The 57,671-nt window shown below is 40.1% G+C and carries 48 protein-coding genes and 1 pseudogene (2 of these 49 cut by a window edge); 46 read left to right on the top strand and 3 right to left on the bottom strand.

What is annotated here, in order from left to right; genetic code table 11:
• Together DBT_RS09475 and DBT_RS09465 are read left to right on the top strand one after the other, a co-directional pair.
• Positions 1-891 carry the 3' portion of a hypothetical protein gene (locus DBT_RS09475; protein WP_067619722.1) on the top strand. It extends 534 nt beyond the left edge of the window, so only the last 891 of its 1,425 coding nucleotides appear in the window; the start codon falls outside the window, past its left edge; it ends in the stop codon at positions 889-891.
• Positions 892-1,185: 294 nt separating this feature from the next.
• Complete coding sequence (locus DBT_RS09465) at positions 1,186-2,643, top strand: TolB-like translocation protein (protein ID WP_067619718.1); 1,458 nt, start codon at positions 1,186-1,188, stop codon at positions 2,641-2,643.
• A 109-nt stretch (positions 2,644-2,752) separates the two neighbouring features.
• On the opposite strand, the gene DBT_RS09460 is transcribed toward DBT_RS09465, so the two are convergent.
• Complete coding sequence (locus DBT_RS09460) at positions 2,753-3,526, bottom strand: hypothetical protein (protein WP_067619716.1); 774 nt, start codon at positions 3,524-3,526, stop codon at positions 2,753-2,755.
• Between the two features lie 498 nt (positions 3,527-4,024).
• Between DBT_RS09460 and DBT_RS09455 the strand changes: the two genes are divergently transcribed.
• The 43 genes and pseudogenes from DBT_RS09455 to DBT_RS09250 all read left to right on the top strand — a co-directional run bounded on the left by DBT_RS09455 (position 4,025) and on the right by DBT_RS09250 (position 55,938).
• Complete coding sequence (locus DBT_RS09455; protein ID WP_067619714.1) at positions 4,025-9,016, top strand: Ig-like domain-containing protein; 4,992 nt, start codon at positions 4,025-4,027, stop codon at positions 9,014-9,016.
• A gap of 93 nt (positions 9,017-9,109) precedes the next feature.
• Entirely contained in the window at positions 9,110-11,545 is a 2,436-nt protein-coding gene (locus DBT_RS09450) for a fibronectin type III domain-containing protein (protein WP_161939958.1), read from the top strand.
• An 18-nt stretch (positions 11,546-11,563) separates the two neighbouring features.
• Positions 11,564-15,178 (top strand): carboxypeptidase regulatory-like domain-containing protein, encoded by a 3,615-nt coding sequence (locus DBT_RS09445; protein WP_067619710.1) that lies wholly within the window; start codon positions 11,564-11,566, stop codon positions 15,176-15,178.
• A 24-nt stretch (positions 15,179-15,202) separates the two neighbouring features.
• Entirely contained in the window at positions 15,203-16,213 is a 1,011-nt protein-coding gene (locus DBT_RS09440) for a hypothetical protein (protein ID WP_067619708.1), read from the top strand.
• A gap of 10 nt (positions 16,214-16,223) precedes the next feature.
• Positions 16,224-19,121, top strand: a complete 2,898-nt coding sequence (locus tag DBT_RS09435; RefSeq protein WP_067619706.1) for a choice-of-anchor D domain-containing protein — start codon at positions 16,224-16,226, stop codon at positions 19,119-19,121.
• Between the two features lie 83 nt (positions 19,122-19,204).
• Positions 19,205-20,080, top strand: a complete 876-nt coding sequence (locus DBT_RS09430) for a hypothetical protein (protein ID WP_067619704.1) — start codon at positions 19,205-19,207, stop codon at positions 20,078-20,080.
• A 57-nt stretch (positions 20,081-20,137) separates the two neighbouring features.
• Positions 20,138-21,196, top strand: a complete 1,059-nt coding sequence (locus DBT_RS09425) for a hypothetical protein (protein ID WP_141674273.1) — start codon at positions 20,138-20,140, stop codon at positions 21,194-21,196.
• Positions 21,186-24,080, top strand: coding sequence for an SLBB domain-containing protein (locus tag DBT_RS09420; protein WP_067619699.1), 2,895 nt, complete (start codon positions 21,186-21,188; stop codon positions 24,078-24,080). The genes DBT_RS09425 and DBT_RS09420 overlap by 11 nt, the downstream gene beginning before the upstream one ends.
• Positions 24,081-24,111: 31 nt before the next feature.
• Entirely contained in the window at positions 24,112-24,474 is a 363-nt protein-coding gene (locus tag DBT_RS09415; RefSeq protein WP_067619697.1) for a four helix bundle protein, read from the top strand.
• Positions 24,471-24,656: a four helix bundle protein gene (locus DBT_RS12910; RefSeq protein WP_067619694.1), complete on the top strand. Its 186-nt coding sequence runs from the start codon at positions 24,471-24,473 to the stop codon at positions 24,654-24,656. Before DBT_RS09415 ends, DBT_RS12910 begins: the two co-directional genes overlap by 4 nt.
• Positions 24,653-24,838, top strand: a complete 186-nt coding sequence (locus DBT_RS12905; RefSeq protein ID WP_067619691.1) for a four helix bundle protein — start codon at positions 24,653-24,655, stop codon at positions 24,836-24,838. The genes DBT_RS12910 and DBT_RS12905 overlap by 4 nt, the downstream gene beginning before the upstream one ends.
• A gap of 189 nt (positions 24,839-25,027) precedes the next feature.
• Positions 25,028-25,957: a Wzz/FepE/Etk N-terminal domain-containing protein gene (locus DBT_RS09400; RefSeq protein ID WP_067619688.1), complete on the top strand. Its 930-nt coding sequence runs from the start codon at positions 25,028-25,030 to the stop codon at positions 25,955-25,957.
• A 628-nt stretch (positions 25,958-26,585) separates the two neighbouring features.
• Positions 26,586-27,677 (top strand): SDR family NAD(P)-dependent oxidoreductase, encoded by a 1,092-nt coding sequence (locus DBT_RS09395; RefSeq protein WP_067619685.1) that lies wholly within the window; start codon positions 26,586-26,588, stop codon positions 27,675-27,677.
• A gap of 22 nt (positions 27,678-27,699) precedes the next feature.
• Complete coding sequence (locus DBT_RS09390; protein ID WP_067619683.1) at positions 27,700-28,848, top strand: NAD-dependent epimerase/dehydratase family protein; 1,149 nt, start codon at positions 27,700-27,702, stop codon at positions 28,846-28,848.
• Between the two features lie 34 nt (positions 28,849-28,882).
• Positions 28,883-29,068, top strand: coding sequence for a hypothetical protein (locus tag DBT_RS09385; protein WP_067619679.1), 186 nt, complete (start codon positions 28,883-28,885; stop codon positions 29,066-29,068).
• 181 nt (positions 29,069-29,249) lie between these two features.
• Complete coding sequence (locus DBT_RS09380; protein ID WP_425248299.1) at positions 29,250-29,555, top strand: four helix bundle protein; 306 nt, start codon at positions 29,250-29,252, stop codon at positions 29,553-29,555.
• Positions 29,552-30,616, top strand: coding sequence for an NAD-dependent epimerase/dehydratase family protein (locus tag DBT_RS09375; RefSeq protein WP_067619676.1), 1,065 nt, complete (start codon positions 29,552-29,554; stop codon positions 30,614-30,616). Before DBT_RS09380 ends, DBT_RS09375 begins: the two co-directional genes overlap by 4 nt.
• Positions 30,617-30,628: 12 nt before the next feature.
• Positions 30,629-32,128, top strand: coding sequence for a flippase (locus DBT_RS09370; protein WP_083186744.1), 1,500 nt, complete (start codon positions 30,629-30,631; stop codon positions 32,126-32,128).
• Between the two features lie 36 nt (positions 32,129-32,164).
• The gene (locus tag DBT_RS12970; RefSeq protein ID WP_482156194.1) at positions 32,165-32,263 is read left to right on the top strand and encodes a hypothetical protein; all 99 of its coding nucleotides are present in this window, start codon (positions 32,165-32,167) and stop codon (positions 32,261-32,263) included.
• Positions 32,264-32,372: 109 nt separating this feature from the next.
• The gene (locus DBT_RS09365) at positions 32,373-32,633 is read left to right on the top strand and encodes a hypothetical protein (protein WP_067619670.1); all 261 of its coding nucleotides are present in this window, start codon (positions 32,373-32,375) and stop codon (positions 32,631-32,633) included.
• 106 nt (positions 32,634-32,739) lie between these two features.
• Positions 32,740-33,774: an IS630 family transposase gene (locus tag DBT_RS09360; RefSeq protein ID WP_067619667.1), complete on the top strand. Its 1,035-nt coding sequence runs from the start codon at positions 32,740-32,742 to the stop codon at positions 33,772-33,774.
• A gap of 570 nt (positions 33,775-34,344) precedes the next feature.
• Positions 34,345-35,112: a hypothetical protein gene (locus DBT_RS09355; RefSeq protein ID WP_067619664.1), complete on the top strand. Its 768-nt coding sequence runs from the start codon at positions 34,345-34,347 to the stop codon at positions 35,110-35,112.
• Between the two features lie 10 nt (positions 35,113-35,122).
• Positions 35,123-36,058 carry a class I SAM-dependent methyltransferase gene (locus DBT_RS09350; RefSeq protein ID WP_067619661.1) on the top strand — a complete coding sequence of 312 codons (936 nt, stop codon included), beginning with the start codon at positions 35,123-35,125 and terminating at the stop codon, positions 36,056-36,058.
• Positions 36,059-36,133: 75 nt separating this feature from the next.
• Positions 36,134-37,402: a glycosyltransferase family 39 protein gene (locus DBT_RS09345; RefSeq protein WP_067619658.1), complete on the top strand. Its 1,269-nt coding sequence runs from the start codon at positions 36,134-36,136 to the stop codon at positions 37,400-37,402.
• The gene (locus DBT_RS09340; RefSeq protein ID WP_067619655.1) at positions 37,399-38,298 is read left to right on the top strand and encodes a glycosyltransferase family 2 protein; all 900 of its coding nucleotides are present in this window, start codon (positions 37,399-37,401) and stop codon (positions 38,296-38,298) included. The genes DBT_RS09345 and DBT_RS09340 overlap by 4 nt, the downstream gene beginning before the upstream one ends.
• A gap of 155 nt (positions 38,299-38,453) precedes the next feature.
• Positions 38,454-39,318 (top strand): annotated as a pseudogene (locus tag DBT_RS09335) (IS5 family transposase).
• A gap of 650 nt (positions 39,319-39,968) precedes the next feature.
• Positions 39,969-40,667: a glycosyltransferase gene (locus DBT_RS12235; protein ID WP_161939957.1), complete on the top strand. Its 699-nt coding sequence runs from the start codon at positions 39,969-39,971 to the stop codon at positions 40,665-40,667.
• Complete coding sequence (gene wecB / locus DBT_RS09325; protein ID WP_067619648.1) at positions 40,664-41,821, top strand: non-hydrolyzing UDP-N-acetylglucosamine 2-epimerase; 1,158 nt, start codon at positions 40,664-40,666, stop codon at positions 41,819-41,821. Before DBT_RS12235 ends, wecB begins: the two co-directional genes overlap by 4 nt.
• Positions 41,815-42,924 (top strand): DegT/DnrJ/EryC1/StrS family aminotransferase, encoded by a 1,110-nt coding sequence (locus tag DBT_RS09320; protein ID WP_067619645.1) that lies wholly within the window; start codon positions 41,815-41,817, stop codon positions 42,922-42,924. Before wecB ends, DBT_RS09320 begins: the two co-directional genes overlap by 7 nt.
• On the top strand, positions 42,921-44,120 hold the full coding sequence (locus tag DBT_RS09315; RefSeq protein ID WP_067619642.1) for a glycosyltransferase: 1,200 nt from the start codon (positions 42,921-42,923) through the stop codon (positions 44,118-44,120). The genes DBT_RS09320 and DBT_RS09315 overlap by 4 nt, the downstream gene beginning before the upstream one ends.
• A complete protein-coding gene (locus DBT_RS09310; RefSeq protein WP_067619639.1) occupies positions 44,113-45,099 on the top strand; it encodes a lipid II:glycine glycyltransferase FemX in 987 nt (328 codons plus the stop codon). Before DBT_RS09315 ends, DBT_RS09310 begins: the two co-directional genes overlap by 8 nt.
• A gap of 9 nt (positions 45,100-45,108) precedes the next feature.
• Positions 45,109-46,290 carry a glycosyltransferase gene (locus DBT_RS09305; RefSeq protein ID WP_067619630.1) on the top strand — a complete coding sequence of 394 codons (1,182 nt, stop codon included), beginning with the start codon at positions 45,109-45,111 and terminating at the stop codon, positions 46,288-46,290.
• A gap of 90 nt (positions 46,291-46,380) precedes the next feature.
• Complete coding sequence (locus DBT_RS09300) at positions 46,381-47,397, top strand: lipid II:glycine glycyltransferase FemX (RefSeq protein ID WP_067619627.1); 1,017 nt, start codon at positions 46,381-46,383, stop codon at positions 47,395-47,397.
• 30 nt (positions 47,398-47,427) lie between these two features.
• Positions 47,428-48,192, top strand: coding sequence for a polysaccharide deacetylase family protein (locus DBT_RS09295; RefSeq protein ID WP_067619624.1), 765 nt, complete (start codon positions 47,428-47,430; stop codon positions 48,190-48,192).
• A gap of 40 nt (positions 48,193-48,232) precedes the next feature.
• Positions 48,233-49,432, top strand: a complete 1,200-nt coding sequence (locus tag DBT_RS09290; RefSeq protein WP_067619621.1) for an aminotransferase class I/II-fold pyridoxal phosphate-dependent enzyme — start codon at positions 48,233-48,235, stop codon at positions 49,430-49,432.
• Between the two features lie 47 nt (positions 49,433-49,479).
• Positions 49,480-50,646 carry a DegT/DnrJ/EryC1/StrS family aminotransferase gene (locus DBT_RS09285; protein WP_067619618.1) on the top strand — a complete coding sequence of 389 codons (1,167 nt, stop codon included), beginning with the start codon at positions 49,480-49,482 and terminating at the stop codon, positions 50,644-50,646.
• Entirely contained in the window at positions 50,643-51,245 is a 603-nt protein-coding gene (locus DBT_RS09280; protein WP_067619615.1) for a sugar transferase, read from the top strand. The genes DBT_RS09285 and DBT_RS09280 overlap by 4 nt, the downstream gene beginning before the upstream one ends.
• Before the next feature lie 16 nt (positions 51,246-51,261).
• Positions 51,262-51,570: a polysaccharide biosynthesis C-terminal domain-containing protein gene (locus tag DBT_RS09275; protein WP_161939955.1), complete on the top strand. Its 309-nt coding sequence runs from the start codon at positions 51,262-51,264 to the stop codon at positions 51,568-51,570.
• A 264-nt stretch (positions 51,571-51,834) separates the two neighbouring features.
• Positions 51,835-53,754 carry a polysaccharide biosynthesis protein gene (locus tag DBT_RS09270; RefSeq protein ID WP_067619609.1) on the top strand — a complete coding sequence of 640 codons (1,920 nt, stop codon included), beginning with the start codon at positions 51,835-51,837 and terminating at the stop codon, positions 53,752-53,754.
• Between the two features lie 141 nt (positions 53,755-53,895).
• On the top strand, positions 53,896-54,768 hold the full coding sequence (rfbA, locus tag DBT_RS09265; RefSeq protein ID WP_067619606.1) for a glucose-1-phosphate thymidylyltransferase RfbA: 873 nt from the start codon (positions 53,896-53,898) through the stop codon (positions 54,766-54,768).
• A 295-nt stretch (positions 54,769-55,063) separates the two neighbouring features.
• Entirely contained in the window at positions 55,064-55,300 is a 237-nt protein-coding gene (gene vapB, locus DBT_RS09260) for a type II toxin-antitoxin system VapB family antitoxin (protein ID WP_067619603.1), read from the top strand.
• Positions 55,300-55,698 carry a type II toxin-antitoxin system tRNA(fMet)-specific endonuclease VapC gene (gene vapC, locus DBT_RS09255; RefSeq protein WP_067619742.1) on the top strand — a complete coding sequence of 133 codons (399 nt, stop codon included), beginning with the start codon at positions 55,300-55,302 and terminating at the stop codon, positions 55,696-55,698. Before vapB ends, vapC begins: the two co-directional genes overlap by 1 nt.
• A gap of 24 nt (positions 55,699-55,722) precedes the next feature.
• Positions 55,723-55,938, top strand: a complete 216-nt coding sequence (locus tag DBT_RS09250; RefSeq protein WP_067619600.1) for a hypothetical protein — start codon at positions 55,723-55,725, stop codon at positions 55,936-55,938.
• A 692-nt stretch (positions 55,939-56,630) separates the two neighbouring features.
• On the opposite strand, the gene DBT_RS09245 is transcribed toward DBT_RS09250, so the two are convergent.
• Both DBT_RS09245 and DBT_RS11980 read right to left on the bottom strand, forming a co-directional pair.
• Positions 56,631-56,942 carry a hypothetical protein gene (locus DBT_RS09245; RefSeq protein ID WP_067619597.1) on the bottom strand — a complete coding sequence of 104 codons (312 nt, stop codon included), beginning with the start codon at positions 56,940-56,942 and terminating at the stop codon, positions 56,631-56,633.
• 15 nt (positions 56,943-56,957) lie between these two features.
• Positions 56,958-57,143 (bottom strand): hypothetical protein, encoded by a 186-nt coding sequence (locus tag DBT_RS11980; protein WP_141674271.1) that lies wholly within the window; start codon positions 57,141-57,143, stop codon positions 56,958-56,960.
• A gap of 65 nt (positions 57,144-57,208) precedes the next feature.
• On the opposite strand from DBT_RS11980, the gene DBT_RS09240 reads away from it, so the two are divergent.
• Positions 57,209-57,671: the start of a GDP-L-fucose synthase family protein gene (locus DBT_RS09240; protein ID WP_067619739.1), read on the top strand. Its footprint extends 692 nt past the window's final position; 463 of the gene's 1,155 nt are visible here — the first part of the coding sequence; its start codon is at positions 57,209-57,211; its stop codon lies off the right edge, out of view.

Genomic DNA, 57,671 nt, shown 5'->3' with positions numbered 1-57,671 from the left:
AGACTTAGTGAATACGTTTATTATGCCACTTATCTATTCGAACCAGATCTCTACGATATTACTGAGGGCGACATAAAGCTTGATTCTGAGATAAAAGTTTGGACCTTCGCAAATTACGTCAGAATCTTTATTCAAATGCCAGATGGTCAAACTGATTACGTCATAAAGAAGCTTTCAATAGACGCCGTCAACAGACCTTTATCTTTTTCGATTTCAGAGTTTGATGACATAGTTTGGCCAGACTATTTTACCAACTATCCAAACGGTGTTCCAGTAACCATAACCGTCCAATCTTCCATTTGGGACGACCAGGGTTTGGTCGAAAAGTTCCTGGGTTCAAAATACGTTTCTCCAAATGAAAAGATAATCTCAGGACTAAAGAATCAGGAAAAGAGCCAGGCAACTGGCATTTTTAGATTTACGGTTAAGCCCTCTTTAGAGGAAAGAAAGATTAAGATGGTTGTAGATACCTCACTCAGTTTAACTTATAGAGTTACAATATATTTTGATTCTCTTTTAGGTGGCCCTCATACATCCACCATCAGTGAAAGCGCAGCCTTTAGCGATATTGTCGTCTATGCAGAGTGTTCTCCTGATAATAAGGCGCTTGTCTATGTAGACAATAAACCAATAGAGGGACGATCTGAGTGTGGATACGGTGAAAACTTTGAAATCAATTTTGTAAAAGTCAAACTTCCAATCTCTTCTACGGCAAACTTGATTTTCAATATGGATGTTGAGAATAGCCACGTGACTGGCTCCTTCGATTACAAAGGTACGTGGAGGAGCTACGAGCCAGAGACAGAGGAAAACTGGGCATCTGAGACAGTACTAACTGGAGTAAGTGGCTCCATTATCGGAAGGGTCACAGAGATTGCTGGTGGGCCTTAATCCACATTCTGACAATTCATGATACAGTTATTAGGAAGAAGGAAGAAGGTAGAAGGTAGAAGCTTGGCAAAAGCTGATACTATTGCCTGCAGGCCTGCAGGAAAACCTGGCAACCCCTACTCCAAGTTCCACCCAGTGGCCCATAGGAAGTGGTATCAGCAATTTATGCTTCTCCCTTCTCCCCTCTTCCTTCTACCTGTTACCCTGTACAGGGTAAATTTTTCGTGATTACAGCATATTATCCTGGTGTCGTGTAGTATGAGCTTAAATAGATCTGGTAAAGGAGTTAATACAATGAAAAGAACTTTATTTTTCACGGCATTTTGGTTTGTCTTCATATTAGTGTCTAACTCTTTTTCTCAGTCAAGTTATAGCGATTCATTTGATCAAAAGGTGACTCCATGGCCGAAGGACTTCGTTGTCAAAAGGTTGGTATATGAGATCAATCGAAATGACGATGTGAGTTTTTCACGTCTCAATGCCTACGGCAATATTGTGGGCTTTTCCATCAATTCCTGTGAGAAAGACCCAGAGGGAAAGTGTACTTATTATTCAGACGTTTTTTATTGGATTGATGGAATGAGGTATATGGAACCCAGGAAGCTGACCGATAGTAAAACTACCAACATCTTCAATGACTACCCCAAGGTATCCAAAGACGGCATAACATGGGTATTCTATGAAAATGAAGTATATCCCGTAGTAGTCAATCTCAAAATGTATACGTTTGCTAATGGTACTTTTAAAAATTTAACTGATTTTAAAGAACCTTCCTTTCTGGGGGTTAGATATTTCCTAGACGGGCACATGTGCCTGGCAGAAAATGGACCAGAGGTTGTTGTATGGGATGCATATGGGCTTGTTTTGACAGACGCAAATTATTCTTTTTCCTCTAAGGCCATTGGCGGCCATACCTATTATGGGGTTACCTCATTTGAATACCCCTATATTACCATTTCAGATGACGGAATGGGGGGGCATTATCTCATAAATCTCCAGACAGGCGAGGACGTCAAACTTGGCGATAGCGCCATAGGAAAAACCATTTATAGAAACGGCTTCGTTGCCATGAGCTACATAGGTGATTTTGGTAAATCTACCTCGATATATGTCCAAAAGTTGGCTACTGGCGAGACCAAAACTGTAATTAATCGTGAATATGGCATATCAAACTGGGATTTTAGCGAGGACGGTCGTTTTATTACCTTCATCCGTTACGATGAGGGCTATCTATACGACTTGGCATCTGACAAGCTATATAAGATTCCAACATCTTCTGAAGGTTTTGAACGTAGTATTATTACATATATAAAGGCTACCAGGACTGCGTTGTTCTGGCTTGAGGACGATTCAGTCCATCAAAGGCTCTACCACGTAAGTACCAGATATTTTCTCCCATCTCAGGCTGGCCAGGCGTCTTGGTTACAGGATAGATTCATGAACTGTGCGGTTTTCGAACCGGCGTCAGGCACCCTCACTATTCCTCTGATTGAGTTTAACGGGCAGTATATTACTGCTGATCTTGGGCTTGAAGGCCATGATCCAGTTAGCTTTGGAGTAAAGTTCGTGCAGGCCATCGATGGGAGCGCAGGGGCTACCAGTACTCAAAATGCAGCTACGATCCGCGACGGGGCACAAGGATTCTTCGTAGATATACCCTGTGTCACTGTAGATTATGAGCAGGGCTTTAGGGTGTCGCTCTTTTTGATGAGTTACGATCCAGTACGATTTTCTATTTTTAGCATTGAATAGTGGCCTAGGTGAAAATGCTTCGTACATAGTTTTCCCCTGTGGGGCGCCACAGGGGAAAACTTTTTGGTTTGACTTTCTCGTTAGATGTTTGGAAAAAATTCCTTTGAATCTATTTTTTAAGGATTATGACACTGGTCATATCCACACCAGTGTTTCCGGTCTCCTTGTCAAATGCATAGACTGTAATGGTGTATGCACCCTTTTGAGTAAGATCCAGGTCTGCTTCGAAGATGTTGGTCTTACCTGAAAATTTCATGGGGATCGTGTCAACGATCTTGTTGTTCTTTTTAACAATGGCAGCGACCTCAATTGCATCTGGGTGCCAAAAGGTCTTTGGGCTCACAGGGCATCCACACATAGGGGTAACAGATGCTGTGAGCTTGATTTTGGCTGCGCCCTTTATCATTGTGTGGGCACTGGGATTGAGTATATCCACTACATAGCCTGGAAGTTCCAGGATGATGCCGTCACCAGTAATGTCCTTTCCAGGAATGACCCACGTTGTTACTGACACCTTTTGCATGGCCTGGGGCTGTGCATAAGGGGCCTGAGCAATTATCTCCACTTTTTTGGGCTCATCGATGTCTAATATGGCATCGAACTTTGCTGCCTTTTCACCGATCTTTACTCCACGAGCAATTGGCGTCTTCATGAGTAGCTTTGTATTGCCAGTTCCACCTTTGGTGAAACCTTTAGCCAATACCTCTCCTGTCATGACGTCCTTAACCAGGACAAACGCCCCACCCATGGATGAACCAATGAACTTGGCATCTTTGGCCTTGACCCTGATTGTCAATTTTGTGGGAATAGAATGGGCAGTGTCTGGTACTAAGAATGCCATGAAGACAAAAAATACGGCTAAAGTCCCTAATACTTTTTTCATTTTTCAGACCCCTCCTTTTAGAAATGGCATTAAAATTGTTACTTAAAGAAAGTTTACACAAAATGAATAATAAATCAATGAAGATGGAAGTTAACATAAAAAAGACCATAAAAAAGTAACTCTTATAGCCTGATGTAACTTAGTGATGTTGTTTGATTTATTAATAATGTGTCCTTATTTGAAAGGACTTTAAATATTTTTTGATAGTCTATTAATTTTTGGAAAAAACACTAACTCTAACCATCTTCTATTAGCTGAATTTTCTTATTAGCCCCGCAAATTAATTACAAATTTGTAATTTTATTTTTTGTTTTAGAAAGTGAAAAAATATTCTTAGTAATGACCTGCATCTGTTAGATTTTGTGTTGACAACACTTTTCAGTAATGCTAATTTTTCTAAATTAGAAGGAGTGGAGGGGGTAAGCCATTAACCCACGCAAGAACTATTTTCCACTAAATCGTAAAAAAAATCCTAATATAAGGTCTAAGGAGGGCCCAATGTATACTAAAAAAGGTATAGGGGTATTGGTGTGTCTTTTTGCCTTGGTTTTTTTTCAATCCTCACTTGTTCATGCTCAATGTGGAGGAATCACTGGTCCAAAGTCGGCTAATGTTACGAATATGATCGAAATGGGAGTTAATTGGCTTTTGGATCAACAAAATCTTGATGGTTCTTGGGGTTGGAACTATAAGGTGGCTGAGACAGGTTTAGCGGTAACCATTCTGGAAGACTATTTAGCGGCAAATGGAAAAACTATTTGTCAGGGGGTGACATCAAATTCCACAGCGTTTGAAAAGGATGTTCGTGCAGCCGCAATAAAGGGGCTTAGTTATATCCTTTCTCAGGATCATATAGTTAATCTGACTGTTCAGCCTGCTGGAGATCCAGATGTCGATGGAGATGGAGCAGGTGTGGTATTTTATTACGATAAAGAGATTTACGAAGCTGGTATAGCAATGATGGCTATTGCAAGTAGCCGTTGTCCCAATCTTCAGAGTGGCAGTAGCTTTGATCTAGATTTTGATGCCAATAACACTCAAGAATTTTTAATGACATCGATAGATGTAGATGGCGATGGCGTCAATGATACCTTAAATGACATATTACAGGATGCAGTAGATTACCTCGCATTTGCCCAGAATGACAGTGGTACCGCAAGAGGAGGGTGGCGTTATACTGCTAATTCAGGGGATTCCGACGCATCAAATACTGGTTGGGTATCATTTGGTTTGGGCTTTGCCCAGACTCCTACCTATGGCTTCTCGGTTGTGGTGCCTCAATGGGTAAAAGATGAACTCAATGATTATGTCAATTACCTCCAAAATCCGGTAGACGGAGACGACAACGATGGAGGCCAAGGATACTCTGATCCATTTAATTGGGTCAATATATTGAAAACTGGACATGAGTTGTATGAATTTTACTTCCTTGGCGACACAATGGTTACACCAAGGGTCCAGGCTGCAGTTGATTATGTTGCAAGACATTGGAATGATCCCAATTCAGATCCTGGTTGGAGAGATGGTGGTAACGGAGCTAGCAATTACCACGCTATCTTTAATTTAGTAAAGGGATTGGGTGCTCTAGGTATCAAATATGTCGATGGAGTTGACTGGTATAATGAATTTGCAAATACAATCTGTACAGAAAAACAGGATATAGACATAGATTTTAATGGTATTCCAGATCAAAATTATTGGAGCGGATGCCTATGGGGAGACAACAATCTCTGTACAGAATGGGCACTTTTGAGCCTACAGAGGGTTGTGCCTGTTACTTTTACCCAAATTGGTGAGGTAAACGTTACCTATATTGGAGCCACCCAAGCCTGCCAGGGTGACAACGTCACACTTAGTGCAAAACTTACGGATGAAGATGGAAATCCCATTGAAGGTCAAACAGTAGAGTTTGCCTTTATGATGGGCAATAAGGAACTACAAACTGCCAGCGCCACTACAAATGCAACTGGAGTCGCTACCACTCGAATAAATCTTAATTTTAACTCCGATGTGGTGCCCTCCGTAAAGATTAAAAATGCAGTCAATACGGCCTCAGGCCTAAATGTAACTTTGGCCAGCGATGAAGTCTATTTCGTAGCCAGATATCTTGGCGGTAAGGTAATTGATCCGACTGATAACAGTATTAAAGAGTATTCTGGCGCAATGGAAAAATTTACCGACTTTGATTTAGGCGTAAAGTACAATTGGGATTTTGACGGAGATGGCCTAGTTGATGCCAATACTACTGAGCCGGTGGCCTCCAATGTTTATCCAAATGGATGCCCAAATAAGTACTGGCCAAAGGTCTATGTAAGCTTTTGTCAGGCTACAGACACAAACTGGAGTGAACCGGCTAGACTCATGGTGGAGCCAGAGGGACTATTTATTACTAACGCATACTTTTTAGACACAAATAGAATCCAGGTGGTATTCAATATGCCCATAGATCCAACTAGTGTTGACAATACAGATTTTAATCTATGGGTACCTGAAAATCGTAAAATTCCAGCGCAAGGGACAGACGAAGAGATCAAGATTGAAGACATCAACGGGAATTCCGTAACTCTGCACATAATTAATTACAGCTGGAATTGGAACGATGAGGGCTATATCTGCCTCAGTGATTATGGCGTTATTAGAGCATCAGACGGTATAACTGTAAATAAAACATCTTGTGAAGAATGTGAGACACATATAGGTCCAGCGCCAAATGTAAGACTAGGCGTATTCGACACAGATTGTGATAAACAGATTGATCATTTTGCACTGTATTATTCTGACGGATTCGGTGGAGAAACGCCAGGAACAATACTAAACGACATCTCCATGTCTATAAAGACAGATCGTCTATCTGGTATTTGGAATCGTCCATATAGCTGGCAGATAAACAATATCACGCTCATTAATGATAAAACTTTGTGGATAGAGGTAGCTGAGGCAGGCTATTTTGATGACATTGGGCGTACCTCTTCCTTTGCAGTCTCAGTGAACTCCATGGGTAAACTCACTGATGGAGCAGGCAATCCACTTGATCTTGATATGTTTGGCTACCATATTCCACTGTATATTTGGCCTGAACGATTTAATCTTTGTGAGCCAAAGATTGTTGGCGCATTTTTCGAGGGTTGTTCAATTCGTGTAGAGGTGTCAGGCATTTTAGATCCATCTTCTATTGATCCAGAGGACTTCAATCTTGTTGTTGGCACCAATAGCACTGCCTATGAAATCAGTGGCATATCAATCAACAGTTGGAGAAACACTACCAATGTGTATCTCTCACCTACCTCATGTACTGACTGTTTTGACTGTACATTAGGTGGATCTGTGGCCTTTTCAGACAATGGAGTGGTGAATACTCAACCAGCAGGAGAATTTGGATTAATAGCAGATAACAATAGTACAACTCCATTTCCAATAGAATCATGTAAGGTCGGCAGGCCATATATTGATTCCTTTGCCATGGACACCAACTGTGATGGTATGATAGATCAAATAATTCTATACGCTGGCTGTGACAATCAATTTGTGGGTAATTTAGCTGCCGATGCAAATGTAACCGTGCATACAGAAAGTATCTTTGGAAGACCGTTGGATTGGATAGTGACGGGTAAGGCATTAACTGACGACCGTCACCTCGTAATTAATGTTGAGCCAAGTGGATTCAGGGATGCTGAGGCTATGCCAGTAATTGAACTGGGCCTTAATGGAACAGGGCTTATGCTTTCCAATGTGTCCATAGATGGAACCTATGTGGTCAATCGCCTTGTGAAAAAGGAACTAGGTGAACAGTTACAGTCTTGGTACGATGTAATGACTAATCAATTGCATGTCTATGCTAATCTTCCCTATTCGTCCTACCAGTGTACATATCCAGGAAACTGTTACCAGACAATAAGCAGTGACGGCCTGCTAATCCCTGCAAACAGGACGCCTGATCAGGATTTCAATGGTACCAATATCGATTTAACAGGAGCAACCTATGTAAATATTCCTGAGTGTGGATATGGGGATATAGTTATCCAGCTGGCTAATAATGCCCTTAAGAAACCCGCAAATGGAGAAGGGCAACTTCAATATACTGTGGGTCTGACTCCAAATCATGCGCTTGAGTACGCGGAACTCGGTCTGCCAGTTTCCAATCAACTAACCAGTACCTTCTGGGCTCCATTCTATGAAATAAACAATGGTAATGCATTTGTTATGGATATAGAGGGCTCAGTTACAGCCAATGGTACAAAAACACTAGAAGGTGCAGCGGTCAGCGCGTGGGTGATGAAAAAACAGGCAATGAGGGTAGTGTACCTAAACTATGGAGGACTCAGTTACAGATTATACGTAGATCCTGCCCAGTTTAATGAGGCCTATTCAAATCACCTTGTTAGCACATTCTATCTCAAGTTCCGCAAGGGGGTACCTGTCGCAATTACGCCTACTGCTGACTTGGCTGCGGATGAATGGAAGGCTGAGGCAGTTCAATTCTATCCAGATGAGGATGTGATTAAGAAGGGTAATGAGGTAATAGGCTTTGTACCCCATTTCTGGGCACCATGGCATGCCTACTGTGAATATGATTGGTGTTCGGCTTCGCCTATAAGCAGAGAATATACAGACGCTAATGGCCATTATCTAATTCATGTTGTTAATAACGTCAGTGCTGGCGACCCCGTCATTCTTACAGTTACTAAAAGAACAGAATATGGCTTTGTCACTGTGCCCGTAACTGGCATTCAGTCTGGAGATACAGGGTTCTTTATCAATTTCAATGCAGTCTATAATAAAGATGAAGGACAGGCTTTTACTCACGACATAAACCTGGCACATTCCAATAGAGCACCAATAAATGTTTATAGTTATCCAAATGGCATGAGACTATACCTATTCGGTGTGCCAGTGAAAAAGGCATATTATAAAACTCTTGCTGATATTCCTACTTATATTCCAGCTGATTGGCCAAGGGTAAACACCACTGGACATATCTCTGAAGTGCCAGTAAAGATGCTCGGTGATGTGCCAGTGGCAGGTCTATTGGTTCCAGCTAACTTCATACTCGGTAGTGACGGTTCTGGTATCCATTATGCAGCTAATGGCGTTGGTTCTTTCACCACATTCCTCGGCGGACATGCCTACATAGTGGGACGTAATTATGACTATTATCCGACTGGTGGCCAGTTTTCAGCGCTATTAAGTTATCATGATAATCCGGTCCAACTGTACTTCTTCGGCGAACCACTAACAGGGGCTGATATACTGAATTTGACGGCCGGTGGTCTCAATAATGGATGGTATGTTCTCTACAATTGGAGCAATGCATCAGTAGGCGATCTTATATCCAATCAGAATATAGACTACGTCATGACTCTGACTGATGGTGGATATAGAAGCCAGAATGATGCTTCAACAGGTGATTTACCCGCAGCCAATGTTCATGAAATGCTAATTATCCATACTAATAATGCTGCTACCTGGCCTATTTCTAGTGTGACTCCATAACTGAATTGAGATATGGGAGATTGTTCATCCATTACTTTGATGGATGGACAATCTCCCCAATTGTTGTCATGCCAGAGTGCTGAAGAGATGGTGATGAAGACAGGAATGGAAGGTGAAAGATTTCAAGAAGCTCCTATGTTACGAAAAGTGGCTTTCGTTTCGATATTATTGTTTTTTTTCATGGTAACATGTGTAAATGCAAACGAATTCACTCTAGAAACCAGACATTTTGAACAACCAGTAGCATCACCGCTAATGCATGTATTCCAGGGGGTTATCGTGGGATCGGATATAGAAATTGGTACAGGTGATGAACTAGCGGCACTAGATTTAAATGGACGCGTGATAGGAGCATCAATTGTGGGTGATGCCACAATAGGATTATATTTCCCCAACCAATTTTGGATAGCAGTTTATGGCGATGATCCATCCACGGATTATGTGGAAGGTCCATCCGCTGGAGATCAAATAAATTTTCTTTTTTGGGATAGCGAGAGAAACCTTGAATATGTGGCTGAGCCAATAGATCCGTCAACTGGAAGTGATATCAAAGCAATCTGGTCTGGAGAGTTTTGGATGCCTCCGGTTACATGGATCAATCTTAGGCTTAAGGTTGTCAACAGATCTCCACAGATATCCAACTGGCATGTTGCGCCATTGATGGTGAAACCTGGAGAGACGGTTTCTTTCAAAATTTCAGTAGAAGATCCAGATAATGATATTTTACAATATGAATTTACAGCGGATTCAGGGGGATTCAATCCACAGTCAGGAACAGTCTCACCTGATTATCCAACAGAGATACAAACTAAATGGATAGCACCAGCCACTGAAGGGACTTATTACATAAGTTTTGTGCTCAAAGATGAAAAAGGCCATGAAGTTACAAGAGGGGCGACAATAGACGTAGCCAAAGAAGATAAAAAACCTCCAATAGATGTTGGACAGCTTGTAGGAAGGATTGATGGCCGGACAGCAATACTCAAATGGGATCCGTCTCCGAGTTCAGATGTAGTTAGCTATAAAATATACAAGAAACAAACTGTCGACGATAGTTTTGAGTTAATCGGTAGTGTCCCAGCAACATCTGCTACATTTAGTGTATCGCAGCTTTATACGGATGTAGAGTACGTCTTTAAGGTTAGTGCTGTTGACCATGCTGGCAATGAATCGCCAGGCAAAACTGTAAAATTGATCATAACCGAAGATAAGGAGCCTCCAAATATTGGTGTAGAGATTCAAGGAAATCAGGTATGGGTGAAGATTTCAGATCCTGATGGCCTTATCGATGAGGCTGCCACCATTGCAAAAATAACTAATGAAAATGGCGATCCATTAACACCACAGCCAGTTTTTTCAAGAGAATTATCTGATGATGGTAAGAGTCTCAGCATGGTCACAGTGCTCTTACCTGGTCTATACGTTATTTCTGTTGAGGCCCATGATAAGGCTGGGCATGTCTCTAATAAATTCTTTTCAAGGGTGGTGGAAAATGGGAAGGCCTTCCAGGTAGAGGGGGGAGTTTCAAAAATTTATGTTGTAGAAGGTGAAAAAATAAGAATCAATCTGGAAGGAGGTATCCCACCATATAAATTATCTAAAAAAGGTAATGTTTACTTGGCACGTTCATATCTTACTGGTTCACAACTCAGCATTGAGGGGATCAACCGAGGATTTTCCTCAATTGAGGTCAAAGATGCCACAGGAGATCCCATTAATATAGATGTCTATGTAGTACCAAATATTGAGAAACAAGATATTGCCACTATTAAAAGTCCAGCAAACATTCCAGATCCTGTTTCCCAGCCTCTTGCTGCAAATATGGAAGGAGGGAATTTGGAACTTTTGCTGTCTGTTGCTCAATATTCCAAGGGGACAGATGTATATGTAGCAGTTAGTTTTGAGCCTCCTGATGGAGGCGATCAAATCCTGGCTTTCTTTGACCAACAGGGCGGGCTATCGCAGACACTAGTACCGTTTTTGCGAGGTAATAAGAAGGCAATACAAAAAAATCAAATCGCAAAATACCCGATCAGTGTCTTCCCAGAGGGATATTACAAGTTTTACGTTTTGATTACCCCAGAAGGCGAGCCTTTGACTGACAATTTCCATGGAATACTCAGGTCATTTGATTTGGCTGTGTCTGGAGTTCCAAAGGGAATTCAAGGAGGACAAATAACCAATCCTTTACCATTACCCGACCCACTGCAACAACCAGTAGCGGTGACCAATAATCATGGGACCTTAGAAGTCTCGATTCAGACGCCATTATATAATGACGGAGAAGTCGATCTTTATCTGGGAGTTGAAACTGATGATGGTCTCCAGTTGATAAGCCCAGAAGGGACCTTGGTCTCTCTGGAGCAGGGAATCAGGCCTTATGCCACTGGTGTAACCAGATTGGATAAGAAATTTACTCTAAATACCTCAAAGACTGTATCTAAATTTTATTATCTAATAGCACCGACCAACGAACCAGCTTCAAAGGGGCTAACTAACTATAATTGGGGTGGCCTAGATTTACATTAAAACGCATGGGGGGGGAATATGAAATATTTTAAGACAATAACAGTAGGTTGGTTAAAGTTATTTGTCGTGCTAATGGCCTTGACCTCATCCATTGCTGAGGCCAGTACATATATTCGTGGGATGGTAACAGATGCACAGGGTATACCTCTCCAGGGCGTTTTGGTAAATGCTTATGATGCGCAGACAATGAATCTGACAGCCGGGGTATACACCGACAATGATGGAGTTTTCCAGATAGACAGGACCTTGGATGGGGGAACACTTCCTTTTGGTGAATATAAGATTCAAGCTATTCCCAATGAAGATTATAAACCCAAGTGGTATGACAACATATTGAATTTGACTGAGACTGTGCCCTTCATAGAAGAAGTTACTATTGTAGTGCAGGCCAAAAGTCCGCTTGGAACAATCAATGGAACCATTACTGATAAGGTGTCTGGTGCTGTAGTCCCCTCTGCATTCATTTATATAGATGCACTTAATAGGTCTACTCAGAGTGATCAGAATGGCCAGTTTTCATTTGTAGTTCCCGTTGGAACCTATGCTGTAAGGGTAACCAAGGAAGGATATCATGAAAAGACGTTGTCATCTATAATAGTAACAGAAGGGCAAACTAATACCCTTGCGATTCAGTTGGAAAAAATCCGGCCAGGAAGTGTTAGTGGAACAGTAATCGATACCAATAATAATCCCATAGATGGTGTAAGGGCCTTTTTAAAAGGGACCGCGTATGAAACTGTCACAGACACAGGCGGCCATTACAGCCTGCTAAATATCCCCCCTGGCGATTACACTCTTCGATTCGAGGCACCCAATTACAATCCTGCCGAGGTAAGCGTATCAATACCGGAGGATGGAACCACGGTTCATGACCAAGTACTAGAACTTATATTGAATCCTGGAATCTTAGAGGGCTATGTAAAAGACTCTGTCACTAATGCCACTATAAGTGGGGCTTATATATCACTGAAAAATACTACCTGCGAAGCGCAATCTGGGCCTGACGGATCATTTCGTATTCAATGTGAACCTGGTGAGCATACAGTAAGGATTGAGAAAGAAAGATATAGGGCAACTGAAGAGACAATTTCAATTCCCAATGGGGGAACCCTAAGAAAAGATTTTAAAATTAGTCCATTTGCGCGGTTGACTGGTAGTGTAAAAGATTCTGTTTTAGGTCTGGCTATATTAGGTGCAAATGTCAGGGCATGTGGATTCCAGACCCTGACGGATCAAAATGGACTCTATGAGCTGTATATTCCAGCTGGAAACTGCACTGTTGAAGCCTCAAAATATGGTTATAAGACTGCTCAAAACACAGTTAGTATAAGTTGGGGAGATGATCGGCAAATTGACTTTCAGTTAGAACCTTCAGCCACTATAAGGGGTCTTATAACTGATTCCATTACAGGCGATCCACTAAGTGGGGCAATCATAAAAGCAGGCCCCTATAGTGCGCAGTCCGGCATCGATGGAAAGTATGCCTTTAAGGTCCTGCCAGGTGATTATTCTGTAAATGCAACACGTTATCCCTGTTATCAGTCATCAAATACGACGATTTCAATAATAGAAAACCAAAGTGCCACACTAAATTTCAAGTTGGATCCTGCTGGTGAAATCTCAGGAACATTAAAAAATGCTACAGGCAACGTGACAATTGGAGTCTGGGATTCTGATAGTTTGGCATTGGTTCGCTCAGAAGATCGAAACCTTGATCCATCTAATCCCCAGGATGTTCCCTTTAATTTTAAATTGCCTTGTGGAACTTATTTCCTCGCCGCTCTAAAAGATGGCCAGATATTGTGGTGGGAAGATAACACCACTGGTGAACGTGAAATTACTGTAGATGAATCTGCATTGATTCATAGGGATTTGGTGCTGAGTTTTCCCCAAAAAGATACCTTTGGGAAGATCACAGGGACTGTAAGCAACATTCCACCAGGTCTCGCATATTCAGAGGTCTGGGCCTATTCTGATCTCACAGGGGGGTTTGGTACAGGTGCAATAGCAGATAATGGCACTTACAGCATCACTGAATTGATTCCTGCAGATGATTATTTAGTGGTCATCTTTTTGGGTAACGACAATACTCCTGTATTTTATAATGGTGTGAATTTTGCTTTAGATCCAGAACAGGCGACCTTGGTCAGTGTTGAAGCGGGAAATGTAACATCTAACATAGATTTCGATCTTAAATCGTTTCTCCATTACTCTTTGACAGTAAGAATTCTTTCAGGGCTTAAGGAAGGTGAATTATACAGAATAAGGGCCCTTAGTGACGAGGTTGATAAGGTCATAACATTTATTCCAAATAATGAAGATGTCCAAAATGGAATTTCAAAGACGCTCAGGCTTCCTCAGGGTAGGTATTTAATATCGGTAGAGGGACCAGAGGGAGTATATTATTACGCAGGTAATGACACTGATGGTATTAGAAGCCCTAATGATGCAATTTACGTTGAAATTACCAATGCAGATGAATCTATTAGTTTAAAGTATCCTGTTCCCCTTGTTTTCAGTATCTGCGGCAGCATCGCCGGCCTTGCCCCTCTTGGGGAATCTGAAATTCTAGCCACTGCCTGGAGTAATAATAGTGGTTTTCAAAAGAGTATAAGCCTTAATCCAGGGGATAATGATACAATCAGTTATTGTATCTCTGGGCTTCCAGCAAATCCTGATTACAAATTGGGATTATATCTCAAGAACAGAGATTTACATGTATACTGGAAAGCGAACTCGATTGTGTTCAAGCCAGAAAATGCAGACTTAATTGATCTAAGTTCAAATAATGCAACTAATATAGATTTTTCTCTATCGTCATTAATAATGGGCGAACTTTACGGAACGATAACTGGCCTTGAACCAGGTGAACGAATCAGTCTAATAGTCTCTAATTCTACTAATAGAAAAATAGTCGTGACTCGTGCCAATTTAAATGGTATCGCTTTATACAGACTAAAGATGCCAACAGGGACATATACATTAGTTTGCTGGCCACGCCGACACAAGCCTCAGAAACGAGATGGCATATTTATAGCAGAAGGCGGAAAAAACAGGATTGATTTTAGTTATACTCCTATTTATGAGGCGGATCTAAGTGTTCTTATCAAGGGAATCGATAGGTCCTATCGGGTTGTACTCGCCTTCGCTGGCGAAGAATATTATGACAAGGCAGTTACAAAAGTGAATGAAACAGAAGCCAACGCGACTGTGGCTCATGTCTTTAAAGCTCCTTCAGGAAACTATACTGCCTTTTATGCAATATATCATGGTGATGATTTGGTGGCTTATGATGATACAAATGTAACCATAGCAGGAGCGAATATCGTAAAGCAAATTGGTGTAGTAGACCTGTCTGGAATAATATCTATTTCAGCAAACGTCACAGGCATTTCACCAGATGCTGGGTGGGTAGATATCTTAATTCTTGATTCAGCAGGACAGTATTATTCTGGAGCTGGGGGGGCACCCGATGACAATCACCAGTTGGCTCATGATTTTCAGTTACCTAGTGGCACCTACCAGCTAAAAGCCGTTCAATGGGACGCCAATATGACTGTTATTGGATCACTATGTGAGTTTAATGGGACAGTTACAAATTCTGGTACCTATAAAATTGATTGCAGTAAATAGGTAAAGCCATGGGGGGAGGGAATCATGGTATTAAACAATCTTAAATGGGGATTAATAATTTCAGTCTTAAATATATTTTTGTTTTTATCAGAGCCGATGGCGATAGCAGGAGATTCTGTAATCAATCTAAAATCGATTACTCATAGTGAGGGAGAACGTTCTAATGTTAATGAGATTACTGTAACGTGGGATGGATCTAATGTGACCAACCTTGATGGTTACGCTATATTATGGGATAATGACCAAAATTCTATTCCATCAAGTAATAATAAACTTCCTAAAACAGTTACCCAGACCTCCAGTGGAGCACTGCCTGATGGGACTTGGTACTTTCATATTCGCCCAATATTGAGCGCTCCTCCCTTATTAGGCCAGGTCTCAACTATAGGACCTTTTATTATTGTTACAACCCCAGTCGTAGACAGTTGGACACCTGCTACCCCAAAACCTGGTGATAGTGTGACATTGTCTGGTTTTAATCTTAAAGAGGGTATTCAAATCGAAATTTACGCAGATTCTGAAATGACAGACCTTAGAGCTACGGTAAGTAATATTTTTGTTATTAGTGGAGATGAAACACATGCCTCATTTACAGTTCCTCAGAATTTATCTCCTGGTACATACTACTTAAGTTTACAGAATTCTGATGGTAAGAAAGGAATAGTGGGAAATTTTAAGATAATTACTAACAGGGTACTTGATGTAGATGGCGATGGCAAAACAGATGCGCTTACTGATGGATTATTGATATTAAGATATTTATTTGGATTTAGAGGCCAAGCCTTAATTTCTCAAGCGGTGTCTCAACTAGCCACTAGAACATCATCAAGTGATATTGAGACCTTTTTATTAAATTATAGTCAAATGTTAGACATAGATGGTAATGGCAAAATAGATGCGCTTACTGATGGATTATTGATATTAAGATATTTATTTGGATTTAGAGGTAATGCCTTGTGCGATAGAGCAATAGCTGTTGATGCCATAAGAAGTCAATCAATAGATATTGAAAATTATATAAAATCCATATATTAGGAGGCCCTTTATGGAAAAGTTACGACTACCGATTTTCGTAATAGCAAGTTTCTTTCTTCTTTTCAGTGTAATGAACCCTAATAGAGCCGAGGCCGCAAGCCAGGAAGTATCTGTAAATGTGACAAATGTGGAAGTGGCTCCGGGAGGAAACTTTACATTAAGTTTTAGTTATGACGTCTCGGACCATCAATCTAATCTTACTGGTATAGGATTAGCAGTTTATTTCGATTCTAGTATCTTAGAATTTAAAGGATTCATCGATGAATTTGCCACAAATTTACTCCAAAAGGATACGGTTGCCCAAGCGGATGATGGAAATGGAGACGGTTTAAGTCAGACTGACAAAAAAGTATCAATTGCATGGACTGATTTGGCAGGTAATTGGCCTGGGACATTACCAGTTAATCCTTTATTTAAAATTAAATTTGGGGTCAAGTCATCAATTAATACACCGATTACCTCGGTAATTAACGTGGGTTCAACATCGACAACTACCGGGTATGATTTTCAAGGACCTGGGCCAATAAACATATCGGTTATTTTACCAGGAATAAATATTACTCCATCAAGCTATGATTTCGGTACAGTGGTAGTTGGAAACTCTAAGACTCAGTCCTTTACCATAACCAATACTGGGAATGCCGATTTACAAATTGACCAGATTCGCATAGACCCCCCAAATTCTACAGACTTCGCAATCCAAGTGGACAACTGTTCTAATAAGACAATTGCGCCATCTAATAATTGCACAGTTGACGTACTTTTTAATCCACAGTCTGTTGGCCTAAAAATTGCGGACATGAACATCCCCAATAATGCTGGGAATGCTACTATTCCATTAGATGGCACTGGCGCAGCCTTTGGAACTGTTAATAGTTCAGTTTCTATCTCTGGTGTGCCATATGCTGTTGCCTCCAATGGAACCATAAACGATCTAAATCCAATAACTGTATCAGAAAATAATTTGTCTCTGACCATTTCTGTGAACAGTACACAAATTCCTGAGGGCTACAATGAAACAAAATCTATTGGTGTTGTCATAGTAGATGATTCCACACTGGTAGACTGGAATAGTCCCGATAAAAATGAAGGAGATTTGTCAGGACAGAGTATCCGTTATTTGAAGGCCATTCTTGATAAGGTTGTGGTGAAGAAAGAAAATGGAGAGGTCTCAGTAACTATTCCTAGCGGTGCTCTCGTATACTACAAAGCAAGGACTGCTGGCGGGACCTGGATAACAGGAAGCATTAAAAATGAGGTACAAAATGGCCCAGTAACCACACAGGCCGGTACTGTGACATTTGATCCAGCTAATTTGATACAGAAGGTCCGTAATGCATTACAAAATCGGAATATTGATTTTTGTGATGTGCCTGGCCAGGATGTGCTTTTGAGCGGTACATATAGGTTCTGGCTCCTTACAGATATACCCTTAGCCTATTATGAAAATGGTACAGCAGCATCATTTGGAAGTACCGGTTCACTGACAAATGTTTTCGGTCAAAGCCTACTTAATGTTACTATGCTCTATGGAAAGGTGAATCTGACAGCAGATGCCATAACGAATCTTTTCTGCGAGCAGGCACCGGCTCCAACTCCTTCACCAGCCCCATCACCGGCTCCTGCACCCTCACCACAACCGCAACCAGAACCAGAACCGCAACCAGAACCTCAACCACAACCATCAGATCCTGGGGAAAGTGCTGGACAGCAGGTGAAGGATTTGATCCAGCAGGGCGCAACTCCAGACCAAATCGTCCAGAGTGTTACCCAGATGGCCTCCAACGTGGCCGATGAAATGGCATCAGGCCAAGTACAACCCCATGAAGCAGCAGAAACCGTAGATAACGCAATCGCTGCGGCCTTGGAGCACGGAGCTGATATGGATCTGGTGGGGCAGATGGTCCAAGAGGCTTCAATGCAGCAGATAGTTCAGCAAGCAGGAGGCCTCGATCTCACAGACGAATTATCCACCCCAGTGGAAGTAGCAGGACACAGCTTTAACGTAGTGAACCCAGCCGCTATTGACAATGTGGTGCAAGAAGGGCTTACACAGGGGCTTTCAAATATAGGCTCCATTCAGACACAAGCCAATCCCGACACAGGGCAGCTCTTCATGCAAATCCAAACAAGTGCTGGCGACCAGGTAAGTGCACCAGTTGTGGCAACACATGTGGAGGTGGTTGCAAATCCACCAGCAACTCCGCAGGTTACACCTGTCAATGGAGGAGTGGCTATGAGAGTGGTAATGCCCAATGGCGTGGCAGTTACCATGGTCCCGACTGTGGCAGACCCTGAGGGCCTGATCAATCTCTTGATAGGTGGGGGTGGTTTTGCATCGGTTGGCCAAGGCTTTGCCAATTTGTTTGCAGCCTATGACTTTGCCTCTGCAACCATAAATGCCGACACTGGTAGCCTTACCATCGTTGACAAGGCTGGTAATACCTATATAGGCGGTTTTGGATGGACTGCAGGCCAGGCAGCAAACAGCACAAAGGTAAAAGATTTTACCCTTGTCGGAGATGATCCGGCCACCCGTGAATTCCGTGTACAAATCCTCTACACCGATGGATCCAGACAGGATTTACCACCTATGATGGCCGCAGTTACAAGGGTATTCAGTGCGCTGGATGCCGAAGTGAACAAAGGTACACTAAAATCCTACAATCTCGACAGATTCACTGGTGTAATCACCCTTGAGTATGCCGATGGAACTGTTCAGGACTGGAAACCTGATTATAAAGTTGAAAAGTTCCAGGGCCTTGGAGACACTATCTGGTTCAATTCGCATAAGGACACTCAAACTGGACTTGCAGTTGAAGTGGATGATTACAATGGTGATGGCTTGATGGATGCAAAAATATGGAGTCAGGAAGGAAAACAGGTGCTATACCGTATAAGCCGGTAAATATATAATCTAGTCAGCATAAAGCCGCCTTTTCACGAAGTTGGGAAGGCGGCTTTTTTAAGGCATATTATAAGAGAGCAAAAATGAAAAATATCATTAATCTTTTTGTAATAATGATCTGTTGTTTCATCCCTTCTATTTCAGAAGGGGCACCAATACTGGATGTCAACCAACACACCTTTTCAAAGGGAAAAGAGGCCATTTTTTCCATTGGTAATAAGGATTCATTCTCTGAACCAGTAGATATTTATATAGCATTTAAAGTACCAGGGGATGATGCCCTATATTTTTGGCCATCAGGTTCCACCAATCCAGAGCCGTGCCTCACTGATTGGCTACCCCAGTCAGTGCCGTTGACACCGTTTTTATCCTACACTTTTACTGGAAATGAGCCTGAGGGTGAGTATAGGCTTTACTCTGCTTTTCTTAGGGCAGGTTCGATTTCTCCAGATGATATCATTGGGAATGTAGCAGAGATCAGCTTTGATTATAAAAAAGGACCAGTATTGAACGTGATTCCGTATAACGGGCAGAGCTTTTCCAATATATCTCCGGTATTCAGCATTAGTTTTATTTCCCCTGTTGACCTGGAGTCAATTAAATGGAATAGTTCTATAGTAATCGAGAGTCTTGTTTCTGGAAAACAGGCCACTACCTATAGCGAAAACGGAGCCCTGTGGGTACGGCTCTACATACCTGATACGGATGGAAGTGGGGAGATGTGGATAATGCATAAAGTTTCAAAGAATGAAGAAGCCCTCGTTACACTTGAAACGGATGGTGGCGGCTCCACCCTTACTTTGCCTATTCATCCAGTTCAAATCGAGGGCCAGACTTTTACCCTCCATCATGGTGGCCATTACCGCTTTACAATAAATTTCTTGGACGGCGCAAGGCTCCTTGACGGAACATCTCTTGCGGGAATCACCCTGGGACCAATTGAGTTCAGGATCGAGTGAGAAATGGTTTGCTGTAATCGGTTGGTAAAATATCTGCTTTTTAGCCTGATCCTCCTGATGATTGGCTCACACACCAACCCGACTTGTGCCGCAACCTATCCAGGCTGGCTCGTTCAGGATACCCCCATGGCCTTCACCCTCAATCAGGGGGAAGGGGAGCTCACGGCACAATGGCTCCTAGTGAATAGTACCATAGACTTTTTGAATATAAGGGGGAATCTCACTGGCGGAAGCAAGCTTTTTACAGGCAATTCAGGAGACCTGAATGGTGGAAGGTTCACCTTCAATCTCGGCGTGTTACCTAGCATCATGGTATTTTACAGGGGCCAGAATCATGAAATAGTGACGGAATTCGGTGAATCTCACACCTTTGGTTCAGTAGATAGCGATCATGGCATAAACACCTGGAGCCATGAAGCGGGCTTGAGGTGGAACTTTCTAGACGTTCCCTCTCAAGGCCTGTCTTTTGCCATTGAGGGTGCATGGCTAAAGCATACGTCCAGGGATTTTTCATTCAGGTTCCTCAGGGTCGATGCCGGAGACACCATCCTTCAATTCAGTTCGCCAAAGGAAATAAGGCTTTCATCTCTCAGTGATGATGGCTGGCGAGCCCGCCTCATAGGAAGCATTCTCTTTGGAGATTCATTTTTGCTCAACTTCTGGGCAGGCTATGAAACCATTGACGCATCATCAGCCATCTCCACAACCATTTCCTACGAGCCCATAAAGAAAAACTTCGACAGGCGATACAGCATTAAGGAAGACCAGTTTCACCTTGGCATAGGCATGATCTGGCAAGTTCTGCCCAGGGTCCCAGTAGAGTTTTACTATGACTATTTACATCTTTCGAGGAGCGAACACGCTACAGGTGCCCCAAATACCTCTGCCCTTGCCCGGTATACAAATCCAGAGGGACTGACACCCGAGAGTTCCAATCACATATTTACCGGCAAAATTGGCTACTGGTTGACCCCGAACCTCAACATAAATCTCGAAGGAAAACTCATGACCAATCAATTCCTTGGCATTGTCCCCCATTACAACAACACCATTACCAGCCGTTTTTTCCATCAGCTATATGGCTATATCGGACTAGGAGTTGGATATGCGTTTTAGACCGCTGTTTCCTCTGTTTATAATCTTTCTGCTAATCTTAACCGTGAATGCAGATGCAGAAGGCCTTTCAGGCGGAATCACACCTGGTACCATCCCTCAAGCGGTAATTGAAAAGGCCAAAGCCGCAATCACTTCAGGTGCAGTTAGTCCAACTGAAGTGAAGACCTTAAAACAAAAGTTTGAAGCTGGTACCCTTACGCCTCAGGAGATCGAGCAGGGCAGGAGGATCCTTGAAGGCAGAGAAGGGGGAGCGGAAAATACTCAGAGACCAACAGCCCAAGACTCTGGCAGCAAGCCAGGCCAAAGGCAGGAGAATAAGAAAAAAAAGCATAAAGATGAGGAATATAATGACGGAGATCTCACCTGGCAGCCCTCCAGAATGCCACCAGACATGGCAACTCTTCTTGCCATGGAGCCCCAGGAAAAACCGCTGCCAAGGCTACCATATTTTGGCTATGATCTCTTTAGAAACCCTCCATCCACCTTTGCTCCCATAACCAATGTGCCTGTGCCTGGAGACTATCCCCTTGGGCCAGGAGATGAAATTGTGGTGTTTCTATGGGGGAGACTCGACGAGACCATGCACCTTGTGGTGGACAGAGATGGCATGCTGAATGTGCCACACGTTGGCCCTATTCCAGTGCTTGGGCTCAACTTTGACGACGCGCGTAAGGTGGTTCAGCAAAAGCTCGAGGCCATTACAGGAGTAAATGCAAGGGTCTCCATGGGCAGACTCAGGTCCATAAGGGTGTTTGTGCTTGGAGAGGTGGCAAACCCAGGACTTTACACTGTAAGCGCCCTTTCAACCCTTACCAATGCCCTCCTTGCCTCTGGTGGCCCAACCAAGTTGGGAACGCTTCGGCGAGTAGAACTAAAACGAAAGGGTAAGGTGGTATCCACAGTAGATTTTTATGAACTACTCCTAAAGGGAAAGATCTCAGGAGACAAAAAACTCCTTCCAGGAGACGTCATATTTGTGCCGGGAAGTGGGCCAAGGGTCTCAGTCTACGGCAACGTCAGAAGGCCAGCGGTTTACGAACTTTCCGATAAAAAAGACCTTGGAACGGTCTTTGACCTGGCTGGTGGCATTCGCCCCACTGCCTATGTCCAGCGCATACAGGTAGAGCGGCTCTACAAACACGAAATGCAGATAGTCCTGGACCTAAAGGAGAGTGACTGGGCAAAATACCGTGATTTTCCCCTGGAAGACGGCGATGTAATAAAGGTCTTTTCCATCGTTCCCACCAGTGTAAATGCCGTATTTTTGTTCGGAAACGTAGTCCGGCCTGGCAAGTATGCCTGGCATGAGGGCATGAAGCTAAGTGAGCTCATTCCAAACAAAGAGGCCCTGGCCATTGATGCAGCATTGGATTATGGCCTCATAAAGCGGTATCACCAGGATACAATGACCACTGAACTCATCCCCTTCAGGCCATCTGGCCTTCTGAGCGGAAACAGTGCTGATGATCTTACCCTCGAACCCCTGGATGAGATCTACATCTTCAACAGGTGGTATTTTGAGGACCCTCCATGGGTCACGGTCCAGGGCGAGGTGAGAAAGCCCGGTACATACAGGGTGGACGATACTACGAGGCTCAAAGATGTAATCCATCTTGCAGGCGGGCCTACAAGGGATGCCTATCTCCACCTTGCACACATTTACCGTATTGACAAAAAGACTCACAAAAGACGTGTGCTTTTCGTTGACCTTGAAAAGGCCCTCAAGGGAGATGAAAAGGAGAATTTGATCCTGGAGCCCAGGGACAGGGTGGTGGTGCACAGTGTTCAAGAGATGGTCCCGCTTCAGTCAGTATCCATTTCAGGGGAAGTAAACAGGCCTGGGACCTATCCCTATGCAGCCAATATGACGCTTAGAGACCTCCTGTTGGTTGCAGGCAATGTGAAAGAGACCGCGTATCTCGAGCAGGGTGAGATTATGAGGTTTGTGGTCACCCCTGGCCAGGATGTAAAGACAGAGCTTGTGACTTTTAATGTCAGAGAGGCACTTAGCGGCAAAAAAGAGGCCAATCTCAGGCTCAATCCTTATGATGCGGTATTTATCAAGCGGATTCCAGAGTGGCGCGAGACATGGCGGGTCTCGGTTCAGGGTGAAGTCAATTTCCCTGGCACCTACAGCATTACAAAGGGTGAGCGCCTGAGCATGCTTCTTGAACGCTGTGGCGGGTTCACAGAAGAGGCATATCCCAGGGGAATTATCTTTACCAGAGAATCCGTAAGAAAGCTTCAGGAAAAGCGGCTCCGCGAGCTCACCGAAAGGATGCAGGCAGAGATCGCAAGGCTATCAAGTGAGGAGATGCAGAGCTCTCTTTCGAAAGACGAGGCAGAACAGGCAAGATTTACCATATCATCATTGAATATGCTCGTAAGCAAGCTTTCACAGGCAAAGCCAAACGGAAGAATCGTTATAAAGATTAGGGATATTGAAAGCCTCAAAGGAACGACACAGGATCTCATCCTTGAAGACGGCGACACCTTGATAGTCCCAAGGAGGCCACAGACTGTTACCGTAATAGGCCAGGTATACAATCCAAACGCAATGCTCTTCGATCCTGAACATCCAGAAGCGGGTTATTACTTAAGCCTTGCTGGCGGTCTTACCAACCGTGCAGACAAAAAAGAACTCTACATCGTTCGAGCAGACGGCACGGTGGAAAGTACAAAGGCCAGGAAGTTCTTTGCCTGGAATAGAGACAGTTTCCGTTTCAGTTTTGGTAGGGGCATTGAGCATGTGAAGCTCATGCCCGGAGACACCATTATTGTCCCTGAGCGGTTGAAGTATCCGAGTTATATGAAGAATCTCAAAGATATAACAGAGATGTTGTATCATATGGCAATTGCGGTTGGTGTTTTGAAGCGACTCTAAGTGTTAGGGAGAAGGTAGAAGGGAGAAGTAGATGGCGGATAGTTACAAAGATTTAGTTATATGGCAAAAGGGTATGGAATTGGTAAAAGATGTGTATAAGTTGATTTCTATTTTCCCAAAAGAGGAAGTTTATGGTTTGTCCTCACAAATAAAAAGAAGTGTAATTTCAATTCCAAGTAATATCGCTGAAGGAAGGGGCCGAAATAGTTCTAAAGAATTCACAAGATTTTTGCAGATATCAATTGGTTCTTTATTCGAATTGGAAACCCAACTAGAAATCGCAAAAAATTTGGGTTTTATTGAACCTCGAGAGTATGAATCAATTTACGTAAAATGTTTAGAGCTAGAAAAGATGATAAGTAGCTTAATTAATAAATTAGGGAGGGTCAAATGAAAGCTTCTCCCTTCTGCCTTCTACCTTCTCCCTATTCCAAATTTGAATTGGAAACTCAACTAGAAATAGCCAAAAACTTAGGTTTTATTGAACCGCGAGAGTATGAGTCAATTTATGTAAAATGTTTGGAGCTAGAAAAGATGATAAGTAGCTTAATTAATAAATTAGGGAGGGTCAAATGAAAGCTTCTACCTTCTCCCTTCTACCTTCTTCCTATTCCAAATTCGAGTTGGAAACTCAACTAGAAATCGCCAAAAATTTAGGTTTTATTGAACCTCGAGAGTATGAATCAATTTACCTAAAATGTTTAGAGCTAGAAAAGATGATAAGTAGCTTAATTAATAAATTAGGGAGGGTCAAATGAAAGCTTCTCCCTTCTGCCTTCTCCCTTCTCCCTATTCCAAATTTGAGTTGGAAACCCAACTAGAAATAGCCAAAAACTTAGGTTTTATTGAACCGCGAGAGTATGAGTCAATTTATGTAAAATGTTTAGAGCTTGCTTCTACCTTCTACCTTCTACCTTCTACCTAAAACTAACTACAGAGAGCCAAGGATGGAGAAAGAAAAGCAGAACAAAAACGTAGAGCCTCAGCCAGTTTATCTGGCGCCTTTTCCTCCCCAGGCATTTGAAGAGGATGAAATAGACCTAATAGAGCTCTTCAAGGTCCTGTTGAAACGAAAGTATATAATCTTCTCCTTTACCATATTTGCAGCAGTGCTTTCAGTGATCATAACTCTCCTCATGCCAAATATTTATCAATCAGATGCGGTGATTATCCCCAGAGGAGAATCCAAAGGACCAAATTTAGGAGCGCTGGGTGGTATAGGCGGCATGGTTGCCTCAGAACTTGGTATTGGAGGAGGCGGCTCTATTGAGGAGATGCAGTCCATATTAAAGAGCAAAAGATTGATTATGGGCCTCATAAAGGAAAAGAATCTCCTCCCAAGGCTATTCCCAGACGGCTGGGATGAAAAGATAAAACAATGGAAAGATCCTGAAAAGGCCCCAACCTTACAGGATGGATATAACGCTATAATTGGCATTTTGCATCTCAACTATGACAAAAAGCTTGGAACCCTTAAAGTAGCAATTCAACATGAAGACCCCGTATTTGCCAAACAACTTGTAGAATGGTTGATTCAAGAGCTGAGTGAAACCCTTAGGCAGCGAACCCTGGATGACTCCAGAGAAAATATCAAATTTTTTCAAAAAGAAATTAAGAAGACCAGTGATCCACTATTAAAAGAGAAACTTTATGCCTCTCTCGCCAAAGAAATAGAGCGGCGGACCTTTGCAATGGCACAAAAGTATTATGGGTTCCAGGTACTGGATCCTCCAATAGTCCCTGATAAGAATAAAAAAGTTAAGCCCAAAAGGGCAATGATATGCACAGTAAGTACAATATCAGCATTTTTTATCAGTATATTTTTTGTATTTTTTCTTGAATACATAGAAAATGCCAGGGCGAAATTAAAGGAATAGGCCAAATTATGTAAGCGTGTTGCAAGTAATTTGAGTATTTGAGATAGGCTATTTCATGTTCGGTTGGTGCCTTAGTATAAAAGAAACTGTGAAATTTTATGCATAAATTGCTAGCTTGGCATTGTAATTTATAAGCATTGGAAAAGAGTGGTAAAATTTATTGGGTTTTATCTTGACGATTTTTAAAAGACCTAGAATATATTTTATGGACTAAGCTGTAACCAGAAGTGGTTGTTGTAATGGGAAGAGGTGGGGCTATCTTCGTTGAGGTGGGTAATCCATAAGAGATACATTGCTCGAATAAGGAATTGAAAAACAAAGATGGCAATTCCGTGTTGCCATTTTTGTGTGTTGTAGTTTGTAACAATTTTAGTGCTTAAATAGCTTTGTACAGGTGAATTATAGGTAGTTTTCACCTGAATGGCGGTAGTCTATCATAATGTAATCCAAATTTTAAAAATAAATTCTTTGGCCTTTATATTTTTCTTATAATTGCCAACTAAAATTTCTGAAAAAATAGTTTGTATTTATATATTTATATTAATAGTTTTAATGTCTTATAGTTCTTTTTCGCATTTAATAATGTTAATATCTTCAGCTAAATGCGAGATATAAGTACCCTTTAATTATGAAAAAGGAAAAGATTGATATGATTGCAGGAAAAAGAATTTTAGTTACTGGAGCTTGTGGTACTGTAGGCTCTGAATTGGTAAGGCAATTACTCAGAGATGAACTGCAGGCTGCTGAAGTTATTGGAATAGATAATAACGAAAGTGAATTGTTTTTTCTAGAGCAGCGGTTTATCAGCAATCCAAAGGCTCGATTTTTTTTGGGAGATGTTCGGGATCGTGACAAGTTACGAAGGAAGATGCAGGGTGTGGACATTGTCTTCCACGCTGCCGCCTTTAAACATGTGATTCTCTGCGAGCGTTCACCATATGAGGCAGTGCAAACTAATATCTTGGGCGTGCAAAACATTATAGAGGCAGCATGTGAATGTGAGGTGGAAAAGGTTATTTTTACCAGTTCGGATAAGGCAGTAAATCCCACCAGTGTGATGGGCACTTCTAAATTGATGGGCGAACGCCTTATGACCGCTGCAAATAGCAATCAGACAAAAGGAGGTCCCATATTTGCCTCAACACGTTTCGGTAATGTGCTCGGTTCTAGGGGATCAGTTATTCCTATCTTTCATGAACAAATTCGTAAGGGGGGGCCTGTAACCCTCACCCATCCTGATATGACCAGATTTATTATGAGCATAGAGGAAGCTGTGCGGCTAGTTATCGATTCAGTAGCCTTAGCTAAAGGCGGCGAGGTGTTCATAACAAAAATGCCTGTTATTCGTATAAAGGATTTGGCTGAAGTTATGATTGAGGAGCTATCTCCCAAATATGGCCATCGTCCAGAAGAAATTGATATAGTAACTATTGGCACTAAACCAGGCGAAAAGATGTATGAGGAGTTAATGAGCTTAGAGGAGACCCGTCGCTCTTTGGAGCTGCCTCAATATTTTGTGGTGTTGCCCGCATTCAGATGCATTTACCGCAATATCACGTATGATTATCCTGAATTGCTAGATGAAAAAATAAAAAAGCCGTATATTTCCGCAAGCGAACCTATCTTGAGCAAGGAAGAGTTGCGTAATTTCCTAGTGCAAAATCGCTTGTTAGAGGCAAATTTAAGTAATCATCCTGACCAACGCTATTGGCCAGGTTAGAAGAAGGTAAAGGAGCAAACTGATGCGTGTCCTCATTTTAGGCGGGGATGGGTACCTTGGATGGCCCACTGCCATGCATTTGAGCGCTAGAGGTCATCAGGTGACAGTTGTCGACAACTATCTTCGTCGGCGTTTAGCCATGGAAGAAGATGTTGAGCCACTATATGAAGTCCCAAACCTCTATGAACGATGCCGTATTTGGTATACGGTTTCAGGATATAAGATAAAATCATACATTGGTGATGTAATTGACTGGAATTTTATAAATGAAGTCTTTGAAACGTTTGCACCAGAAGCAGTAATTCATTACGCCGAGCAACCGTCTGCGCCATATTCCATGATGAATCATAGGGCTGCCAGCCTGACCCTTATGAACAATCTTCAGAGTACGCTCAATGTAGCCTGGGCAGTGCATAAAAATGTTCCTGATTGCCACATCATCAAGCTTGGAACTATGGGGGAGTATGGCACACCCAATATCGACATCGAGGAAGGATGGATCGAGATTGAGCACAAGGGAAGAAAGGATCGTTTTCTCTTTCCTCGTCAGGCCAGTTCATTATATCATACCACCAAGATTCAAGACACTGACCTTTTATGGTTTTATGTTAGGACGTGGGGACTCAGAGTAACTGATCTCATGCAAGGTCCAGTATATGGGCTTTCGACTCCAGAAACAGAGTTGGATGATAGACTGGCTACTTTTTTCAATTATGATGAACTTTTTGGGACAGTTGTCAACCGGTTCATAACCCAGGCAGTGGCCGGGTATCCTCTGACCGTCTACGGCAAGGGGGGCCAGACACGTGGATATCTCAATATCCGCGACACCTTGGCCTGTGTTGAGCTTGCTATGTTGCATCCTGCTCGATCCGGGGAACTTCGAGTATTCAACCAGATCACAGAGACTTTTACGGTAAATGAATTAGCAGAAAAGGTGGCCAGAATTGGAAAGGAACGCGGGCACAATGTTGTGATCAAAAATGTTGAAAATCCTCGTGTTGAACAGGAAGAGCATTACTATAATCCTACATACACCGGCCTCAAGGATCTAGGCCTCAAACCTCATTATTTAACAGAGGAAGTACTACATGGAATGTTTGAAAAAGTGGAAAAATACGCAGGTAATATCCAGAAACACAAGATTTTTCGTGGAGTCAAATGGGGCTAAAGAATAGGACTGAGGACTGAGTACTGAGGTCCGAGTGTTGAGAAATGAGCAAAGTCCCAAAGAGTACCGAGCACTGGCCCTTGAGATAAATGAATCAAGTTTTGGCGATACGATCAAAGAAGCAGAAGAATCTATCAAGGAAGCAATAGAGCTGTTTTATGAAGAATGCCAGCGCATGGGGACATTTGAACAGGTATTGGAAGAAGCCGGCTTTCTGTGAGATGGCGATTCTTGGCACTCGCGGAAACCCGTTGCAGAAGAAGAGATGTCTCTGGCAATGTGATCCAAATAACTCTTGGGACTGAGTGCTGAGGATTGAGTGGGAGCGTGGGGAGAGTTGCAAGATTTGAAGATTTGATTGCCTGGCAAAAAGCCAGAGATATGACAAAAAGATATATCAGTTGACTAGGAAAGAGGAGTTTTCACGAGATTTTGGGTTTCGTGATCAAATACAAAGAGCTACTGTTTCGGTCATGTCAAATTTAGCAGAAGGATTTGAAAGAGGAGGCAGGGCAGAATTTCATCAATTTGTAGTAATCGCGAAAGGCTTATGCGCTGAAGTAAGATCACGGTTAAATGTCGCTTTGGACATAGGCTACATATCCAAAGAAGAATTTGGTCAAGTTAACAACCTAGCAATTGAGCTTTCCCAGGAACTCGGCGGCCAGAGAGCATCCATTTATAAGCAAAAAGGGAGCGTAAAATGAACATTACAACTCAGTCCTCCTCACTCAGTCCTCAGTCCAAACAGCCAACTCATTGGCTGATAACAGGCGGCTGTGGATTTATTGGTACAAGTCTTGTCAAGAGATTAGTCGAAGAAGGGAGGCATTTTGTAAGAGTCGTTGATAACCTATCAGTTGGAAGCCGCGAGGACCTTGCCCGTGTATGCCATTTTACCGAAATATCCCCTTCCTCACTCAGTCTTCAACACTCTGTCCTGAGTCCTAATACAGTTGTTGAGCTCTGTGTTGGCGATATACTGGACGAAAAACTCGCCATGCAAGTTACCCAAGGCATGGACGTCATCGTACATTTGGCCGCCAATACTGGCGTGGCCCCTTCAGTGGAAAATCCCCGTATGGACTGCATGACGAATGTTATTGGTACATTGAATTATCTAGAGGCAGCTAGGCTTAATTCTGTCCAGCGGTTTGTGTTTGCATCAAGCGGAGCTCCGGTAGGGGAAGTGGATCCACCAATTCACGAAGAATTGGCACCCCATCCGGTTTCTCCATATGGTGCAAGTAAGCTTGCAGGCGAGGGTTACTGCTCTGCCTATTACCGTACGTATGGAGTAGAAACAGTGGCATTGCGTTTTGGAAATGTGTATGGGCCCGGATCGGGGCATAAAAGTAGCGTGGTAGCCAAGTTTATTAAGCGAGCACTTAATAGTGAAGAATTAGAAATATACGGGGATGGAAAGCAGACAAGAGATTTCATATATATTGACGATCTTATTGAGGCCATTTGGCTGGCTGCTATCAAAAAGAATATTGGCGGCGAAATTTTTCAGATTGCTTCAAATGCTGAAACCACGGTTGTTGAACTTTCTGAAAAGTTGATTGGAATACTCAAAAAATATGGAGTTAAAGACATTACAGTTGTACACAGGCGACCACGTTTAGGTGACGTAAGGCGTAATTATTCAAGTACCACGAAAGCTAGAGACCTTTTAGGCTGGACGCCTCAGTATGAGCTTGATAAAGGGTTGGATCTTACAGTAGATTACTTCCTTAAAAAAATTATAAATGATAAACAAAAATAGAGTTCAATAAAAATGAAAGGAAATGATTCTTTAGTCCTTCTTAAAGGAAGTAGTCTTTCCATGCTTTGTCAAGTAATGGGTAAAGGAGTTGCTTTTGCGACCAACTTTATTTTTGCTAGGATGCTGGGGCCATCTTTACTGGGCAATTATTACCTCGGAATCACCCTTCTGACGATTACATCGAGTGTGGCTGCCATGGGCTTGCCGAAGGGAGCACTTCGCTATGTGGTAGAGTTTCGCGCAAGGAAGGAAAAAGAAAACATTCGGTCAATTATATATATATCTATCCTTCTGGGATTGTCTTCATCTATAATCTTTATGCTAATTATCTTTTTTTTTCGTGAGAGTATAGCTGTGCTATTCCCAAATGCTAACGTAGCATTAATATTGCGTTATCTTTTCTGGCTGCTACCGTTTTCAATTCTTCTTCCAATTTTGACCGAAATACTTCGTGGTTGTAGACAGTTTACGGTAATTATATTTGGACAGTCCTTTTTATGGGCTGTATTGATACTGTGCTCTTTCTTGGTAATAGCTTTTTTTTCATCAGATAAGATGAACACTGGGCACGCTTTTTTAGCTTATATAATAGGCACAGTTTCGATATTTTTAATTTATGTTGTTACATTAAGGAAATGGCTGCTGAATAACACTAAATCAAGAGCTTACAAATATAATGAAGTTCATATTACAAAAAATTTGGTAAAAACATCTTTGCCTTTACTCATCGTTTCGGCCTCAAGCATGCTTCTTACCTGGACGGATACAATCATGCTTGGTTCGCTTCTGGATAGTAAAGATGTAGGAATATATGGTGCAGCTTTACGGATAGCTATTCTTATTTCTTTTATCCTTGGAGCCATAAACTCAGTTATCCCTACTTTAATCGGCGAAAATTACCACAGCAGCAATAGGGGTGACCTACAATGTATGCTTCGTACAATCTGCACCTGGTTGGTTTACCTTGTTATTCCTCTTTTGATAATATTTATTAACTTTCCTAAAGAAATCATGACCTTATTTGGAACTGAATTTGGAGCTGGTTATATGGTCTTGGTAGTTCTGAGTTTGTCTCAATTTATAAATGTCTTTTTTGGCCCAGTGGGGTATCTTCTTATGATGAGTGGCTATGAAAGAGCGTTATCTGGAATAACAGTAGCTTGTGGACTATTAAATGTACTTGGAAATTGGATCTTGATTCCTAAAATTGGCATCTTGGGTGCAGCGATTAGCACAGGCGGAACATTAGTGCTGCAAAATTTATTTATGGCTTCAGTTGCTTTGAAGCAAATGAAAATAAAAGCTACTCCAAAAGCACCTTGGTTTATAGCCGGCATTGTATTAATAATGGCCTTAATCTCTTTTGTCTTAAAGGATTATAAAGTAACTCTTCGGATAATAAGTGCTGGAGTAGAACTATTAATTGGAGGAGTCCTCATTTTAAAGTGCGTTATTGATGATTCTGACAAAAGACTTGTGGCTAATGTTCTAAAACAAGTCGGGATAAATTAGGCTGCTGGCTAATTTGGAACTCCCTAAAAATTCAAGATTGATAAAAATGGCGAGCCATTTGATGCAGTACTCATGTTCAAAATTTTGATTTTGCAATCTTCGTATAATCTTTCCGATGATGCTACAGCGTCCTAGATATTGGACCGTCTTTCATTTATGAGCTTTTTAAACCTGGGCATAGGAAACTGAGTGCAGAGCCAAAACTATTCGGTTCTTTAGGGAACAGCTCAAAGAGACTGGTATTGTGCTGGATCTTTTCCAGGAATTTGACAGTTTTCTAAGGAGTCAAGGTTTTGAAGCTCGTAAGGACCAAATAGTGGATGCCAGTATAGTAGCTGTTCAAAGCAGAAGAACAATCGTGAGCAGAATGCCCAGTTTAAATCTGGCGAGGAAGTGGATGGATGGTCCAATGCACAATGTAGGCAAAAGGACAGGGAGGCTCGTTGGACAAGAAAGAACAGACAGTAGTATTTTGTTTAGAAGAATCATATCTCCATGGATGTAGAATACAAATTTATGCCAAAATTAATACTTACAGATGCATCCGTGCATGATAGCCAGATATTTATTAATACCTTCAAAAGTAAAGCCACTTATGGTGTAGTAATTTTATGAAATGTAAGAGAGAATTTGACGGCAGAAAACTTGATCATAAGACCCTTGAAGCCATTCGTATGAGAGCAGTTCAGCAAGTTCTTGAAGGCAAAAAGCCAGAAGATGTTGCTGATTTTTATGGAATGAATCATCGGACTATCTACAGATGGCTTGAGAAGTATCATTATGGTGGCTTTGATGCATTGAAGGCCAAACCTGTTCCAGGGAGACCGCCCAAGCTTAATGCAAACCAGTTGCAATGGTTGGCAAGAGCACTAAGAGACAAGGACCCAAGACAACTAAATTTTCCATTTGCACTTTGGACGTTGGCAATGGTGAAAGAACTGATTTTCAGGAAGTTTGGTGTGAGTTTAAGCGAGGTATCAGTAGGTCGCATTTTAAAGACCCTCGGTTTTACTCCTCAGAGGCCCCTTTATAGAGCCACTCAGAGAGACAATGTTTTGGTAAATGAGTGGAAAAACACAGAGTATCCTAAGATAAAAGCCAGAGCCAAAAAAGAAGGTGCAGTAATATTTTTTGGAGACGAATCCGGAGTGCGTTCTGACTATCATAGAGGCACAACGTGGGGTGAACGTGGTAAAACCCCGGTAGTTAAGTCCACAGGTGTACGTTTTTCATTAAACATGATATCAGCGATAAGCCCAAGGGGCCATTTTCGATTTATGACTGTTATAGGTTCTGTAACTGCAGAGGTGTTTTGTGAATTTTTAAAACGTCTCGTCAAGGGTATGGACCAGAAGATCTTTTTGATTTTAGACAATCACAGAGTTCACCATTCCAAGAAGGTAAGGGAACTAGTATCGTCTTTAGAAGGGAAATTAGAGATATTCTATTTGCCTCCGTATAGTCCTGACTTGAATCCAGACGAGCAAGTTTGGAACCATGTGAAGCGCAAAGTTAGTCGGTCATTGGTGGTATCAAAAGAGCATTTAGAGAATAGAGTAATGGGAGCCCTCAGATCGTTGCAGAAGATGCCGGCATTGATTCGTTCATTTTTCAAGCATCCCTCATGTTGTTATACAATGGCATAATTATTGGCTTTACTTTTGTAGGTAATAATAAGGAAGTTTTGGATGAAAATAATACAAGGCGCAGTGTATGGGCAGACACAGCACATTATATCGTGGTCGAGAAAATCTTTGGCATCTTTGCTTTAATGGATTGATTGAGCATATTCATAGTAATGCCTATCGCTATAACAAATTAACCAAAGCAGCGAAGCCAGGAAATTGTTTGAAATCCAGGATACGTTCCAGGATAGAGCGCGTATTTGGAGTCCAGCTTCAGCGAACAGGTAGCCTAATTCTACGTACCATAGGTTTAGCGCGAGCTAGGATTAAGATAGTATTAAGAATTTATCCTATAATTTGGACGCGTTAGTCTACTTGTATCCCAGAGAGGTTAATATTGGGTTTAAAGTGGAAATAGGCCCTTGAAAAAAAAAGGGGCCATAAAGTATAAAACGACAAAATTTGAAAAAATGAAAACCTACTATGTCGTTTGAATAAAATCGGGAAAATGAAAGCTTAACGATACCCATTTTACATAATTGGCCTTGGATTCGAAATCAAGGCAATGTTTATCTGACAAGGATTTTTAAAATGATAATTATTACCGGTCCAGGACGTAGTGGAACGTCAGTAGGGGCTCGTTTATACAAAGAACTTGGATTTGAAATAGGCGGTCACTGGAAAACCTCTGTTAATGCCGGACTTGAGGCCCGTGATATTGTTAATATAAATCAATCTATTATACAGGATCTGGGTATTGAAAACCTTTTACTTAGAAATCTTTGGTATCAACTGCCACCAACTGTATCTCATTTGGGATTATCCATGAAAAAGATTATACCTGCTCTGTTTAGGCATGTTAGCAAATCCATTTTGGCTAAGACGTTGGCACTCAGCAATTCTAAACGTCAAGCAAGGCCTTTGAAATGGGAGAATTTTTTTAAGGCAGTAAGAAAATACAAGCCAGTTCTCGAAAACATCTCTCAGAAACATGAGGTAGTAAAGGATCCTTTATTCTGCTGGACATTACCAGTATGGGCTGAGGCAGGTGTTGAAATAGAGCATGTTCTGGTTTGCATAAGGCATACAGATTCGATGGTCAAAAGCCGCTTTAATGCTGGGCACTTGTTGACTAAGTCATTTGGAGATGCGAAAAATTCGATGATTTATGGACTCGGCTTATGTATAGCTACCCTGTATGATTACAATATTTCTTATTCTATTGTGCGGTATCCTGATTTTCTTAAAGATCCTGAATTTCTTTTTGCGTCTATGAAATTTCCAAAGCCTATTACATGGCCTAAATTTTTAGAAGTGTTTAATTCTGTAGTAGATCTGTCAAAGGTTCATTTAAAATGAAGGAGTAACAATGGGAAAGGTTTTTGTTCAAAATGTGCCATATTGCTATCTTTGTGGAATCAAAGGGCAAATGCTCTACACAAACTTAAAAGACGCGCTTTATAATGGGCCCGGAATCTGGTCATATAAATGTTGCTCGAATTGTGGACTGATTTGGCTTGATCCACGCCCTGTTCCTGCCGAGATTGGTAAATTTTATCATAACTATTCTACCCATTATATTAACGAGTACGGACACGAACTAAATGGCTTACGAAGGATAGCGCAACATGCTGTGCTTGCTGGTCACCTGGGTTATGAGGGCTTAGTGGGTAGTCCAACTCAAAAATTACTGGGTAAAATACTTTCTTTAATCCCCCCTATTAAAGAAAGATGTGAGCTAAATGTCAGGTATCTTAATGGACGAAATAAAGGGGTGCTTTTAGATGTAGGTTGCGGTTCTGGAGGATGGTTAGCTAAAATGCAAGCGCTAGGATGGAAAGTAGTTGGGGTGGAGCCAGATGAACAGGCTGTAAAAATTGCTAGTGAGAAATTTGGCCTTAAAGTTTATCAAGGCACATTAGAAGAGCAAAAATTTGCTGATAATATCTTTGATGCTGTCACGATTTCACATGTGATTGAGCACGTTTATGATCCGATTGGGCTTTTAAAAGAATGCTTAAGGGTTCTCAAGCCAAAGGGATACTTGGTTATTCTTACCCCCAATATAAAAAGTCTTGGACATAGATTTTTTCGAAATTCTTGGTTGCACCTTGATCCGCCCAGGCATCTTTATCTATTTTCATCTGACACATTAAGAGCTTGCTGCCAACAGGTAGGGTTTTTAATTAAGTCATTACATTCACCAGTAAGATATGCGCGTGGGACTTTTGTTTCGAGTAAAGTAATCCAAAAATATAGTAGGTTTTCTGATGAATTACAAAAAAACATGGTCCCCATTTTTTAATGGGGAAAATCTTCCAATTCCTACAATATATACTCAGAGTTTTCAAAAAGGATATTGGAGAAGAAATTGTATTAATTGCTTTCAAGGATTGAGATTCCTTTAAATATAGATGAGATAAAGTTGCTTCATCAGAGGTTTTTGAAAAACTTAATTAAGCCTTACAAGACAAGATTGCCCTTAGGTTTAATATTTTGGCTGTTCGTATTAGCCCTTATTTTAAGGCTATTTTTAGCCTATATTTACAATACCTATGGGCCTTCTTATGTCTTTCTTGATGAATTATCATACAAGAGTACTGCGGATAGATTATGGCGTTATTGGCACAGCGCTTCATTTCCAGAGTTGTTTGATTACAAAAAATATGCATTTCAAGGATTCGGCGGTAGAAATTTTGGTTATAATATTGTGTATGCTTTAATTGCTGGTTTATTTGGAGAATTTGGTGCTCGTGTTGCAAATTCGTTTTTTGTATGCTTGGCTGCCTATTTTACATATTTAATGGCTGATGAAATCAGTAATCGAAAAGTTGCTATTTTAGCTTATATTTTAGTGCTTTTTTATCCGAGTGCTATTTTGTATTCGGTCACATTACATAAAGAAGCTTTTGTTATTTTTTCTATTGCTTTGTTTATGTTATCATTAACTAAAATGTTTAGAAAAATATCTATAAAGTGGCTATTGATATCGATTTTTAGTTTTTTCTGTATTTTTATTTCAAGACTATATATTCCTCTTTTGATTCTTCTTGCTACAAGTTTGCTATTGATTTGGCATTCAAGGAGAAATATTTTCTCCTGGTTAGTAGCCTTGATTTTGATTGTTTTAATATTTTATTACCTTCCAGATATTATCAAAGAATCTATTCAATTAAATAGTTTACTTTCTTGGCGTAGGAAGGCAGTTTTATCAGTAGCCAGTTATTGGGGTAGTTATAGGCGCCTTCCTCTACCTACAAGCTTTACAGCATTAGTATTTTATTCCTTTCAACCTTTACCCTTCAACTTTACGTCTATATGGTTCGTTCCAATAAATCTTGGTTCATTAGTTTGGTATATGATGTTTCCTTTTTTTCTTTTAGGATTGAGTAACTGTTTGAAAATTAAAGAATTAAGGTTGATAGCTATAACTTTAGTATTTATTGTTTCATTTTATGTTTTCATTTATGTAACAGGAACAGAGTATAGGCATAGGGATCAGATGATTTCATTATTGGCAATAATTAGTGCTGTTGGCTATTATAGATTTAAGTCCTTGTCTTATTATAATAAGATGGTTTTCCTTTCTATTCCCTGCGCTTTAATACCTGTTTTAGGTTTTTATAAATTGTGGGTGTTATTATCATGACTTTGGCTATAATCATACTTAATTGGAACAACTTTGAGGATACAGATGAGTGCCTAAGTTCCTTGCATAGAGCAGATCTGTATGGAGGATTTATCGTTCTTGTGGATAATGATTCTAAGGATAGCTCGTATGAAAGGCTTAGACAGAAATGGTCTAGTTGGAGTGCGATCCATTGGATAAAAAATAAAGAAAATCTTGGCTTTGCAGGTGGAAACAATGTAGGTATTAGCTATGCTCTAGCTAAGGGTGCAGAGTATATCATGCTGTTAAATAATGATACAGTAGTAAATCCCGATTTTTTAAAACCTCTGATTGAATATATGGCTGCCAACGATAATGTTGGCATCGTTGGTCCTAAAATTTTTTTGTATTCCCATCCTGATAAATTTCAATCTGCAGGTTGCCAGTTATCAATGATAACAGGACGTTTTGGGCCAGTTGGTGGAGGACAGAAGGATAATGGCCAGTATAATATGGCGCGAGATTGTGCTTATCTTACTGGAGCTGCATTAATGATAAGCCGTAAATGTATTGAAAAAATAGGATTGCTTGATGCAGATTATTTTGCATATTGCGAAGAAGTCGACTTTTGTTTTCGTGCCCGTATAGCTGGCTTTAGGGTAGTTTATGTGCCCGGATCAAAGATATGGCATAAGGTTTCAAGTTCCACGGAACGACTAACTAAAGGCTCATCATTGCAGTTGTATTTAATTTTTAGGAATAAACTTATTTTTTACCGGAAACATGCAAAACTGTGGCATTGGGTGGCCTTTTTGCCATTTCATTTTTATCGTTCCGTGAGAACTATTATTTGTAGTAAAGCGGAGAGAAAAGCTGTTATTCAGGGTGTGTTAGATGGAATGATTGGGAGAGGTGGTAAACCTCGATGGTTTTAAGGGATATTTTACTAACTATCCTTTTTTCTCAATCTTACCTTGAAAAGTTGCGAGGGTTGGAAAAATAAAATAGGTACCTCTAAAAATTTAATGTAAAGATCTGGCATTGAATTTATAATAATCACCTGGAAATACAAGATTTCAGGGGTAGTTAAATTAAGCAGATAGGTATGTTTGATTTGCATACAAGGGTGAGCAAGATTGATGAAAATGGTGATCCATTAAAACGGCTTAATGAAGTGATAGATTGGGAAATGTTTAGGCCCATATTGGAAAAGATCAGGAAGAAAAATCGGAAATCAAATGCAGGGCGTAAGCCATTTGATGTAGTACTTATGTCCAAAATTTTGATTTTACAATCTCTGTATAATCTTTCCGATGATGCTACAGAGGCACAGATAGTGGACCGTTTTTCATTTATGAGATTTTTAAACCTGGCATAGGACACCGAGTGCCAGATGCCAAAACTATTTGGCTCTTTAGGGAACAGCTCAAAGAGGCTGGTGTTTTGTTGGATCTTTTGCCCAACGTAGGCAAAAGGACACAGAGGCTCGCTGGACAAGAAAGCATGGGAAAGCATATTTTGGGTACAAAAACCATGTTTCCATAGATGTAGAGCATAAGTTCATCAGGAAGTTTGTAGCGACAGATGCCTCTGTACATGACGGTCAAGTCTTAAAGGATATTTTGCATGATCATAACACAAGCCGCAAGGTATGGGCTGACTCTGCCTATAGAAGCAGGAAGAATCTTTTGTATTTGTGCCTCAATGGATTCAAAGAACACATTCAGCGGAAAGGCTGTCGCTATGACAAACTGACCCAAAAAGAGAAGCGAGGGAACCGGACGAAATCTAGGATACGTTCCAGAATGGAACATGTATTTGGAGTCCAGTTTCAAAGAGCGGGGACCCTGATTATCCGAACCATAGGGTTAGCACGAGCTTGGATCAAAATAGGATTAAGGAATTTACCCTACAACCTGGATCGATATAATCTACTAGTATCCAGAGTGGGGTAACATGTTAGGATACCTTCTCAGGTAGGCCTCAGCTAAAATAAAATGAGGCCTGAAAATAATAAATCGTAGACGAAAAAGTTAATCTCATAGTGATGTACAGAGAGTTGTAGGATATCTTTTTAGGCAAATTTATAAAAAAATGAATTCCTAGAGGTTCCCAAGAATATTAATGTATCATGATTTTTTTTATTTGTCCTACTATTAGTCATGGGCCAAACAGAACTCAATATCAAAGGGCCTTATGTATAGCAAAGAATTTTAAAACTGTCTTCCTATCTAATGCGCCTATTGCTAAAGAGGTGGCCCGTTATGCAAAAACTTGTAAAGTGTGCCCTGGGAGTCATTGGCACTTAGACGAATTTCTATTGCCATTTTGGTCTATTTGGTACATATTGAAGTATACAAGGAGTTACTCCCAAAAAGGTAAGAGGCAGATTGTCATTTATACTACTTATCATAGTATATCAATTATTACTGGCTATCTGCTGAAATTTCTTGGTTACAAATGGATTGCAGACATTTGGGATCACCCACGACTACAAATAGAAATAAATAAAAAAGCGAAAAATTTGGATGGGAAGCTCAGATATTGGTATTGTATAATTCTTCATTGTCTAGTTAAAAGGATTTTAAAGTTGGCAGATTGCATCGTGTTGGCGTTACATCCTGATTCGATAGCGGAGTATAACATTAACAGAACAAAAATAATTGAAATAACCAATGGTTGCGACCTATCGTTGATGAAGAGAGCTGAAAATGAAATACGAAAGGGCTTCAAGGAATCATTCAAGGTCATCTATGTGGGGCACGTTAGTATTGAAAGAGGTTTAAAACTAATCCTTGACGCATGCTGCCTACTTCAAAAGGACATACCGATAATCCAATTTATTTTAATCGGTGAGTGCCCTGATAGCGCCAGAAAATTTTTGGGGGAAACTGTGTCAAAATATAACCTCACTAATATTAAACTACTAGGAGAACTGGATCATAGGCGCGTATTGGAAGAGCTTAATCAAGCTGACACCTGTCTGTTTCCCTTTCCAGATACTCCAGAATTGCGTTGGATATACCCAATTAAAGTTTTTGAATATATGTTTATAGGTAAGCCTATTATAGCAACTGATTTGCCAGGTATTAGACGCATTTTAAGGCATGAAGTAGATGCTTTATTATTTACTCCAGGCAATCCGAATGAATTGTGTAATTGTATTAAAAAAGTTTACCTTGATAAAAGGCTAGCCCTGCGTTTGGGTAGAAATGCGAAAAAGAGGGTAGAGAAATTTGATTGGAGTATTGTTCATAAGCCAGTCATCAGTTTTTTGCAAATCGCAGCAGGAGAGATTGAATGACTAATAATAAACTGCTAATTAATAACAGCAGAAATATAGTATGTATAATAGTTGGGACCCGCCCAGGAATAATTAAAATGTCTCCCTTAATCAGGGAATGTGAGCACAGGGGATTGGAGCATTTCGTCCTCCATACTGGGCAACACTATTCTCCTGAAATGGATAATGTATTTTTTCGCGATTTAGGATTAAAGCTTCCTAAGCACCATCTTAAACATATCAGGGAATATGTAACGCACGGGGCAAAGACAGGCATGATGTTGATGGGAATTGAAAAACTTTTGATGGAGGAACGGCCACGGGTTGTGCTAGTTTGTGGTGACGCTAATACAAATTTGGCAGGGGCCTTAGCAGCCAGAAAATTGCATTGTATAATTGGTCATGTTGAATCCGGGCTTCGTAGTAATGATTGGCGGATGCCGGAAGAGCATAATCGTGTTATTATGGACCACATCTCAGAACTACTTTTTGCGCCAACAGAAGAAACAGCGCAAAATTTGCGTAAAGATAATGTAAGAGGAAAGATTATTGTAACAGGAAATACTATTGTAGATGCAGTGATGCAAAACATAAAAATTGCTCGATCAAAATCCACAATTCTTCTAGACCTCGGATTGAAAAACAATAGCTATTTTTTGATGACTATTCACCGAGAAGAAAATGTTGACAATCCATACATATTGGCCGACTTGATTGAATGTATCAAGCTTGTAATTCGTTTCTTCAAAAAAGAGATCATCTTTCCTTTGCATCCTCGCACTGGGAAACGTCTAAAGGAGTTCGGTTTAACAGAGCGGCTTGATTCTATTAAAGGTTTGCGAATAATTGAGCCGCTAGGTTATTTGGATATGCTAGTGTTGTTGGAGCAATGTGCGGTTGTTTTAACTGATTCTGGCGGTCTGCAAGAAGAGGCCTGCATACTGGAAGTCCCGTGTGTTACTCTACGTGAAAACACTGAACGTCCTGAAACAGTATTGGTTGGAGCAAATGTGATTGCGGGAACAAATCCAAGAACCGTGAAAGCTGCAGTTGAAAAAATGCTTTCAGTTGCTAGAACGTGGACTAATCCTTTGGGAGATGGCAGGGCTGCTGAAAGAATTATCGATGAGGTTCAGAAGGTCCTGAAGGACGATGTAAGCGGATTGCCATGTTAATTCCTGGCGTGCCCGTACTGCGGGGCTGGGGGAAGGGTGAATCTATACGGCAAGACACACTCCCCCAGCCTTTCCCATTTTTGTCAGGTAATCAGGCCATTTTTACTTGTGGTCGTGAAGCACTGTATTTTGGTTTAAGGCTCCTCGAAAAATTACCTGAAACGGCTCATATACCTGGCTATTGCTGCCGAAGTGTACTTACCCCTTTTAAAAAATTAGGAATTAAAATAAAATTTTATGATGTAGGGAAACATCTTGAGCCCATAATTAACAAAAATGTTCTTAAGGAGGGGGATTTATTTTTTATTATTCATTATTTTGGTATACCCCAGCCTCTCTCATCAATTAAACTTTTATGTGACCAATTGGGGCTAATCCTTATAGAAGATTGCGCTCACGCATTGCCTGATCCTGAAACAAGAAGGCCAATGGGGTGCACGGGAGTTTTTTCTATTTATAGCTTACGAAAACAGTTGCCCGTTCCAGATGGTGGGATATTGGTTGTTAATAAGACTGCTTTGAAGAGTCGATTACAAGTGACCCCAAAAATTAAATTACGAAATACTTCCAAAAAGAAATCACTGGTTATGTTTTTTGATAAGGCTGCATTTTGGGCAGGATGGCCCAATACACTAAAGATTAAAGACGCATTAAGAGGTAAAGTTGCCTCAACAGAACAAGTTTTTTATTCAAAAATTTTAAATAATGATTCCATACCGGAGATTAGTTATACAACCGCTAAAACTTTGGCACATATAAATTTTAAAAAAATTGCAAAGATTCGTAGAGAAAATTATTATTGGCTTGCGAATAAGCTCAATGATATTCCACAAATTTCATTTCCTTTTCCAAAACTTCCAGATGGAGCGGTCCCTCAAGGTTTACCTATTCTTGTTGAGGATGCCAGAAATGTTTGCACAGCCATGCGCGGAAAGGGAATAGGGGTGGACCAGTGGCCAGCTAATGAATTTCCTGATATAGAAAAAAAGAATTTCCCTCGTGCTTATTATTGGAATAACCATTTATTATTATTACCGATTCACCAGGATTTATCCTTAAGGCATCTGGAATACTGTGCTAAAGTTTTAGTAGGAATTCTATGAGTAAGAAGAAAGGCCAGCTTTTAGTTATTGGAAGTGATCCTGTATGGAAAACTGGTAATAAATATTTCACTATGTCACCATTTAATACTTTTTTCTCGTCATTTCTTCCGGATTTTGAACAGGTTCGAATGGCGCTGCCACTTTTAAATAATAAGATAGATATAAATATTGCTATTGAAATGCCCAAAGGGGTAGAATTAATTGAGCTTCCTGGCTTTATCGGTGTTGTAGATTTTATTAAAAAATTACCATTAATTTTGCCAAAACTATTATTTATTTTAGATAGAGAAATTAAGAGATCAGATGCTGTTATGGTGATGCATGATGATTTCTTAGGTTTTATAGCCATAATGAAGGCAAGAAAATATAAAAAAATACATCTCCTATATATCGGTGGTAATCAGGTAGAAGTAGTTCGGAATAAATATAATGGCTTTAAAAGATGGGCTGCAGTTTGTTTGGCACGTTTTTTTGAAAGCTTGGACCAATATTTCATGGATAGAGGTCTCATAGTTCTTGCAACTGGAAACGAAGATATAATAAGACTTTCAGCACCTGGAAGACACATTTATCCTTATTTCACCTCTTTGATTTCAAATAAAGATATAATTTATAAAAAGCCACAAGGTGGCATGTTAGATGAAGCCAAGATAATATATGTTGGATTTTTAACAGAAAACAAAGGCGTTCATATTTTGCTACAAGCTATAGCTGAGATTTGCCAAGAAAAATATCCATTTGATATTAAGCTGAATATCATTGGAGATGGATATTATCGGACTAAATTAGAGACAATTTGCCGGCAACTTGGGATAGGAGAAAATGTAAAATTCCATGGTTTTATAGGCAATAGAAACAGGCTTAAACAATTATTTATTGCCTCAGATCTGTGTGTCCTCCCGTCTATGTCCGAGGGTATTCCCAAGGTATTGCTAGAGGCTATGGCATATGGAGTTCCTATCCTTACCACTAATGTTGGTGGCATACCTGATATAATAGAAAATGAGGTTAACGGGCTTATGGTTCCAGCAAATTCCGTTAATGAACTTAAAAATGGAATTACAAGGATTTTAAGTGATCACAAGCTCCGTCACAGTCTTATTGAAGGAGGCTATCGTTTCATACAGAAGCATACAAGAGAGAAACAGGCAAAGGCAATTGTCAATTATCTTATTGGTAAGGTGAACAATGATTAAGTTAGAAAAGTTAGAAATTAGTGCTTCGGATGAGTGGGACGCTTTAGTTGAGCAATATCCAGGAGCTACCCTATTTCATACATCATTTTGGTGTCGGGTGATTGAGAAGACCTTTGGAGTTAAAGGGTATTTACTCCAATTTTTAGATAATGGTATGACTGTAGGAGTGGTTCCTGTGTGGATTCGGAAAAAGGCAGGATTAACTCTTGTTGGTTCTCCTCTTCGTCAAACAGCAACGCATTATTGCGGACCTTTATTGATGGATGGGATAACTGTTTCCCAGATATTGGCAGCTTTATATAATTATGTTTCTAGAGAATTAAAAGCGGACTATATTGATATAACTTTTCCATATTCTTTGGATATTGCTATTGATTCGTCATGGAAAGTTTCCAAACCAGAAACCTTGATCCTTTCTCTTGACCGAACTCAGGAGGATTTATGGAAAAGCTTTGAAGGGCGCGCACGAACAGCCATTAGAAAGGCAATAAAAAGTGGGGTCAATGTTCACTTAATTCATAATCCTGAAAAGGAATTAGATACTTTTTATGAAATGTTGGAAGAAGTTCATAGACGACATGGAAGAAAACCTGTTTTCCCAAAAAAATTCTACGAAAGTATTTTTAAAGTAAATTCTGAATACGCTTCTCTTTACGGAGCAGAATATAACGGAAAGTGGATTGCTATGGCTTTCATACTTAAATATAAGAATTGGATGAATTACCATAGCGCTGGTTCACTGCGAGCATTTCGTCAGCTTGGAGCTAACAATTTGTTACAATGGGAAATTATAAAAGATGGGCTAAGAGCAGAATATATATTATATGATCTTGGCGGCGGAAGTGGAATCCATGGAATAGAAAAATTTAAAATGGCATTTCGACCATATAGGGATTGTTATACTAATATCTGGAGGGCTAATTGGGTTGGAGGTATTGCAAGGAAAATATATGAAAGGCTAATAAACATAAACAGATAAAGAAAAAGAATGGAATCTTTTCTCGTCGTAATTTATTGGATAATCGCCAGTCTTATAGTTTACACATGGTTTATTTTCCCACTTGGGCTTTTTTGCTTAAGCAAAATAGTTAGATTTTTTCAACCACGCAATTACATCATGAGGGAAACATGCCATAATTCAGTTTTAGAACTTCCGTCTGTTTCTGTCATTGTTGCTGCCTATAATGAAGAAAAGGTTATTGCTAGAAGAATTGAAAACCTTCTAGAACAGAATTATCCGAGTGGCAAGATCGAGATAATTATTGCCTCAGATGGCTCAAGTGATAAGACAGTAGAAATTGCGCAAAGGTACAAGAAAAAAGGGATTAAGCTGCTTGCTTTTAAGGAGAATAGAGGTAAGGCCTCCGTCCATAATGATTCCGTAGAAGTCGTGAAAGGAGAAATATTACTTTTTACTGATGCTGAAACAATATTTGAAAAGGATTTTATAAAAAATGGCATTAAGTGGTTTAAAAGTAATAGATATGGATGTGGAGCTGGAGAATTTACTTTTTATTATAAAGACGAAATTGGTAGGTCTGAAAACATTTATTGGATAATTGAAAAAAAGATGAGGTATTGGGAGTCATGTTTAGGTATCCTTCCTTTTGCCTCAGGGGGATGTTTTTTTATTAGACATGAACTTTATGAGAAAATTCCATCTCACAGTGATATAGATAATATATTGACTCTTTCGACTGTTGCTAAAGGATATAAGATTTTTTATGCACAAGACGCTAAGGCCTATGATTTTGCTATTCAAGGACCAAAAAATCATTTTAGGAAACGATTAAGGACCACATTGAGAAGTATGGGCGATATGTTTTCCTATTTGCCAGTGTTAATAAAAAAGAAAAAATGGATAACTATTTGGGTTCTTTTTTCTCATAGGATCTTTCGCTGGTTCACAGGTTTTTTCATGGGTTTACTATTGCTTATAAACTTAATACTAATAAAGTTTGGTATGTTATATAGTGTATTATTTTGTTTGCAATTTCTTTTTTATTTTTTTGTTATACTGGGTTACTATGGAGAAACTAAGAATAAACAACTGTTTGTTTATAAAATTGGGAAAATCGTTTATTCCTTCTTGCTTGCAAATCTGGCAAGTAGTTGCGCAATTATTAAATTATTAACGGGTAAACGTATTTTTGCATGGAAGAATTATTAGATTTTGTATTTAAAATTATATGTTTTTATAAAAGCACTATTTTTTTAGTATTAGTTTTAAAATAATATAATTCACTGGAAATCATCAACTATGTGTGTAGAAAATTTTATTGAGACAGAGGTCATTGATATAACTAACTATTATGATTACATAACATACCCAGACCTTTTTCTCCATTCATCCTGGTTAAAGGCAATTGAAGAAGGATTGGGATTTAAAAGTATTGGATTGTTGACAAAATTTGAAGAAATTCCTGTTTGTCTAAGTATATTTTTAACTGCTCAAAAAGCTGGAGCGTTTAGATTGGCAGGGGCTCCATTACCAGGATGTTTCACGCCTCATTTGGAACCTGTGTGGCTGAAAGAAGTAGATGATACCTTTAAAGTCAAGATTATTGAAATGCAGAATCGTTTTTTGATAAAAGATGGTTTTTCCTATATAGAGCGTAGATTTCGGGACGATTTATTAGTAAAAAAAATTGGTAATAAAAAAGGATATGAAATTAAATTTCCTGAGACGTTTATTTTAGAGATTAAAGATGATCTTGATACGATGTGGAAGACGATGGAAGGAAGAAGTAGGAATATGGTAAGAAAAGCGGAAAAAAAGGGAGTGAAATTGGTCAAAGGGGAGGGCAATGTATCTGAAATAGAGATGTTTTATGAAATGTTAAAAATAGTTTTTGCAAAATCCAATTCACTTCCGCCGCATCCTTTATCATTATACAAAAGTATAGTAAAAAATCTTATGCCAGAAAATAGGGTTTTAATTCTATCTTCTGTATTGAATGATGAAGTGATAGCTATGGGTTTTTTTATTTATGATGATTCGGAAATCCACTTTTTAAGTGGAGCATCCTTGCCAGAAGCATATAAAACAGGTGCTAATAATTTTATTCAGTGGAATGTGATAAAATTTGCCGTTAACCATGGCTTGAAATTATATGATTTGGGTGGGAAAGGTATTCCATCTATAGACAAATTTAAGGCTAGCTTTGGAGGTAAATCCCATAAGTATGGAAAAATAGTTTGGAGGTCCAAGAAGGCATTAATTGCTGAAAAGATTTATAGAAATATTCTTTCATTTAAGAGCAAATTAAAAGTATAGAAAAATTATACGAAATAATTAGAAGATCTTATGTTTATTTCCCTCTTATTTCATAGAATTGTTAATGATAAAAACTCAGAATTAATTGATGTAACAAAAGAGAGTTTTGAAAGATATCTAACTACTATAATTGACAAATCGCTCCCCTTAGAGACTATTTATAATTTATGTAAGAAATCAAAAAATACTTATTCAGCTAAATTTGTTTCTCTTACTTTTGATGATGGATGGGCGAGTGATTATAAGATAGTGTTTTCTATATTAAGTAAATATAGCGTTAAAGCAACTTTTTTTATTACTACAGGCTGGCTTGGAAAAAAAGGCTTTTTAACTGAATCCTGGTTGAAGGAGATGGCACAATATGGAATGGAAATTGGATCCCATACTGTTACACATAGGTATTTAACTAAGCTTTCTAATTTTGAGATATATAAAGAATTTTATGATTCAAAATGTAAGCTTGAAGATATATTGGGTAAAGAGATAATTAGTGTCTCCATTCCAGGTGGTGAGTATAATAAAAGAATTATAGATCTGGCTTTTGAAAGTGGTTACAAAATTATTGCTACTTCAAGACCAGGATGGAATAGGAATAATAAGGTAATTTCTCGAATATCAATTCATGCCAGAACTTCTTTAGAAGATTTTTCTGCAATAGTTAATTTCTCCTCATCATATAGAGTGAGGTTGCTCGTCCATTATCGATTAAGAAGTATTTTAAAAAAGGCATTGGGAATTGAACAATATAAAAAGATTAGGAAGTATTTGATTAAAGACTTTAGTTGTTGTCACTAATTGTTGAAAATTCGGTAGGTCTGCTAGTTAAGGTCAATTTATGACTATCAAATTTCAAAATACATACCAACGCGCGTTTAAATTGAAAATTGCTGAATACTTAGGTATAAATGCAAAAAATATCTTTCTCTTCTGGAAAGGCCGCGTTGCATTATATGCTATCTTAAAAGCTATAGGTATCAAAAAGGGAGATGAGGTCATCCTCCCTGCATTCACCTGTGTGGCTACAGTAAATCCAATAATTTATCTTTCTGCTAAACCTATTTATGTGGATATTGACCCCAAAACATATAATTTGGACCCGAATAAAATAGAGGAAAAAATAACCCCTAAAACAAAGGCTATTTTGGCACAAAATACCTTTGGGTTGTCGGCTGATTTGGAGCACATTCTTGAGATAGCAAAAAAATATGACCTTTTTGTTATAGAAGATTGTGCACATGGTTTTGGAGGTTTCTATAAAGGCAAGCCTAATGGCACAATAGCAGATGCGGCCTTTTTCTCAACTCAGTGGAATAAGCCATTTTCAACTGGTTTGGGGGGTATTGCTGTGACTAAAAGGAAGGAGTTGGCTGAGAAGCTGAATGTTTTGGAGAATGATTTTGCAGAGCCTTCCCTAAAGGATAAAATTACATTAAATTTTTTGATTTTTATTAAGAAACACTTCTTTAACACCAACACCTACTGGTTTGCTTTAAAAACCTATAGATGGTTGAGCAAGTATAATTTGATCTTGGGTTCTTCCCAAGGAGAAGAACTTGAAGCACCTGTTAAACCAGAAGATTTTGAGAAGGTTTTTTCTACAGTTCAAGCTAGAAAAGGTATAGAAGAATTAAAAAAAATTGGCGATCTTGTTTTCCACAGGAAAAATATAGCCGAACTGTACAAAGCTATTCTTAAAAAATTCGGGATTGAGCCACCTCACGAACCCATTTATGCAGAGCACACCTACCTAAAGTTTCCTCTTCTTGTTAAAAATAGATATTTTTTTTTTAAGAAGGCAGAGAAAGAAAAGATCGAACTTGGAGATTGGTTTATCTCCCCTATACATCCCATAACTGAAAATCTCCAATATTGGCATTACAAGTGGGGAGAGAATTTCATTGCAGAAAAAATTTCAGGGCATATCATTAACTTGCCTACCCATTCGCAAATTGATCAAAGTTATGTCCATAAAATTGAGGATTTTTTGAGAAGAAACCAGTCTAATATCTACAGCTCATATCGTGAACTTCTATAAAACACATAGCTTGATTTATTAAGGCAAAGATTATATGACAATACACCATGAGTAATTTCCTCCCTTTCGCACTCCCTTTAATCGGCCCAGACGAATTCGCTGAAGTTAGTGAAGTTCTACATTCTGGCTGGCTAACTACGGGACATAAGACGGCAGAATTCGAAAAGGATTTTGCAGCATTTGTTGTAGCCAAACATGCCTTGGCGGTTAACTCGGCCACGGCTGGTCTTCATCTTGCCCTGGAAGCCATTGGTGTAGGGCCAGGGGATAAAGTTGTTACCACACCGTACACTTTCACTGCTACTGCTGAGGTGATTCGGTATCTCGATGCTGAGCCGATTTTTGTAGATATAGAGGCGGGTACGTTTAACATAGATCCGACAGAGCTTGAGAAAGCATTAGTCTCTATAGACGGAATTAAGGCAGTAATTCCAGTTCATTTTGGTGGACAAGCCTGTGACATGGATCCCATATTGGAAATTTGCCGCCGAGTTGGAGTTGCTGTGGTGGAAGACGCTGCCCACGCGCTTCCCACTACCTATCGAGGAAAGATGGTAGGTTCACTTGGAGATCTAACTGTTTTTAGTTTTTACGTAACCAAACCAATCACCACAGGCGAAGGTGGAATGGTTGTTACGGATAATGAAGCCTATGCTGCAAGGATCAAGACCATGCGCCTTCATGGGATAAATAAAGACGTATTCGACCGTTATACAGCTAATAAACCTTCCTGGTACTATGAAGTAGTTGCGCCTGGCTATAAGTATAATATGACTGACATTGCCGCGGCCATTGGCATACATCAATTGAAAAAAGCCTATGATTTTCAAAGGCGCCGTCAATGGATTGCTGAACAATATTCTGCTGCTTTCAAGGGGCTGCCATTAAGGCCTCCAGTTGTAGCTAGGCCAGAAGACATTCATGCCTGGCATCTTTACGTCATCCAACTTGAATTGGAAAATCTTACCATATCCCGTGACCGCTTCATAGAGCTGATGGCTGAGGCTGGCATTGGCACAAGTGTCCACTTTATCCCGCTTCATTTACATCCATACTGGCGTGAGCGTTACAAATTAAAGCCTGATGATTTCCCTGTGGCCTATGATGTTTACCGGCGAGCAGTAAGCCTTCCAATTTATCCTAGGATGAGAGACTCAGATGTGGAGAGAGTGATAAATACGGTGAATGCAATTTTAACAAAATATTCGCTATGAGGTTTAAACGCTGTTTTGATTTATTTTTTACTGTTCCTGGATTTTTATTCCTCCTTCCATTCTTTGGGATTATTGCTTGTTGGATAAAATTGGACAGCCCAGGTCCGGTATTTTTTCGACAAAAACGTATTGGTCAGTACGGTAAACCTTTTAATGTCTTAAAATTCAGGACAATGGTGAAAGATGCTGAAAAAAAGGGAGCCAAAATTACGGTGAGCGGTGATGCTCGGATCACCAGGTGCGGTAGAATTCTCAGAAAATACAAACTCGACGAATTGCCGCAACTTATTAATGTTCTAAAGGGGGAGATGAGTCTGGTGGGGCCGCGACCGGAAGTGCCTGAGTATGTAGAGCATTATCCGGAAGAAATGAAGAAAATCGTCTTATCTGTTCCTCCTGGGATTACGGATTATGCTTCGTTGGAGTTTAGAAATGAAAATGATCTGCTCAAAGGAGCTTCTGATCTACAGGCTTTTTATATTAATGAAATTCTGCCCAAAAAGCTAGAATATTATGTTAGATATGTTGAGAATCGTTCTATAATAGTCGATTTCTCTTTAATTATCCGTACTATTTGGTCCATATTGAAAAAGACTTGATATCATTTTTATGGCGTTGAAACTAAAAGAGATATTTGACGAACGCGGTTTTTCTGTCTTTTTTGAAAAACTTTCTGTGAACAGGCTTCATGTTGTTAGCATGAATCCCGGTGCTAAAAGAGGAGATCATGTTCATGATGAAACTGAAATAATCTGCGTGTTGGGTGGAAGAGGTTTAGCAGAAATTACCCTGGAAACCTTGAGAAATAGGGAACAGTTTGTGGTGGAGGAGGATTATAAAGTTGTTGAAGTTCCCGGTGGAGTGAGGCATACAGTGAAAAATAAGGGCGATAGAGTTTTTTACCTCGTGTGTTTTACAATATGAAATTGGCCTTGAAAACGCTTCCTATTTAAGTATCGATAGCTGGCAAATTATTAGAAAATATTCCTATAAATTTTAGTTAAATTCGAAAAGAATACGGCGTTTAAAGCCACAAGAGTTTAATAGAATTTTATTAAATCTATTGTGTCGTCATTGGAGATGGGGATTTACTTTGTAGTACATCTTTTTCTCCCTTCCTTTTTATAGATTCCCAATCACGTGAACAACAAAACCTAGCTACAGTATTCCTTTATTTAAACAAAGATCATGCTTGAATTATTTAAAAGAGTTTTCAAACAGATTATTAACTATTCAACGTATAAGAAGCGGATAATTTTATTATTGTTGGATTTCATTTTGATAGATTTTTCTCTTTGGGGGGCAATTGCAATTCGTTTGGGGAGTCCATGGCCCCCTATGCTAAATGAATATTCATGGCTTTTTCTTTTGTTGCCAGTTTTATGTTTCCCAGCGTTTATGGTTATTGGTCTTTATTCTGCGGTCGTTCGTTACGCCAGTCTCGATACGATATGGGCAATTTTTAAGGCCACTTTTGTTGCTAGCCTAATTTTGTGCGGGTTGGTTTTGTTCAGAGGCTGGGGAGGTTTTCCGCGTACGGTACCTCTTTTATTTTTCACTCTTGCGCTTCCTTTACTATGCAGTACGCGTTTACTTATTCGTTATTGTTATTGTTCTGTTTGTAGGCCAAAATCCAATTCTGCTAAAAAAGTAGTCATTTATGGGGCTGGGTCATCAGGGGCGCAGATAAGCACCGCCTTCAATTTATCTAATGAATTCGTTCCAGTTGCCTTTATAGATGATAACCCAACATTACATGGTAGGCAGCTAAATGGCATTAAAATATTTAATCCCAATAAGCTTCCGGAATTGCTTCGTAAACATTCTCCTGAAATGGTCCTGCTTGCCATGCCCTCGGCTAGCAAAAGCAGAGTGAAGGAAATATTGAATTGGCTTGAACCTTTTCCTGTTGAAGTAAAGAGACTTCCATTCCTGGATAAATTGGTTTCGAATAAAGTTGGGATTGGTGATATTCAGGATGTAGCAATTGAAGATCTTTTGGGTCGAGATCCAATTCCTCCTAGGTTTGATCTATTACGTTCCTGCATATCCGGAAAATCAGTTATGGTTACTGGTGCAGGAGGCTCTATTGGGTCAGAACTATGTCGGCAGATTGTCCGTTTGGAACCAAAGCGACTTATTCTTTTTGAAAGATCAGAATATGCCCTTTATCACATTGATAGAGAGTTACAAAATAAATACAAAGGAAAGGTAGAAATAATACCCATTCTCGGCTCTGTGTGCAGAGAACAAAGGGTAGAAAAGGTACTCTCAGTTTTTGATGTGAATACGATTTATCATGCTGCTGCTTATAAACATGTGCCTCTTGTGGAATATAATCCAATAGAGGGAATTAGGAACAATGTTTTCGGCACCATGAAAACTGCACTTGCTGCTTTAAATTGTAATGTGGAGACATTCGTTTTGATATCAACAGATAAAGCAGTACGACCTACCAATATTATGGGGGCCAGCAAGCGAATGGCAGAGTTGGTGCTGCAGGGGTTGGCAGCCGATGGGAATGGAACCAAATTTACCATGGTACGTTTTGGAAATGTGCTTAACTCCTCAGGATCAGTAGTGCCTTTGTTTCGGCAGCAGATTTTGAAAGGTGGGCCTGTAACAGTAACTCATCCAGAAATTACTCGTTATTTTATGACCATTCCAGAGGCAGTGGAACTGGTGTTGCAAGCCAGCGCTATGGGAGAGGGGGGAGAGGTTTTTGTGCTCGACATGGGAGAGCCTGTAAAAATTTTAGACCTTGCTAAAAAGATGATTCGTCTAAGTGGCTTTACTGTTCGAGATGAAGACAATCCAGACGGAGATATTGAAATTGTATTTACAGGACTTCGTCCTGGCGAAAAATTATATGAAGAACTTTTAATTAGTGACAACGCCGTTGCTACTGAGCACCCCATGATAAAAAAAGCAGAGGAAAAATATTACCCATGGCCAGAACTAAAAAGACAGCTTGATTCCCTAGAAAAAGCCTGCAGTAATTTTGAGCTTGAAGCTGTAAGGAATTTAATGTTTGAGATCATAGACGGTTATAAACCTCAGTGCGATTTTGTAGACCCCGTTTGGCTGGCCTCAAACAAGAAACATTAAGTTTCAATCATTCCCATGAACATCCCAATCTGGAAAAAGAGAAAATTTTAGGTTCCAAATAAAGAGCATAGAACTTATTAAAAAATAGTATTCTATCGGAGTTAAGCCAGTTTAAAAGAGTACTTAAATTGAGGAAAGAAAATGAAAGCAATCATATTAGCAGGTGGCAATGGAACTAGATTATATCCAGTGACAATTCCAATTAATAAGCATTTTCTTCCTATTTATAATAAACCGATGATTTACTACCCTTTATCTCTAATAATGCTGCTTGGTATGAAGGATGTCATTTTTATTGTGAATCCTGGTGATTTGACGGATTTTAGAAAATTATTTGGTGATGGATCGCATTTAGGGATGAATATCCATTATCGAATTCAAGAAGAGCCAAACGGTCTGGCTGAAGGATTAGTATTGGCAGAAGATTTTGTAAGTGAAAATGGTATCTGTTACATGTTGGGTGACAATATTTTCTTTGGCCATGACTTGGTAAGACATATGGCAGATGCAAAAATAGAAATTGAAAAAAGAGGTGGGGCATATGTTTTTGGTTATTATGTAAAAGATCCTGAAAGGTTTGGGGTTGTTGAATTTGATGACAATGGAAATGTTTTATCTTTGGAAGAGAAACCAAAGAGACCAAAGTCGAACTATGCTGTTGTCGGTATGTATTTTTTTGATAATAAAGCCGTGCAGATAGCCAAAAAAGTAAAACCATCAGTTAGAGGAGAACTAGAGATAACATCTGTTATCGAAGAGTATTTAAAACAAGATAAATTGAAGGTTAAGCTTTTAGGAAGAGGTTTTGCTTGGTTTGATGCTGGAACTCATGATAGTTTCCTGGAGGCAGGAGAATTTGTGGCTACGATAGAGAATAAAACCGGACTCATGATTGGCTGTATTGAGGAAATAGCGTATAGAAATGGATGGATAGATAGAGAACAACTAAAAAGGCTTGCCACATCTCTGCAAAAGACCCAATATGGCAGATATTTATTAGAACTGGTCGAATAGAAAAGGCGATTTTATCGAAATCTGCCCCGCAAGATTCCTTCCTTCATGGAGGAGTTGTTGCGGGGCTTTTTTGTTGTTCAAGGTACGGGTGGAATCGTTTTTGCTGGTAGCTGGCTCTGTTCCTGTAAAAAAAGTAGTAAAAAAAGGGAGACAGGCGAAATATCCTGGGTAGCTTACTGACGTTTTGGGATACGTGATATAAATATTGGGATATACGCTTGACATATCCCCTTGTGAATTTTTATTTTCAAATCAGAAGTTAGAATCAATAATTCCATCCTCTGGAGAAAGTAAAATGCCAATAGTTGAGACAAAGATATTTAAAACAAATAGGAGCCAGGCTGTTCGCCTGCCTAAACTTGTGGCTTTTCCAGAAAGAGTAAAGTTAGTGGAAATTATTGCAGTGGGAAATAAAAGGATAATAGTCCCAAAGGGTCAGGCATGGGATGAATGGTTCGATGCGCCAGGTGTGTCTGAAGATTTTATGGAGCAGAGATCTCAGGAGGATGATCAGTCTAGGAATCCTTTATGATGCTGAAATATATGCTTGATACCAACATTGTTATTTACATAATGAAAAAACGTCCTGAAGGGGTCAGGACACGGCTCAAAAAACATCAAGGACAGATGTGCATTTCCTCTATAACTCTTGGTGAGTTGATATTCGGGGCAGAATATTCCAGCCAGGTTGAACGTAATCTTGTGGACATTGAGGGATTTATCTCGCTGGTCGATGTGTTAGATTTTGATGAGAAAGCCGCCTGGCATTTTGGACGCATTCGTGCCGAACTCTATAAAAAAGGGCAACCGATTGGTCCATATGACATGATGATAGCAGGGCATGCGCGTGCAAATGGCCTTATTCTTGTGACCAATAATGTAAAAGAGTTTGAGAGAGTGGAGGGACTATCAGTTGAAAATTGGGTTTAGCCTCTGAGGGCAGAGATAGCGAATTTGCCAGAGGAATCAGAGTTTACCTCCATTCATGAACGCTTGCAGGCAAGGCAGATGGGAGAAGAGCCTTCGAAGAGGCTTATGCCGTTTTCAGGGGAAGGAGGAGGGGAATTTGGTCACCTGGTGGGTAACACAAGCAGGCTTAGATTCAGGTGCTCAAGCCATGGGATTAGGTATGTGAAGGGGATGAGGGCTGCCAAAAGGGCATTGGGATAGGAACCGAATGTTACAGGGGATCATGATCCCAGATTATGCACTTCTAATGCCTGAGAAAAGGATTTTATCAAAATAATTAAATGGTTATCCCCATCTTTTTGGATAAATACTTTCACCCAAAAGGTGCACCTTTTTTAGTTGTTAAATCTCAGGCACTTGAACCCACAAGGGGCTCGCAATTGTACCGAATCTGCTTTGTTGTCGGGCACTTGAAGTACTAAAGTACTTCTCGCCTGCCCTCCGCCTTGCATCTTCGGCAAGGCTTTCGAGCTGCATAATCTAGCATTATGCCCAAGTCTTGGACTGCCTTCATCCAACCAGACCAGGACATGGGTATCTAGTAGAAGCATCATTTGACATCCCAGTGCATATCCAGGGGCTCAATAAGATTATCCTTGCTTTTAATTCTATACTTATGCATACTCAAAAAGAGTTTTTGCCGTCCTCAGACATAATTATGATCGTTGCCAATGAATTTTCCCCCTGGTGTTACGAGCAAGTAAACTATCCTTTGAATTAATACATTCTAATACCTTCATAAGTAAAGCCACTTAAATCATGCCAAGAAAGAAAATAAGAGAAAATAAGGGACAGGCGACTGAGTAGAAGCCTCGGTAGTCTCCACGCTTAATAGGCGGAGTCATGGTCGGGATGTAAAGTCAAAAAACGTATCCAATCACCATCTCTATAAACTACAGCACGCATTTTTTTTGTGATTCTGATAGAATATAAGGGTTTTGAGTGAGGTCCTTGTATTGATAGTATCCTTTCCCAACGCAATCCTCATTAGTTTCTGCCGGGGGATTATCTTCTGCCCATTTTATTGCCCTGTTCAATTTTGACGGCATATCCCCTTTATATAACCATGCCTCAGAATCGGGAACAAACCGTCCAGTTTTTATTAGCCAGACACCGTGTTCAATTTCTTCTACGATGACCTGCCTGCCAGAGTATTTTTTGCCTAAAGTGATCTGACCACTATTGCCTATTGTTTTTATTTGCATATCATCCCCCACAAATCATGGAATCATGCCCTTTATACTAATGTCTGCAAAATAGGGGGTGTAAAGAAAATAGACTGTAGGCAATTCTTTTGAGGACCTTACCAACGACTTTGACGGAGTCCTGTGCTCGTAACAGGTATTGGTTGCGTTGTCCCAGAGTTGAAGTATCTTAGTAGCAAGTCGCCAATTTTTTCCTTGCATTTTCGAAAAACTTGCGAGCAGAACGATCTATGAAATGGATTTTTAAAAGGGGGGTTCATCTTTTTATGAACGCAGACAGTAAGATTTTGGTGGCCGGTGCAAGCGGTCTAGTTGGAAGCGCCATAGTAAGAAAACTTTTGGAAAAAGGGTATAAAAACGTAATTGGTACAGTCTATTCAAAATCGCCTTCTGAGCACAATTTACCGTCTATTGAATATCATAGGGTTGATCTGACAGATCACCAGGAGGTCGCTGACTTCCTGAAGAAGATAAAACCAGAATACGTCTTTTTGGCAGCTGCAAAGGTCGGGGGAATTCTGGCAAACAACGTCTATAGAGCGGAATTTATTTATAGAAATCTACAGATTCAAAACAATGTTATACATCAAAGCTATGTAAACGATGTGAAAAAACTCCTTTTTCTTGGAAGCACATGTATTTATCCCAGGTATTGTCCACAGCCTATTAAGGAAGAATATCTTCTCACTGCACCACTTGAGTACACGAATGAACCTTATGCCATTGCAA

This window comes from Dissulfuribacter thermophilus (assembly GCF_001687335.1).
Lineage (GTDB): Bacteria > Desulfobacterota > Dissulfuribacteria > Dissulfuribacterales > Dissulfuribacteraceae > Dissulfuribacter > Dissulfuribacter thermophilus.
This window is presented reverse-complemented; position numbering and strand designations above follow the sequence as displayed.

What these genes read in the sequence shown, in the direction of transcription:
- DBT_RS09465 (WP_067619718.1), top strand. Translation starts at nt 1,186, where the DNA reads ATGAAAAGAACTTTATTTTTCACGGCATTTTGGTTTGTCTTCATATTA.
- DBT_RS09460 (WP_067619716.1), bottom strand. Translation starts at nt 3,526, where the DNA reads ATGAAAAAAGTATTAGGGACTTTAGCCGTATTTTTTGTCTTCATGGCA.
- DBT_RS09455 (WP_067619714.1), top strand. Translation starts at nt 4,025, where the DNA reads ATGTATACTAAAAAAGGTATAGGGGTATTGGTGTGTCTTTTTGCCTTG.
- DBT_RS09450 (WP_161939958.1), top strand. Translation starts at nt 9,110, where the DNA reads ATGAAGACAGGAATGGAAGGTGAAAGATTTCAAGAAGCTCCTATGTTA.
- DBT_RS09445 (WP_067619710.1), top strand. Translation starts at nt 11,564, where the DNA reads ATGAAATATTTTAAGACAATAACAGTAGGTTGGTTAAAGTTATTTGTC.
- DBT_RS09440 (WP_067619708.1), top strand. Translation starts at nt 15,203, where the DNA reads ATGGTATTAAACAATCTTAAATGGGGATTAATAATTTCAGTCTTAAAT.
- DBT_RS09435 (WP_067619706.1), top strand. Translation starts at nt 16,224, where the DNA reads ATGGAAAAGTTACGACTACCGATTTTCGTAATAGCAAGTTTCTTTCTT.
- DBT_RS09430 (WP_067619704.1), top strand. Translation starts at nt 19,205, where the DNA reads ATGAAAAATATCATTAATCTTTTTGTAATAATGATCTGTTGTTTCATC.
- DBT_RS09425 (WP_141674273.1), top strand. Translation starts at nt 20,138, where the DNA reads ATGATTGGCTCACACACCAACCCGACTTGTGCCGCAACCTATCCAGGC.
- DBT_RS09420 (WP_067619699.1), top strand. Translation starts at nt 21,186, where the DNA reads ATGCGTTTTAGACCGCTGTTTCCTCTGTTTATAATCTTTCTGCTAATC.
- DBT_RS09415 (WP_067619697.1), top strand. Translation starts at nt 24,112, where the DNA reads ATGGCGGATAGTTACAAAGATTTAGTTATATGGCAAAAGGGTATGGAA.
- DBT_RS12910 (WP_067619694.1), top strand. Translation starts at nt 24,471, where the DNA reads ATGAAAGCTTCTCCCTTCTGCCTTCTACCTTCTCCCTATTCCAAATTT.
- DBT_RS12905 (WP_067619691.1), top strand. Translation starts at nt 24,653, where the DNA reads ATGAAAGCTTCTACCTTCTCCCTTCTACCTTCTTCCTATTCCAAATTC.
- DBT_RS09400 (WP_067619688.1), top strand. Translation starts at nt 25,028, where the DNA reads ATGGAGAAAGAAAAGCAGAACAAAAACGTAGAGCCTCAGCCAGTTTAT.
- DBT_RS09395 (WP_067619685.1), top strand. Translation starts at nt 26,586, where the DNA reads ATGAAAAAGGAAAAGATTGATATGATTGCAGGAAAAAGAATTTTAGTT.
- DBT_RS09390 (WP_067619683.1), top strand. Translation starts at nt 27,700, where the DNA reads ATGCGTGTCCTCATTTTAGGCGGGGATGGGTACCTTGGATGGCCCACT.
- DBT_RS09375 (WP_067619676.1), top strand. Translation starts at nt 29,552, where the DNA reads ATGAACATTACAACTCAGTCCTCCTCACTCAGTCCTCAGTCCAAACAG.
- DBT_RS09370 (WP_083186744.1), top strand. Translation starts at nt 30,629, where the DNA reads ATGAAAGGAAATGATTCTTTAGTCCTTCTTAAAGGAAGTAGTCTTTCC.
- DBT_RS09360 (WP_067619667.1), top strand. Translation starts at nt 32,740, where the DNA reads ATGAAATGTAAGAGAGAATTTGACGGCAGAAAACTTGATCATAAGACC.
- DBT_RS09355 (WP_067619664.1), top strand. Translation starts at nt 34,345, where the DNA reads ATGATAATTATTACCGGTCCAGGACGTAGTGGAACGTCAGTAGGGGCT.
- DBT_RS09350 (WP_067619661.1), top strand. Translation starts at nt 35,123, where the DNA reads ATGGGAAAGGTTTTTGTTCAAAATGTGCCATATTGCTATCTTTGTGGA.
- DBT_RS09340 (WP_067619655.1), top strand. Translation starts at nt 37,399, where the DNA reads ATGACTTTGGCTATAATCATACTTAATTGGAACAACTTTGAGGATACA.
- wecB (WP_067619648.1), top strand. Translation starts at nt 40,664, where the DNA reads ATGACTAATAATAAACTGCTAATTAATAACAGCAGAAATATAGTATGT.
- DBT_RS09320 (WP_067619645.1), top strand. Translation starts at nt 41,815, where the DNA reads ATGTTAATTCCTGGCGTGCCCGTACTGCGGGGCTGGGGGAAGGGTGAA.
- DBT_RS09315 (WP_067619642.1), top strand. Translation starts at nt 42,921, where the DNA reads ATGAGTAAGAAGAAAGGCCAGCTTTTAGTTATTGGAAGTGATCCTGTA.
- DBT_RS09310 (WP_067619639.1), top strand. Translation starts at nt 44,113, where the DNA reads ATGATTAAGTTAGAAAAGTTAGAAATTAGTGCTTCGGATGAGTGGGAC.
- DBT_RS09305 (WP_067619630.1), top strand. Translation starts at nt 45,109, where the DNA reads ATGGAATCTTTTCTCGTCGTAATTTATTGGATAATCGCCAGTCTTATA.
- DBT_RS09300 (WP_067619627.1), top strand. Translation starts at nt 46,381, where the DNA reads ATGTGTGTAGAAAATTTTATTGAGACAGAGGTCATTGATATAACTAAC.
- DBT_RS09295 (WP_067619624.1), top strand. Translation starts at nt 47,428, where the DNA reads ATGTTTATTTCCCTCTTATTTCATAGAATTGTTAATGATAAAAACTCA.
- DBT_RS09290 (WP_067619621.1), top strand. Translation starts at nt 48,233, where the DNA reads ATGACTATCAAATTTCAAAATACATACCAACGCGCGTTTAAATTGAAA.
- DBT_RS09285 (WP_067619618.1), top strand. Translation starts at nt 49,480, where the DNA reads ATGAGTAATTTCCTCCCTTTCGCACTCCCTTTAATCGGCCCAGACGAA.
- DBT_RS09280 (WP_067619615.1), top strand. Translation starts at nt 50,643, where the DNA reads ATGAGGTTTAAACGCTGTTTTGATTTATTTTTTACTGTTCCTGGATTT.
- DBT_RS09270 (WP_067619609.1), top strand. Translation starts at nt 51,835, where the DNA reads ATGCTTGAATTATTTAAAAGAGTTTTCAAACAGATTATTAACTATTCA.
- rfbA (WP_067619606.1), top strand. Translation starts at nt 53,896, where the DNA reads ATGAAAGCAATCATATTAGCAGGTGGCAATGGAACTAGATTATATCCA.
- vapB (WP_067619603.1), top strand. Translation starts at nt 55,064, where the DNA reads ATGCCAATAGTTGAGACAAAGATATTTAAAACAAATAGGAGCCAGGCT.
- vapC (WP_067619742.1), top strand. Translation starts at nt 55,300, where the DNA reads ATGCTGAAATATATGCTTGATACCAACATTGTTATTTACATAATGAAA.
- DBT_RS09245 (WP_067619597.1), bottom strand. Translation starts at nt 56,942, where the DNA reads ATGCAAATAAAAACAATAGGCAATAGTGGTCAGATCACTTTAGGCAAA.
- DBT_RS11980 (WP_141674271.1), bottom strand. Translation starts at nt 57,143, where the DNA reads ATGCAAGGAAAAAATTGGCGACTTGCTACTAAGATACTTCAACTCTGG.